Consider the following 54,970-nt stretch of genomic DNA (forward strand, 5'->3'; position numbering starts at 1 on the left):
GACGTCCACCAGACAAGCAGGGCTGAACGGGCGACGCAACGACCCCCGGTACGAAGCGGAGTCGGACCCCCGGCGAAGGGCCCGGGGGCGGGGGTATGGGTGTTTTTGCAGGTCGATGAGGCCTATGGGGGGATTTAGGGGGGTCTGACCGGTCTCCTAGGGTGCCTCGTAGGTGACCTAGGTCCTATGAGGCGCCTCACCCCGCAGGACCCCTTCCGGCCCCTCGAATGTGACCTGGGCCTCGAAGTCGGCACGCCGCGTGGCACGCCGCAGCGCCTTCAGGAGCGTGCCGCCGACGGTCAGGGTGAGGACCACGGTGAGCGCCGCCCGGCCGAGGTCCCAGCCGAGGGAGGTGGCGAGGACGTACGCGAGGAAACGCACCAGATTCTCGCTCACCGGGTCCCCCGGCTGGAAGGAGATCCCGGTGCCGAGACCGCCGACCGTGACCCAGCCGTACAGATTGGTGACGGTGCCGTACGCGAACGCCGCCACGAAGCCGTACGCCGACAGCATCAGCAGCTCGCCCCGGCCCCTGATCCCGCGCTCGGCCGCGCCCGGCAGCAGACCCGCGCCCATGGTGAACCAGCCCATGGCCAGCATCTGGACCGGCATCCACGGCCCCACCCCACCCGTGAGCAGGGCGGACGCGAACATCGTGACGGCCCCGAGCACGAAGCCGAAGCCCGGCCCGAGGACCCGGCCGCTCAGCACCATCAGGAAGAACATCGGCTCCAGGCCGGCCGTCCCCGCCCCCAGCGGCCGCAGCGCCGCGCCCACGGCCGCGAGCACGCCCAGCATCGCGACGGCCTTCGCGTCCATGCCCGCGTCGGCGATCGTCGCGACCACGACCGCGATGAGGAGGGGCAGGAGGGCGGCGAAGAACCAGGGCGCGTCGGCGGCGTGCGTGGTGACCGCGGAGTCACTGTCGGCGAAGAGGGGCCAGCCGACGGCGATCAGCCCGACGACGGAGACGAGGACGAGCGCGGCGACGGACCGCGCCCCGAGCCGGATGGGGCGCGGGCGGCTCGGTCGGCGGTCGGGGAGCCCGGCGTTCACAGGGCCTCCCTGACCTGCTCGACCGTGAGCCAGGGCTGCGGGGCGAGGATCTTGGCGACCTGCGGGGAGAAGGCGGGGGAGGAGACGACGACCTCGGCCGTCGGGCCGTCCGCGACGACCTCGCCGCCCGCCAGGATGACCACCCGGTGCGCCAGCTCGGCGGCCAGCTCCACGTCGTGCGTGGCCAGCACGATCGCGTGACCGGCGGCGGCGAGCGCGCGGAGATGGGCGACGAGGCGGGCCTTGGCGGCGTAGTCGAGACCGCGGGTCGGCTCGTCGAGGAGCAGGAGCGGGGGGCGGCCGGTCAGCACGACGGCGAGCGCGAGGGCGAGCCGCTGGCCCTCGGAGAGGTCCCGGGGGTGGGTGTCGTCCGCGACGCCCGGCAGCAGCTCCGACACCAGGGCCCGGCAGGTCCCGGGGGCGGTGCCCGCGTCCGTGTCGGCCGCGGAGCACTCGGCGCCGACCGTGTCCGCGTACAGCAGGTCACGCGGCTCCTGCGGGACGAGACCGACGTGGCGGATCAGCTCGCGGGGGTCGGCGCGGTGCGGGACGCGACCGGCGACGAGGGCGGTGCCGGAGGTGGGCTCGACGATGCCGACCAGCGCGCTGAGCAGGGTGGACTTGCCGGCGCCGTTGCGCCCCATGAGCGCGACGGTCTCGCCCGCGTCCACCTGGAGCTCCACCCGCCGCAGCGCCTCGACGCGCCCGCGCCGCACGCCGAGGGCGCGGACGTCCACGAGGAGGGCGTTGGGGGGTGGGGTGGTGTCGGTGGCGGCCCGGGTGCGGCGCCGGAACAGGGAGATTCCCCCACCCCGCCCCTTCCCGAAACCCCGCCGGGGGCTGGTGGGGGGCTGATCACCGGGGGCTGCCGCCCCCGGGGCCTGCTGCGCGGCAGCTTCGCGCCGGGCGGTGGGGGTGTCTGTCTCCGGGCCCTGCTGTGCGCCCTGATCGCGCTGCCGGCTGGAGGTGTCCGGGCCATGCTGGACAGCGGCTTCGACCCGCTGGGCGGGGGTTGCCGTCTCGGTCGGTTCGGCCGGTGTGTTCAGCCCGTCCGGCGTTTGAGGACCGGGGGTCCGGGGGCGGAGCCCCCGGTTACGGGAAGGGGCGGGGTGGGGGAGCAGCCCCGCAGGGGCCGTCCCCGCAGCGCCCGCCTCCGGCACCCGCCCTTCCAGCCGGGACCGTAGGCCGGAGGCCATTCGGCGGGCGTCGCGGACCGTCAGGGGGAGCGGGCTCCAGCCCGCGAGGCGGCCGAGCGACACCACCGGCGGGTGGATCGGCGAGATCGCCATGATCTCGGCGGGCGGCCCCATGACCCCGTCCGGCAGCAGCAGGACCTGGTCGGCGTACTGGACCACGCGCTCCAGGCGGTGCTCCGCCATCAGGACCGTCGTGCCGAGGTCGTGGACCAGACGCTGCAGCACCGCGAGGACGTCCTCCGCCGCCGCCGGGTCGAGCGCCGACGTCGGCTCGTCCAGGACGAGGACCCGGGGATGCGGGGTCAGCACCGAGCCGATCGCCACCCGCTGCTGCTGCCCGCCGGAGAGCGTGGCGATCGGCCGGTCGCGCAGCTCCGCGAGGCCGAGGAGGTCCAGGGTCTCCTCGACCCGCCGCCGCATCACGGCGGGCGCGAGGCCCAGGGACTCCATCCCGTACGCCAGCTCGTCCTCGACGGTGTCCGTCACGAAGTGCGCGAGCGGGTCCTGGCCGACCGTGCCGACCACGTCCGCGAGCTCGCGCGGCTTGTGCGTGCGGGTGTCCCGCCCGGCGACCGTGACCCGGCCGGTCAGCGTGCCGCCCGTGAAGTGCGGGACCAGACCCGACACCGCGCCGAGCAGCGTCGACTTGCCGACCCCCGAAGGGCCGACGAGCAGGACCAGTTCGCCCTCCGGGATCGTCAGGTCGATGCCCTGGAGCGTGGGCGCGGCCCCGTCCCCGTACCGCACCGAGACGTTCTCGAACCGGATCACGACGACTCCTTCGACACGGACACAGACAGGGATGCGGACGCGGACGCGGATACGGACTCGGCTACGGATCCGGACTCGGATACGGACCCCGACCTGGACGCGGACGCCGGTACCGGGGCCACCCACGCCGGCACCAGGCCCACAAGGAGCGAGACCGCCGGCCAGACCGGCAGCTCCGGCGCCTCCAGTGGTACGACGCCCGGGTGCAGCGCGTCGTACGCGTACACGTTCGCCCAGATCATCAGCGCCGCCACCGCCACGCCCGAACCGGCCACCAGCCAGGCGCGCACGCCCCACCGGTCCGGCCGGTACCGGGTCCGTGCCGCCCGCAGGCCGCCGAGCCGGAGCCCCGCCATGGCCGCGACAAGGCCCGCGACGACCAGTGGCAGCCCGTAGCCCGCGCCCTCCGCCGCCAGCAGCCCGTACGAGCCCGCGCACACGCCGAGCAGCCCGCCGAGCGTCAGCAGGTTCGTCGTCCGCCGCACGGACGCCGGCACCTGCGCCGTACGCCCGTACCCCCGCGCGTCCATCGACGCTGCCACCGCGATCGAGCGCTCCAGCGCGCCCTCCAGGACCGGCAGCCCGATCTGGAGCACCGCCCGCACCCCGCCCGTCGGCCGCCCGCGCAGCCGCCGGGCGGTCCGCAGCCGGACGACGTCGGCCACCATGTTCGGCGCGAAGGTCATCGCCACGACCACGGCGACGCCCACCTCGTACAGCGCGCCCGGCAGCGACTTGAGCAGCCGCGCCGGGTTGGCGAGCGCGTTCGCCGCGCCCACGCAGATCAACAGGGTCGCCAGCTTGGCACCGTCGTAGAGGGCGAAGACCACCTGCTCCGCCGTCACCCGACCGCCGATCCGCACGCCCTGTGCCCACTCCGGCATCGGCACCTCGGGCAGCGTGAACAGCTCCACGGTCCCCGGGATCGCCGAGCCGAGCAGCACCGAGAACACCACCCGCAGGGCCACCACGAACAGGCCCAGCTTCACGAACGCCCCGTACGAACGCGCCCAGGGGGCGTCCGTACGCCGGGCCGCCACGACATAGCCCGCGACGGCGACGATCAGACCGAGGAGCAGCGGGTTGGTGGTCCGGGAGGCGGCGACGGCCAGACCGAGCGCCCAGATCCACCAGGCGCCCGCGTGCAGCGCGTTGGACCGGCTCGCCTCGGGGGCACGGATCATGCGCGGATCATGCGCGGCGGCGCGCCTTCCAGAGCGCGGCGCCCCCGAGCACGGCCACGGCGGCCCCGCCCACCAGGATCCCGACGGAGGGCCCGCCGTCCTCTTCCTTCGCCTTCTGCGCGTCCCCCTGCGCCGAGGCCGACGCCGAGGCCGACGCGGGCGCGGATGCGGACGCCGCCGTCGACGGCCCGCTGCCGGGCTTCTCCGCGGCCACCTGCTCGCCGCAGCCCTTCGCCGGATACCCGGCGATCCCGCACAGCAGCGCCGCGCTGTCGTAGCGCAGCGGCTTCGCCACCGCGGCCAGCGCCTCCGCGCTCGTCGCGTCGGTACGGACCTGCGCGCAGCCGGTCTTCAGCGGCGGCGCGGGCGGGGTCTCGCCCTGCGGGGCGTCCTCGGCGGTGCCGAAGTCGATCACGACGGCCACCCGCTTCGTGCCGGACTTCTCGGCGGTACCGCCGCAGATCCCGCTGAAGTCGGGGCCCGCCGTGGGCCGGGCGGCGTCGGCGGCGTCCTCGCTGACCGCGAAGCGGAAGCCGATCGCGTCGCCGTCGGAAGGCCGGGCGGTCGCCGGGCCCTGCGTCGCGTACGCCCAGGTCGTGCCGCCGTCGCTCTCCCAGTACGACCAGTAGCGGTAGCCGGCGGCCTCGGCGGGCGCGGCGGCGGCCAGCGTCAGGAGGACGCCGGCACCGGCACCGGCCGCCGTTCCGAGCAGCCGTGGCAGCCGTGGCAGCCGTGTTCTCACTTCTTGCGCCCGCTCAGCAGGAAGCCGATCCCGATGCCGACGACCGCGCCGATGCCGATGATCCACCACAGGTTCGAGGAGCCGGAGCCGTCCTCGTCGCTCGCCTCGGCCGTGGCGGTCGGCGAGGCCTTCGGCGCCGGACCGGTGGCGGCCAGCTCCTTCAGAAGGTCGGTCGAGCCGAACGCCGTCGGGTCGACGTGCATGGCCGTCGCGGCCAGGGTCAGCTGCGCGTACGCGGCCGGGCCGTTCTCCTTCGCCCAGGCGGCGGAGTTCTTCTGGAGCCAGGTCAGAGCGCCGGTGGCCTCCTTCGTGGCACCGGCGGCGGCGAGCGCGACGACGGCGTCGGCGGTGTTGCCGAAGTCGGGCTGCTCGGTCGGGTCCGTCGCGCCGGGCATCGGCGGGGTGTTCAGGTGCCCGGTCTTCGCGAGCGCGGCGGCCAGGTAGGAGGCGCCGTTGAGCGCGGCCCGGTCGATCGTGGGCTTGGTCTCGGCGGTGCAGGCCGGCGTCTGCTGCGGCTCCACGCCCCGCGCCGTGATGCCCTTGCCGAGCCCCGCGAGGGTGGCGGCGGCGGTCGCGTCCGCGTTCGCGAGCAGCTTGCCGTCCTTGTCGGGCTGGTACGCGAAGGCACCCGCGCCGTCCTTGGCGGAGCAGGGGAGGGAGAGCGTGAGCAGGGCGTCGTACGCGGTCCTGCCCTCCGCGGACTTCACCTCGCCGGGCTTCTGCCCGAGCGCGGTGAGCGCGCTGACGACGATCGAGGTGGAGTTGGCGTCGCTCGGACCGCCCGGGTTGTAGCCCCAGCCGCCGTCCTTGTTCTGCACGCTCTTCAGCCAGCTCGCCCCGGCCTCCGCGGTCGCGGCCAGCGGCTTCGGGTCGGCGCTCTTCGCCTTGAGGCCGGTGAACGCCTGCACGGCGACGGCGGTCGCGTTGGTGTCCAGCATGGTGGTCGCGTCACAGGGCTTGGCCGGGTCCGCGCGGAAGGAGGAGAAGGCGCCGCTGGCGCACTGCTGCTTCGTCAGCCAGGCCACGGCCTCGTCGGCGGGCTGGACGCCGTTGGTCGTCTGGGCGATGAACGCGAGCGACTGGCGCCACACCCCGTCGTACGTCGGGTCCTTCGTGCCGTAGAGACCGGCCGGCACCGCGGGCGGCGCGGGGGTCGCGGACGGCGAGGGCGCGGCGGTCGCGACGGGGGCCAGGCCGGTGCAGAGCACTGCTGCGGCGGCGAACGCGGCGGCGCCGCGGCGAACGGTGGTCATGCGTGTGGTGGCCTCTCCTGCGGCCGGGCACCGGCACGCGTGAGGCACCAGGCTCGGCTCCGTATTCCTCGACGGCGCCGGCGGTCACGTCCCGGACGGGGCATTCCGGCTCCCGTCCTTCCGGGGTCTCCCGGGGGACGGTCACGGTTGCGGGTCAGCGCCGGATTCGCACCGGCTTCCCCCCGTACGGGTGTGAGGACGACGCGCCCACTCTACCGGCCCGTAGCCGACCCGTCCGGGTGGGTGCGAGGGGCTCCCGCGGGCTTCGCGCATCGCCCGCCGGGGGGTGGGCCCGCTGTGCCATGCTGGCCGCTGTTCGCGAGGACGGCGTCTCACGGGGGTGCGGAATGCGGCCGTTGACCGAGACCGATCCGCGTCGGGTGGGCGCGTACCGGTTGCTCTACCGCCTGGGGGAGGGCGGCATGGGCTGCGTCTATCTCGGCCGCTCGCCGGGTGGGCGGACGGTCGCGCTCAAGGTGGTGCACGGCACGCTGGCCGGTGACCCCGGCTTCCGGCGGCGGTTCGCCCGCGAGGTCAGGGCGGCCCAGTCCTTACGGGGCGCGGGGACCGTACCCGTACTGGACGCCGATCCCGAGGCGGCGGTGCCCTGGCTGGCCACCGCGTACGTTCCCGGGCCCGCGCTCTCCGAGGCCGTGATCGCCCACGGGCCGCTGCCCCAGGAGGCTCTGTGGCGGCTGTTCTCCGGGCTCTCGCACGCGCTCGACGGGGTGCACACGGCGGGCCTGGTACACCGGGACGTCAAGCCGTCCAACGTGCTGCTCGCGCAGTCGGGGCCGCTGCTCATCGACTTCGGCATCGCGCGCTCGGCCGACGAGACGGCGCTGACCGGGACCGGTCTCGTGGTCGGTTCGCCCGGCTACATGTCGCCCGAGCAGGCCGAGGGCAAGGAGATCACCTCGGCCGCGGACGTCTTCTCGCTCGGCGCGGTCCTGGCCTTCGCGGCCACCGGGCGCGGGCCATTCGGTGGCGGCTCGGTGGCCGAACTGCTCTACCGGCTGGTGCACCACGAGCCCGACCTCGCCGGCGTCGGCGGCCGCTTCGGCGAGCTGGCGCGGGCCTGCCTCGCCAAGCTGCCCGGGGACCGCCCGACGGTCGCCGAACTGGCCGCCGCCGCCGACGAGCACGTGGCGCCCCACGGCCCCTGGCTGCCGGCGCCGGTCGTCGCGGCGATCGCGCAGAAGGCGGAGGAGCTGCTCAACGCGGAGGCGGAGGAGGACTCCTGGGAGCCGGAGGCGCCCGTCGCCACGGCCGCGTCGGAGCGCGTCACGACCGCCCTGCCCGCGCACGCCCCGCGGTCCACCGCGGTCCTCCCGGAGCCGAACCCGGCCCGGCCGGCGCCCGCACCCGGACCCAGGGCGGCCGTGCCGCGCGCCCGGGCCGAGTCCAGGGCCCCGTCCGCCCGCGCGAGGGCGGTGAAATCTCTGTCGTACGGCCTCGGCAGACCGCTGTACGCGCTGTTCTTCCTGATCCCGATGGTCGTCTTCCTCGTCGGCGGCGTCGATCTCATGGACCGCGCGATGCGCTACCCCTCCGTATCGGACCAGCAGCAGGGCCCCTTCCAGTGGGCGACGGACGCGTGGTGGCGCGTGCCCGGCACGCTGGCCCTGTTCGCCGCGATGGTGGGACTCCACCTCTACCGGCGGCGCCTGCTGACCGTCCCGGCCGGCAGGGTCCGGCTGTGGACGGCGGGAGTCGGCCTCTTCTGGATCGCGCTGATCGCGATGACCGTCCTGCACGTCCTGTGGGTCATGTTCGTGGAGAACGGCGCGGACATCGGCGGCGAGCACTGGCTGCTGTGGGTGGCCCTGCCGGTGATGATCCTCGGTGGGGGTACGGCTCCGCTGATCCTGGGGGCGTCGGTGATCAGGATCGCCAAGGCCTGACGGGCCTCCCCCTGGTCACACCGCCACGTACGTCACCGGATCGGTACCCGCCACGGCCTCCGCGCGGCCCAGCTTCACGAGCCGGCGCACATGCGCCTCGGCCTCGCTGACCGCGATGTGCCGGGAGCCGTACGGGATCTGGTCCCAGGGGCGGTTCCACTCCATGCGCTCGGCGAGCTGCCAGGGGGTGAGCGGGGTCGCGAGGAGGTCGAGGAGTCCGGTCAGCCGTTCCTCGTGGTGGTCGAGCAGCTCCCGGACCCGGCCGGACGCGTCGGCGAAGGCGTACTGATGCGCGGGGAGCACCTCGGCGACCCCGAGCCGCCCGATCCGCTCCAGCGAGTCGAGGTAGTCGCCGAGGGGATCGGTCACCTCCCCCAAGCTCTCAGCTTCGTTCGAGCAGGGGGGACCCCCATGTTCGTCCGGGTCCTCGTAGAGGCCGATGTGCGGGGAGATCCCGGGCAGCAGGTGGTCGCCGGAGAAGAGCCGGCCGTGCCCGGGGAGGTTGGCGGGGTGCTCCTCCTCCAGGTGCAGGCAGACGTGACCGGGGGTGTGGCCGGGGGTCCAGATCGCGCGCAGGCGGCGGCCCGCGAGGTCGAGGAGTTCGCCGGGGACGATCTCGCGGTCGGGCAGGGCGGAGCGCAGCCCGGGCAGGGTGCTCGCGCGGCGGCCGGAGGCGCGGGCGGCGAGGAGCGGCGCGGTGTGCTCCTCGGGCGCGCCGACGGCGGTCAGTTTGCGGGCGAGATAGTCGAGCCACGTGCCCGGTTCGGACTCACGGGTGCGGCGGACGACGGCGGTGTCGGCGGCGTGCATCGCGATCCACGCCCCGGACGCCTCGCGGACCTGCCCCGACAGGCCGTGGTGGTCGGGGTGGTGGTGGGTGATGACGATCCCGTGCACGTCGCGAACGGAGGTGCCCAACGCGGTGAGTCCGTCGGTCAGTTCGGTCCAGGACGCCGGATCGTCCCAGCCGGTGTCGATCAGCACGGGCCCCCGGTCGGTGTCGAGGACGTGGACGAGGGTGTGGCCGAGGGGGTTGTCCGGGATGGGGACCCGGATCGACCAGACGCCTCCGCCGTGTTCGGTCACCTGGCTCATGGGCCCTCATCTCTCCGCGACGGCAAGGCGCTCGTTCGAACCCGGCCACCATAACGCGAACTGACGAGGCGTCAGAAGTCCCTCACTCGACGAGTGCGGCGACGGCGGCGCGCGTCCAGTGCCCGGCCGCGCCGGGAAGGGCGGCGAGGTGGTCCGCGATCTCGTCGGCGCTCCACGCCCCCGAGGCGCGCAGGCCGCCCGCGAGGTGCCGCAGATAGGCGGCGGAGGGCGCGCGGAGGGCGACCTCCGCCATCCGCCAGGGAGCGGTGAGCGTGAGGACGGGGACGCCGCCGATGGTCCCCGGGCACACGACCGTCTCGTAGTGCCCCGGCCCCGAGGTGACCCGCCCGCCGCCGAGAGCGCCGGTGAGGTCGAGGTCGGCGCCCGGCTCCCGGTACATCTCCTGGGCGGCGATGTCGGAGAACTGCTCGCGGGTGAGGAGATGCGCGACGGCCCAGGCGGCGCCGTCCGCGTCCGGGTCGTAGAAACCGCGGCCGCCCGTCCACACCGGGGACTCGGTCGCGAAGTACACCTGCCCGGGGAGGCGGACGGCGACCGAGCGCAGCGGGGGCGACGCGTCGCGGCACCCGGGGGACGAGCGCGCGGCGCCGGGCGGCCGGCCGCCGGCGAGGTAGCACCGCAGGCGGTCCGGGTTCATGTTGGAGCCGTAGGCCGCGTACCAGATGTGCCGCGGCGCCTCCGGGGCGGCCTGCCGGGACGTGGCCGCCCGCCGTGCCGTGGCGGCCTGCCGTGCCGGGGCGGCCTGCCGTGCCGTGGCGGCCTGCCGTGCCGGGGCCGCGCGCCGCGAAGAGGTGACGTCGAGGACCGGGGCCCGGGGTGCGTCTGCTCCGCGACGGCCGTCCGGTGTCCGCTCGCCTTCCATGCCTCGCAACGTACCCCTGTCGGCCCGCCGGGGCGCGGCGGCGACATACGACCGCCCGGACCGCCGGGACCGCCCGGCTCCTCGGCATTGCCCGCGATAACTAGAACTGGTATCAGTTCTGATACACAGTCAGAAACATCGCGGGTTCCGGGAGGCAGTCGGTCATGACCGAGCTTGTGGAGCACGGAAAGCTGTACATCGGCGGCGAGTTGACCGAGCCGGCCGGCGGGGACGTCATCGAGGTGATCTCGCCGCACAGCGAGGAGGTCATCGGCCGCGTGCCGCACGCCTCCCGGGCCGACGTGGACCGGGCCGTCGCCGTCGCCCGCGAGGCGTTCGACCGCGGGCCGTGGCCGCGGATGACGCTCGAGGAGCGCATCGAGATCGTCGGGCGGATCAAGGACGCCATCGCCGTCCGCCATGAGGAGATCGCCCGGTCGATCAGCTCCCAGAACGGCTCCCCGTACTCCTGGAGCGTCCTCGCCCAGGCCCTCGGCGCCATGATGGTCTGGGACGCCGCGATCACCATCGCCCGTGAGTTCCCGTACGAGAGCAGGCGCGCCGGGGTCCTCGGGCCGATCATGGTGCGCCGCGAGCCCGTCGGCGTGGTCGCGGCGGTCGTGCCCTGGAACGTCCCGCAGTTCACCGCCGCCGCCAAGCTCGGCCCCGCCCTGCTGGCGGGCTGCACGGTCGTCCTCAAGCCCTCGCCCGAGTCCCCTCTCGACTCGTACATCCTCGCCGAGATCGCGACCGAGGCAGGGCTCCCCGAGGGCGTCCTGTCGATCCTGCCCGCCGACCGCGAGGTCAGCGAGTACCTGGTCGGCCACCCGGGCGTCGACAAGGTCTCCTTCACCGGCTCGGTCGCGGCGGGCAAGCGCGTGATGGAGGTCGCCTCCCGCAACCTCACCCGCGTCACCCTCGAACTCGGCGGCAAGTCCGCGGCCGTCATCCTCCCGGACGCGGACCTCGCCGCCACCGTCGCCGGGATCGTCCCGGCCGCCTGGATGAACAACGGCCAGGCCTGCGTGGCCCAGACCCGCATCCTCGCCCCGCGCAGCCGCTACGACGAGATCGCCGAGGCCTTCGCCGCCGCCGCGGGCGCCCTGGTGGTCGGCGATCCGCTCGACCCGGCCACCCAGGTCGGCCCGCTCGTCGCCCAGCGCCAGCGGCAGCGCTCCCTCGACTACATCAGGATCGGCCAGGACGAGGGCGCCAAGGTCCTCAGCGGCGGCGGCCGGCCCGCCGGCCTCGACCGCGGCTGGTACGTCGAGCCGACCCTCTTCGGAGCCGTCGACAACTCCATGCGCATCGCCCGCGAGGAGATCTTCGGTCCCGTCATCTGCCTGCTCCCCTACGGGGACGAGAGCGAGGCGCTCGCGATCGCCAACGACTCGGAGTTCGGGCTCAGCGGCAGCGTCTGGACCGGGGACGTCGAGCACGGCATCGACTTCGCCCGGAAGGTCCGTACGGGCACCTTCAACATCAACACCTTCAGCCTGGACATGCTCGGCCCGTTCGGCGGCTACAAGAACTCCGGCCTGGGGCGCGAGTTCGGCCCCGAGGGCTTCGGCGAGTACCTGGAGTACAAGATGGTCCACCTGCCGGCCGGGTACGAGGGGCCGGGTGGTGCGTGATGGGCGATCGCTGGCTCGTGGAGGTCGACCGGAGCGTGTGCATCGGCTCCGGGATGTGCGTCAACCACGCCCCGGACGGCTTCCGGCTCGACACGGCCCGCCAGTCCCATCCGCGCGAGCCGGAGGCGGACGCGAACGAGCGCGTGCTCGCGGCGGCCGAGGGCTGCCCGGTCGAGGCCATCCTGATCACCCTGCTCGACGGCGGGGAACCGGTCTTCCCGCCTGAGGAGTGATATCCACGGGCCATCGGCCCGGGCCGTGTGTGACACTCCTGCGGATCTTCTGCGACAGGGGTGGGGTACATGCGAAGGACATGGCGGACGGCGGCCGTCTGCGGTGCGGCGGCGGTGACGCTGGTGGTCTCGTTGTCGGTGACGGGGTGCGAAGCGCGGACGGGGACCGGATCGCCGGCCGCCCCCGCCTCGCCCGGCGCCCCGGCCACCGCGGCCTCGCCCGCCGCCCCGGCGGCGGAGGCGACGCGGGGCGAGCGGGGGAAGTTCGACCGGGTCGCGGCGCAGGCCGACCTCGACGCGGCTGCCTCCGCCGCCGGACTCCCGGACTCCGGGCGGTCCGAGGGCTCGCCGTCGCCCGCCCCGGCCGGGGCCACGGAGAAGGAGCGGCTCAAGGCGCGGGCCGCGGCCTGCTCCGCCCGCTGGGGGGCCTACGGCCGGGAGTTGGCCGAAGCGGGCGACAGACGGCGGAAGTTCGACGCGACCGTCGCCGAACTGGTGGCGCGGGGCTGGCGGGTGACGACGGAACGGAACGAGGAGAAGCTCCCGGACGAGGGCGCCGTCGTCATCACCGTGCTCAAGAAGTCGGGCTGGTCGGTGGAGGCCCGCCACGTCACGGGAGCACTGGAGATGCTGGTCTTCCAGGCTTCGGAGGACGCCTGCATGAACGGGTTCACGGAAGCGGACTGGAAGCTGATGATGAGCGCCGACTCGTAGCGGACCGGGCCGACATTGGCTTGATCCACCCTTTCCACGTGCAAAAATCTTCCCCTGATGACGGGGGCAACAGGCCCGCGTGCGCCCATGATTGGGAGAGTTGTGCGCAAGGCGAAGATGGTGGCCGCGGCCGCCGGTGTGGTGTTGCTGGTCGCGGGTTGCGGCAGCGAGGGTGGCTCGGGCAAGAACAAGGACGGCGGCTCGTCCGCGTCCTCCTCGGGCTCCACGACCGGCGGTTCCGAGGCGGGCGGCGGCGACAGCCCCACCGCGGCCGCGGTGGAGAAGGAGATCGAGGCCGCCGCCACGACGGCGGGCTTCGTCCGGGACGCCTCGGGCGAGGAGGTCCCCGCCGCGCTCAAGGAGTGCATGGTGTCGTGGACGCCCGACGCGAAGAAGGCGGCGGACCCGAAGAAGTCGTACGACGCCACGGTGGCGACGCTGACGGGTGGCGGCTGGACGCAGGGCCAGAAGGTCGAGCAGGCCGGCTCCACCGTCCAGACCCTGAACAAGGGCAACTGGTCGCTCAAGGCCAGCAACCACGGCGCGGCCGGCCTCGCCATGGTGATGTTCATCGGCTCGGACAACTCCGCGAAGTGCGAGGCGCTGTTCAAGGCCGACCTGGAGAAGAACAAGACGCAGTAGCGGCCCACTCAGGCGGCCGCGCCGGCTTCGGCCGTCGCGCCCGCGCCGGCGGCCGGCTCCCCGGTCCCGTGGCCTCCCTAGGGGGTCACGGGACCGGTGGTCGCCGCCCCCTCGGGCATCGTCAGGTCGATCAGCCGGCAGACCGTCTCGATGTCGATCTTGACCTGGGCGATCGAGGCCCGGCCCGACAGCCAGGTGATCAGCGCCGAGTGCCAGGTGTGCTCGATCACCCGGACCGCCGACAGCTGCTGCGGCGTGGGGTGTTCGAGCCCCATCGAGTCCAGGATGATCGCCGTGGTGAGCCGCGAGACGGTGTCCACCTCCGGGCTCACGCTCCGGTCCGCGAACGTCAGCGCCCGCACCATCGCGTCCGCGAGCTGCGGCTCGCGCTGGAGCGCCCGGAACGCCCGCATCAGCGTCTCCGCGACCCGCTCGGCCGAGGTCTCACCCGCGGGCGGCCGCTTCCGCAGCGTGGTGTGCATGTGCTGCAGCTGGTCCTGCATCGTCGCGACCAGCAGATGGATCTTGGAAGGGAAGTAGCGGTACAGCGTGCCCAGGGCCACCCCGGCGGCCTCGGCCACCTCCCGCATCTGAACGGCGTCGAATCCGCCCCGCCCGGCGAGCTGCGCGCTCGCGTGCAGGATGCGACGGCGGCGTGCCTCCTGGCGTTCCGTCAGGGGCGGCGATGCGGGTCTGTCTTCCGCGGTCATGAAGTCCCGTTCCGTGCGGTGGGCGAGCTGCGGTGCGGCGGCCGGATCAACGGCGGTACCGCCGGAGTATGGCGGGGCTTCCGCCGTGGCGCGAATCACCTGATCCGGCTCTCGCTCCACAGCTACCTGCCGGTAGATTCTGTGCTCCTTGAACGATCAAGAACGATCAAGTCTGTAACTTGTTCTAGATTAGCGCGAGCGGTTACGCTCCCGCGAAACGCAAGCTCGAAGGGGGCCGCGAGTGACCGCTGAGGCCATAGAGGCAAACCCCCGACAGGGCGTCCCGGAGCACGGTGACAATCCGTTGCGGATCGCTCTCCTCACGTACAAGGGCAATCCGTTCTGCGGTGGTCAGGGCGTGTATGTCCGGCACCTCTCCCGCGAACTCGCCCGCCTCGGCCACCACGTCGAGGTCATCGGCTCCCAGCCGTACCCCACCCTCGACGAGGGCGTCCCGCTCACCGAGATCGCCAGCCTCGACCTCTACCGCTCGCCGGACCCGTTCCGCACGCCGAAGCGCGACGAGTACCGCGACTGGATCGACGCCCTCGAGGTCGCCACCATGTGGACCGGCGGCTTCCCCGAGCCGCTCACCTTCTCGCTGCGGGCCCGGCGCATGCTCGCCGCCCGCCGCGGCGACTTCGACGTCGTCCACGACAACCAGACGCTCGGCTACGGACTCCTCGGCGGCCCCCGGGTGCTCGGCGCCCCGCTCGTCACCACGATCCACCACCCGATCACCGTCGACCGGCAGCTGGACCTCGACGCCGCGGGCGACGATTGGAAGCGCCGTCTCTCCGTCCGCCGCTGGTACGGCTTCACCCGGATGCAGAAGCGGGTCGCCCGGCGCCTGCCCTCGGTCCTCACCGTCTCCGGCTCCTCGGAGCAGGAGATCGTCGCCCACCTCGGCGTCCGCCCGGACCGCCTCCGGGTCGTCCACATCGGCGCCGACACCGACCTGTGGTCCCCCGACCCGTCCGTCCCCGAGGTCCCCGGCCGCATCGTCACCACCTCCAGCGCCGACGTCCCGCTCAAGGGGCTGATCCACCTCGTCGAGGCCCTCGCCAAGCTCCGCACCGAGAACCCGGCCGCGCACCTGGTCGTCGTCGGCAAGCGCGCCGAGGACGGGCCGGTCGCCCAGGCCATCGAGCGGTACGGGCTCGAAGGCGCCGTCGAGTTCGTCAAGGGGATCTCCGACCGCGAGCTCGTGGACCTCGTCCGCTCCGCCCAGGTCTCCTGCGTCCCGTCCCTGTACGAGGGTTTCTCGCTGCCGGCCGCCGAGGCCATGGCCACCGGGACCCCGCTCGTCGCCACCACCGGCGGCGCGATCCCCGAGGTCACCGGGGCCGACGGCGAGACCTGCCTGGCCGTGCGCCCCGGCGACGCGGGCGCGCTCGCCGCCGCGCTCGGCCGGCTGCTCGGCGACCCGGATCTCCGCGCGCGCCTCGGCGCGGCGGGACGAGCCCGCGTCCTCGACCGCTTCACCTGGGCCAAGGCCGCCCAGGGCACGGCCGAGCTGTACCGGGAGGCGATCGCCGCCCAGGGGCGTCCCGTACGCCAAGGAGCCCGCCGGTGACCGTGCCCACCGCCACCGCCACCGCCGCGTACCGCCCCCACCCCCGCACCACCACCCCTCCGGAAGGGCAGACCTCGTGCTGACCGTCGACTTCACCCGCTTCCCGCTCGCCCCCGGCGACCGCGTGCTCGACCTGGGCTGCGGTGCGGGCCGGCACGCCTTCGAGTGCTACCGGCGCGGCGCCCAGGTCGTGGCCCTCGACCAGAACGGCGAGGAGATCCGCGAGGTCGCCAAGTGGTTCGCGGCGATGAAGGAGGCCGGCGAGGCCCCGGCCGGCGCCACCGCCACCGCCATGGAGGGCGACGCGCTCAACCTCCCCTTCCCCGACGAGTCCTTCGACGTCGTGATCATCTCCGAGGTCATGGAGCACATCCCCGACGACAAGGGCGTCCTCGCGGAGATGGTCCGCGTGCTCAAGCCCGGCGGCCGGATCGCCGTCACCGTCCCGCGCTACGGCCCCGAGAAGATCTGCTGGGCGCTCTCCGACGCGTACCACGAGGTCGAGGGCGGCCACATCCGCATCTACAAGGCGGACGAGCTGCTCGCCAAGATGCGCCAGGCCGGCCTCAAGCCGTACGGCACCCACCACGCCCACGCGCTGCACGCGCCGTACTGGTGGCTGAAGTGCGCCTTCGGCGTCGACAACGACAAGGCGCTGCCGGTCCGGGCGTACCACAAGCTCCTGGTCTGGGACATCATGAAGAAGCCCGCCCTGACCCGGGTCGCCGAGCAGCTGCTCAACCCGGTGGTCGGCAAGAGCTTCGTGGCCTACGCGACCAAGCCCCACCTGCCGAAGGCCGAGGCGTGACGAGCCCCGAGCAGATCGCGGAGCACCTGCTCCTCCCCGGGGTCCTCACCGCCGAACAGGCCGCCGAGACCGTCGCCGGGATCCTCGCCGTCCAGCGCGAGGACGGCGCCATCCCGTGGTTCCGCGGCCACCACCTCGACCCGTGGGACCACACCGAGGCCGCCATGGCCCTGGACACCGCCGGGGAGCACACGGCGGCGGCCCGGGCGTACGAGTGGCTGGCCCGGCACCAGAACGCCGACGGCTCCTGGTACGCCGCCTACCACGACGGCGACCCGGACGACGTCACCGACCGCGGCCGCGAGTCCAACTTCGTCGCGTACGTCGCCGTCGGCGTCTGGCACCACTACCTCGCCACCGGCGACGACGCCTTCCTCGACCGGATGTGGCCGGTCGTCTACGCGGCCGTCGAGTTCGTCCTCGCCCTCCAGCGGCCCGGCGGGCAGATCGGCTGGAAGCGGGAGGCGGACGGGCGGGCGGTCGAGGACGCGCTGCTCACCGGCAGCTCCTCCATCCACCAGGCGCTGCGCTGCGCGCTCGCCATCGCGGAGGCGCGTGAGGAGCCCCAGCCCGACTGGGAACTGGCGACGGGCGCGCTCGGCCACGCGATCCGCAGCCACCCCGAGCGCTTCCTCGACAAGTCCCGCTACTCGATGGACTGGTACTACCCCGTCCTCGGCGGCGCCGTGCGGGGCGCGGCGGCCAAGAACCGGATCGACGCGCACTGGGACGCCTTCGTCGTCCCGGGCCTCGGCGTGCGCTGCGTGCTGCCCAACCCGTGGGTGACCGGCGGCGAGAGCTGCGAACTCGCCCTCGCCCTGTGGGCGATGGGCGAGTCCGACCGGGCCCTGGAGATCCTCCAGTCCATCCAGCACCTGCGCGCCGAGGGCGGCATGTACTGGACGGGGTACGTCTTCGAGGGCGAGGCGGCCGTGTGGCCCGAGGAGCTGACCACCTGGACGGCCGGCTCCCTGTTGCTCGCCGTGGCGGCGCTCGGCGGGGACGAGGCGACGGTGGCCGTCTTCGGCGGCGAGCGGCTGCCGGGCGGCCTGGAACCGGAGTGCTGCGAGGGCTAGGGGGCTAGGGCCTGTCTCGACGAGACACCCCTGGGGGCTCGTCGAGGCGTGGCTCAGCGGCTGCGGAGCTTGCCGGCCACCGTGTGGCCGATGGCGAGGTAGACGACGGCGGCGAGGCCGTAGCCCGCGACGACCCGCGCCCAGGCGTCGTCGAACGTGAACAGGTCGTAGGACCACGCGGCCAGCCAGCGGGCCGCGTCCTGGACGAAACTCACCAGGGCGTTGGCCCGGTTGGCCTCCAGCAGGTACATGAGGATCCACAGGCCTATCAGGCCGGCGGCGATGTCGGCGGCGAGGGCGATGACCTTGGCCGCCTGCGTCGTACCTCTGTGTTCAGTCATGGGTGTCGTTTTGCCGCTTCCCGGGGGGCCGAAACCCGTTCGGAGTCGCCCGGGTGGCGCAGCGGTGGGCACGGGGCGAGGCTGTGGCCAAAGCCCTCAGGGAGGTCGAGCCGTGCCCAGTTCCGGTACTCCGTCAGGTGTTCCGTCCGGTCCGATACGCCGCGGAGTCGTGGCGCTTCTGCTGTCCTGCGCCCTGCTCCTGACGACGGCCGCCTGCGGCGATGACGACGCCCAGAGCGCTAGCGCGAGCGCCACCGCGAGCACGACGGCCGAGCAGCAGAGGCTCGCCAAGACCCGGTTCGTCGCCAACGCGGGCCTGGCGGCGGGCGCCACCTATCAGTGGATCGTCAAGCCGTACCGCGCGGGGAAGTTCAAGAAGGGCGCGGACGGCCAGAAGTTCGCCCTGGTGAAGGCGGGCCTGGCCGGAGCGTTCGCGTACAACAGGCTCAAGGCGGCGGTGAACAACGCCAAGGGCGACGAGACCCTCTCCAAGGCGGTCGCCCCGCTCACGGCGGGCATCGAGAAGCTCAAGGACCTCGGCACGAAGCTCCGCAAGGGCGAGGCGAGCGAGGCGGACGTCGGCTCGTTCGAGGACGTCATCCAGAACGTCAAGGACGCGGGCGCGAGCGCGGGCGCCACGGTGACGGACCAGGTGCCCAGCACGTCCCAACTGGGCGGCTGACCTCACGCATTCAGCTCGGCGAGCAGCCGCAGCGTGGCCGGGTCCGGCGCCGTGACCAGCAGGTCCGTCACCGGGCCCTTCCGCCACTCCGCGAGCCTTTCGGCGATCCGCTCCTTCGGACCGACGAGCGAGATCTCGTCCGCGAAGGCGTCCGGCACGGCCAGCACGGCCTCCTCGCGCCGCCCGGCCGCGAACAGCTCCTGGATGTGCGCCGCCTCCGCCTCGTACCCCATGCGGCCCATCAGATCGGCGTGGAAGTTCCGGGCGGCGTGCCCCATGCCGCCGATGTAGAAGCCGAGCATCGCCTTGACGGGCAGCAGCCCGTCGGCGGGATCGTCGCAGAGCTGCGCCCGCACCATCGGCGCGACGAGGAACCCCTCGGGCAGCCGGTCCGGGAGCGCGTACACCTCCGCGTACCGCGAGGGCGACCAGTAGAGCGGCAGCCAGCCGTCGGCGATCCGCAGGGTCTGCGCGATGTTCTTCGGTCCCTCGGCCCCCAGCAGCACGGGCAGGTCGGCCCGCAGGGGGTGGGTGATCGGTTTGAGCGCCTTCCCGAGCCCGGTGCCGTCGGCGCCGGCGTACGGGTGGGAGTGGAACCGCCCGTCGAGCGCGACGGGCCCCTCGCGGCGCAGGACCTGCCGGATCACGTCCACGTACTCGCGGGTCGCGGTCAGCGGACTGCGCGGGAACGGCCGGCCGTACCACCCCTCGACGACCTGGGGCCCGGAGAGCCCGAGCCCGAGCATCATCCGCCCGCCGGACAGGTGGTCGAGCGTGAGCGCGTGCATGGCGGTCGCGGTGGGCGTGCGCGCGGCCATCTGCGCGACGGCGGTCCCGAGCCGGATGCGCGAGGTGTGGGCGGCGATCCACGTCAAGGCGGTGAACGCGTCCGACCCCCACGCCTCGGCCGTCCACACCGACCCGTACCCGAGCCGCTCGGCCTCCCGGGCGAGTTCGAGGTGCGCGGGGGAGGGGCCGCGCCCCCAGTAGCCGAGAGCGAGTCCGAGACGCATGGGCCCGTACCTTCCTGACGATCCGTCAGATCAGTTTCGGGGACTGTACGACAACGGCCCCCCGCCCGGAAGAGGTTCCGGGCGAGGGGCCGTCGAGGCGGTCGTGGCGCTGTCGCTCAGCCGCGCTGGATGCCGGTGGTGTCCTGGAGGACGCCGCGGCGGCCGTCCTGGGTCTGGGCGATCAGGCCCGGGCCGCGCTGCTCGACCGCCAGGTACCAGGTACCGGGGGCCAGTTCGGCGATCGGGGTCGGCGAGCCGTCCTCCGCGTACAGCGGGCGGGCGACGGGGACCGCGAACCAGAACGGGGCGAAGTCACCGGCGGGCTGGCCCTGGCCGCCCTGCGCGGCCTGCGGGGCCGGCTGCGCGGCGGCGGGCTGGGCGTGCGGGTCGGGCTGCGGCTGGCCGCCGTACGGCTGCTGCTGGGCGCCGTAGGGCTGCTGGGCGCCCGGGTAGCCGTAGCCACCGCCGACGCCCGGCTGGCCGGGCTGGCCCGGCTGCATGCCGTAGGGCTGCTGGGTCTGCGGCGCCGGGGCGCTCACGAGCGGGGCCTTGAGGGCGGGGACCAGCGGGCCGGCGACGGCCGCACCGGCCAGGATCAGGGAGCCGATGAGGCCGAGGACGAGGCCGGCACCGGCGTTCACCGATTCGAACATCCACATCAGCATGTTCCACGCCGAGGCCACGGTGAACGCGACGCCGACCTGGCCGAGCTCCAGGCCCGCGACCTTGCGGTTCTGCAGCTGCGGGAGCCCGCGCGACAGGACGACGAGTGCGGCGCCCGCGATGCCGAGGATGATGGCGCCCCAGCCGAGCGGGGAGACCTCCCAGGCGTTCGTGCTCGGGACCTGCTCGCAGATCTCGGGAGAGGCGTCACAGCCGTTGATGCTGAGGAATGAGGCGATGAACAGCACCACCGCTGCACCGATCAGAACGCCATCGCCTCGGGTGAGGGAGCGGATATTCACGTAAAGAGTCCTTCGTCGGTCTGTCTCGTCGGGTGGTGCGAAGCACGGGGGTGGGGCCGCACGGCCCCCAATCGTACGGAGGGAATCTATCGCCCGTCGGTACTACCCCTTGAGGTAGGTCCCGATGCCGTCCGCCATTCCCTGGGCCGCTTTCTGGCGCCATGCCGCATTCGTGAGGAGTGCGGCGTCCTTCGGGTCGCGCATGTTGCCGCATTCGACGAAGACTTTGGGCACGGTCGAGAGGTTGAGTCCGCCGAGATCGTCGCGCACGTCCAACCCCGTTCCGCCACCGAGGTAGTTGGCGGGCGCGGTGCCGGTCGCACGCGCGAAGTGGGCGGCGATGGCCTCGCCGAGCTTACGGGAGGGGCCGACGATCTTCGCGGTGTCGGCGGCGCCGGAGCTGACCCGGGCGGGCAGGATCACGTGGAAACCGCGGTTTCCGGTGCCCGAACCGTCGGCGTGCACGGAGACGACGGCGTCGGCGCGGGCGGCGTTGCCGGTCCGTGCCCGCTCGTCGATGCAGGGGCCGAAGGGCCGGTCGGCGTCGTGCGTGAGCAGGACCTTCGCGCCCTGGGCGGTGAGGAGATCACGCAGACGGTGTGAAACATCGAGGGTGAATGCGGCTTCGGTGTAATCGGTGTTCGTGGAGGTGCCGGTGGTGTCGCATTCCTTGCGACCTGTGCCGATATCGACCTTTTGATTGATTTCCCGAGTGTGACGGAAATTGCCGGGATTGTGACCCGGATCGATCACGATCGTCCGGCCGGCGAGGGGGCGCGCTCCGGGGGCCGTGGGGGAGGCGGCCCCGGGCGTGGGGGCGTCGGCGCTCGTGGTCGCCTTGGCGTCGGTGGACCTCGGGGCGGCGGAGGGCGAGCCGCCGCCGCAGCCGGTCGCGAGCGCGGCGAGGGCCGCGCAGGCGGTGAGGGCGCGGGCGCTGGCGCGGGTCTTTCGCTGGTCGTACGGCACCTTGCGACTCTAGTGGGAGGTTCCGGCGGGCGTTCGGCCGACGCGTCGTGACTGTGAAGGCCGCGTGGGGGGTATGCAGAGAACACGTACACGGACCACGGGGGGAACTGTGACGGGGGAAGAGCCGAACGACGCACGTCCAGGGGGAGAGCCGGACCCGCGCGTCTCGGAGACGCCATGGGCCTACGGGGCCCAGGGGACCCCGGGCGTGCCTGGGGCGACGGGGGCGTACGGGGCGACGGGGTTCCCGCCGCCGCCCGCGCAGCCGCCGCCCGCGCAGCCTCCGGACCAGCCGCCGGGGATGCCGGTACCGCCCGAGCCGCCCGCCGCGCCGGTCGAGTCGAACCCGGCGCAGGCGTTGCTCGTCGGGTTACTGAACCTCTCCTGCCTCGGCCTCGGATACGTCCTGCTCAAGAAGTGGATCCAGGCCGCCGTCTGCGTGCTCGCGACGGCCGTCCTGCTGCTCGTCGCGCTGCCCGCCGACGTGGACGGCGTGCCCACCGGCGTCCTCGTCGGGTACGGAGCCTTCCTGCTCGCCGCGGCCTTCGACGGGGCCAGGCGCGGACTGCGCGCCCCGCTCGCCCTGCCCGGAGGCGCCGGCGCAGGGGCAGCGGCGGCCGGGGCGGGGCGGCTCGCGCTCCCGATCGCCCTCGGGCTCGTGCTCCTCGCGGTGCCCGTCGGCGGCTCCGTCGCCTACGGCGCGGCGCGGGACGAGGCGGTGGAGCAGTCGCTGCTGGCCCGGCTCGCGGCGGCGGACGAGCAGGTGAAGTCGGTGGAGGGGCAGAGCTTCGGCGGGGCGGAACACACGTACCGCAAGGCGCTCGACGTCTACCAGGAGCTCGGCACGAAGCACAAGGACTCCCGCGCAGGCCGTCTCGTCCCCGACCGGCTGACCGACTACTACACGTCCGTCTCGGTCCCGTACCAGCAGAAGAAGTACTGCGAGGCGGTCCCGGGGCTCCAGCATCTGCGCGCCCTGCCCGAGCGGGTGGACCGCGCGCTCCTCGACGGGCTCACGGGGAAGGCGGACGACCCGCTGGCCCACTCCTGGTACGAGTGCGGCATCACCGGACTCGCCGGCGCGGGTACGGAGGCGGCGGCCGGGGACAACCTGAACGCGCTGCTGTCGACGTTCCCGGAGTCCTCGTACGCGAAGAAGGTCGAGCCGACGGTCCGCGAGAGCCTGCGGACCCGGGCGGCGGCGATAACCGCCGGCGGCACGAACCCCTGCGACGCCGTCCTCGAACTGGAGCGCTTCCGCACCACCGTCGACCTGCTTCCCAAGGACACCTTCGCCGCCGTCTCCACCGACACGGGCAAGGAGATCCAGAAGGGCGACTTCGCCTGTGGGGTGAAGCAGTTCGAGGACAAGGACTTCGGCGAGGCCCTCCAGACGATGAACGACTACGTCAAGGACCACCCGGACAGCCCGCAGGTCGCCCACGCGCGCTCCATCGCCATCGCCGCCGAGATAGCCGACGAGACGCCGGACGCGGGCAAGCGGCTGCCGTCCGCCACGGCACCGGGCGGCTCCCGGATGGTCATGGTGGTCTCCAACGACGGCCCCGGTGAGGTCGAGCTGCTCTACACCGGCCCGGTGACCGGACGCGTCACGCTGAAGTCCTGCGGGACGTGCACGACGTACGAGAGCGGCGGCCTCGCGCAGCGGCTGGGCGCGCCGAAGCCCAAGGTGTGCTCGGGGCCCTCGTCCAAGTACCCGAAGGCCACGCTGTGGCTGCCCGCGGGCGACTACCACTTCCTCCAGAAGCGGCCGAGCGCGAGCTCCCTCTCGGCGGCGGACAAGTCGAGCACGGCGAAGATCCAGTCGGGGTACTCGTACACGAACTGCCTGTACGTGACGAAGGGCTACGGCTTCGGGCTCTAGGGAGGGAGTCCGGGCAGCGTGACCGGGCGGACGAAAAGCGGTGGTCGTCCGCCCGACCGCGCTGCCACGATCGGGCCGTGACCACCTTGTTCCTGATGGTCGGCCTGCCCGGATCCGGCAAGACGACACGCGCCCGGCAGCTCGCGCACGAGCACGGCGCGCTGCGCCTGACACCCGACGACTGGATGATCCCGCTGTTCGGGGAGTCGGAGGCGGACGGGAAGCGCGACGTGCAGGAGGGGCGGATGCTCTGGCTGGCCCTGGAGGCGGTGAGGGTCGGCACCGATGTGGTCGTCGACTACGGCTGCTGGTCCAGGGACGAGCGGTCCGCCGTCCGCTCGCTGTCGCAGGCCGCGGGCGCGCGCTTCCGCATGGTCTACGTGCCCGTGGACGAGGAGACCCAGAGGGCCAGGATCGCCCACCGCTGGGCGACCACCCCGGAGGAGACGTTCCCGCTGACCGAGGCCGACCTCCGGCACGGCCGGGCCCTGTTCGAGGAGCCCGACCCGGCGGAGCTCGACGGGCGGGCGGACGACGGACCACCCGCCGGATGGCGGACCTGGCGGGACTGGGCCGCCGACCGGTGGCCGTCGTTCGGTTGACCGCTGGACGGGGTCAGCGGCGGCGCAGGACCCGGAGCGAGTCGGTGACGGAGACCTCCTCGAAGTCGCCCGACTCCAGGGCGCGGAGGTAGATCCGGTACGGGGCCTGGCCGCCGTCCTCCGGGTTCGGGAAGACGTCGTGGATCACGAGCAGGCCGCCGGCCGCGACCTTGGGCGCCCAGCCCTCGTAGTCGTTGCCTGCGTGCTCGTCGGTGTGACCCCCGTCGATGAAGACGAGGCCCAGCTCGCCCGCCCAGACCCTGGCGACCTGCGGGGAGCGCCCGACGACCGCGATCACGTGCTCCTCGAGGCCCGCCTTCCGCAGGGTCCGGCGGAAGGTCGGCAGGGTGTCCATGAGGCCGACCTCGGGGTCCACGACGGTCGGGTCGTGGTACTCCCACCCCGGCTGCTGCTCCTCGCTGCCGCGGTGGTGGTCCACGGTCACCGCGACCGTGCCGGCCTCCCGCGCCACGTCGGCCAGCAGGATCGTGGACCGCCCGCAGTACGTCCCGACCTCAAGGAGCGGCAGCCCGAGCTTCGCGGCCTCCGTGGCGGCGGCGTGCAGGGCAAGCCCCTCGTCGAGCGGCATGAAGCCCTTGGCGGCCTCGAAGGCGGCGACGATCTCGGGCGCGGGCATAGGGGGCCTCCTACTGGCGGGTACGGCACGTGCGAGCGCCCATCGTGCCCTACGCGTCGCACTCGAACCACACCGTCTTCCCCGCGGCCCCCTCCGACACCCCCCACCGGTCCGTCACCCCCTCCACCAGCGCGAGCCCCCGCCCACCCTCCGCGAGCGGCTCGGCGACCTTCGCGTGCAGCGCCCCCGGCACGTCGTCCGCGACCTCCACCCGCAGCCCGTGCGGCTCCCGCAGGAACAGCACCGTGCACCGCCGCCCGGGCACGTGCCGCACGACATTGGCGACCAGCTCGGTCAGCGCGAGCGCACCGGCGTCGGCGAGGTGGTCGAGCCCCCAACGGCCGAGGGACATGCGCAGGATGCGGCGCATGTGACCGGCGGAGTGCTCACCGACGGTGAAGCCCATGCGGTAGCTGTTCTGAAGTTCCGCCGGATAGAGGTCAGTTGCGTGATTCATGCCACCAGGGTGGAGTGGTCTGGTTACGCTCGGCTACGGACCGAAACGAACGCAGTGAAGCGTGAGCTTGGGGGTGACCTCGTCGTGGTCAACATCCGCAGCCTCGACCCCAGCGCCTCGCCGCTGGACTACTACGGCTGGGAACTTCGCCGTTTGAGGGAGGAGGCGGGCCTCAGTCAGCAGCAAGTGGGCGACATCGTCTTCTGCTCGGCGTCGCTGATCGGCCAGATTGAGACGGCGAAGAAGGTCCCCACGCGGAAGTTCTCGGAGCAGTTGGATGCGGCCCTGATGACGGGCGGGGCGTTCACACGCTTGGTGGGGTTGGTTCTCAAGAGTCAGCTGCCTGCGTGGTTCCAGCCGTACGCGGAGATGGAGGCGAAGGCAGCCTGCATCTACTCCTTCCAAGCGCAGTTGGTTGACGGCCTGCTCCAGACACCCGACTACGCGCGGGCTGTTCTCGGGGCCCGGACCGTGGACGACCTCGACACCAAGGTCGCAGCTCGCATGGAGCGGCAACGCATCCTGGATCGGGCGTCCCCGCCGTTGGTCTGGGTGGTCATGAGCGAGGCTGTCCTGCATCAGGAGATCGGCGGGCGGGCGGTGATGCGAAACCAACTGGCCCACCTGTTGGCGATGCAGGAGCGGGAATGGCTGAAGATCCAGATCCTTCCGTTCGCGGCTGGGGCACATGCGGGATTGCCAGGCTCGTTCAACCTGCTGCGCTTCGAGGACGACCCCGACATCGTGTACACGGAGGACTTCGTCCAAGGGCACATGACTGCCGATCCGGCAGCCATCAGGGAGGGGTCGCTCCGTTACGATCACCTTCAGGCTGCCGCGTTCTCCGTGGAGGAGTCGGCGGCGCTGATCGCCCGCGTAATGGAGGAGCGCTATGGGGACCAACCAGCACCTGACGGGCGTGCGTTGGCGTAAGTCGTCGTACAGCGGCGACACGGGTGGCCAGTGCGTCGAATGCGCCCCCCTCGGCGCCGCCGCCTGGCGAAAGTCCTCCTACAGCAGCGACACCGGCGGTCAGTGCCTCGAAGTCGCCGACCTCGCCGCCCACATCGCCGTCCGGGACTCCAAGAACCCCGAGGGGCCCGCGTTCCTGGCCAGCCCGGCGGCGTTCACCGCGTTCGTGGTGGCCGCCGCCGAGGGCCGGATCGGCTGAGGGGCCCTGGGGATGCCCGTACCGCCCTTCGATCCCGAGCTGGCCGTCGTGCTCGCGGCGCTCGACCCCGAGATGTTCGCGTCCGTCACGCCGGAGAACCTGCTCGCCGTGCAGGCGCGGGACGTCGCCGCCCGGACCCGGCCGACCGTCGAGGAGCTGGGCGACGGCGGGCGGTTCGAGGTGGCGGAGCTGAGCGTGCCGGGGCCTTCGGGTGCACCCGAGGTCACGCTCGTGAGTGCGCGGCCCGCCGGGCTCGCGGGGCGGCCGCTCCCGCTGATGCTCTACATGCACGGCGGCGGCATGGTCATGGGCAACGCGTGGTCCGTGCTGCCGCGCGTCCTGAACGACTGGGCGGAGCCGCTCGGCATGGCGGTCCTCTCGGTCGAGTACCGGCTCGCGCCGCAGACGCCGTACCCGGGGCCGCTGGAGGACTGTTACGCGGCGCTGGTGTGGGCCGTCGAGCACGCGGCCGAGTTGGGGATCGATCCCGACAGGGTCGTCGTCGGCGGCAAGAGCGCGGGCGGTGGGCTCGCCGCCGGGCTCGCGCTGCTGGCGCGTGACCGGGGCGGGCCGGCCGTGCTCGGGCAGGTGCTGCTCTGCCCGATGCTCGACGACCGGATGGAGGGCTTCTCCACCCACCAGATGTCGGGGATCGACATCGGGGACCTCACCTCGCACACGACGTTCTGGCAGGCGTACCTCGGCGACCTCCGCCAGGGTTCCGCCGACGTCCCGCCCTACGCGGCGCCCACCCGCGCGACGGACCTCTCCGGGCTTCCTCCCGCCTACATCGACGTCGGCTCGGCCGAGATGTTCCGGGACGAGAACGTGGCGTACGCCGACGCGATCTGGCGGGCGGGCGGCCGGGCCGAACTGCACGTCTGGCCCGGCGCGTACCACTCGTTCGACGGCTTCGCCCCGGACGCCGCCGTCAGCCAGGACGCCCGCGCCACCCGCACCCGCTGGCTCCGCCGGCTCCTCGGGGTCGCTCAGTAGCGGTGGTTCGGCCAGTGCGGGTCCTCCCAGCGGGCGGGGCCCGTCAGGCCGATGAGGCGTATCCGGTGGAGCAGTTCCTCGGAGACGTCCGGGGTGCGCAGCCGTGTCGGGGCGTGGCGGGCGAGCCAGGAGGAGAGTTCGGCGCACAGGGCTGCCGACTCGTCGCTCCAGGGGTACCAGGGGAGACTGTCGGCCAGGAGGTCGTACTCCCAGGCGTCGGCCGCCTCGGCCAGGTGCCGGTCGGCGTGCCGGTCGTCGAGCGCTTCCCAGGCCGCCAGCCACGGCGTGAGCGTCTCGGACGCCTCCACGCACAGAATGATCAGGTCGTGCACGGCGACCGCCGGCTCCGGAGTCGTCAGGCTGTACGCCCACCAGGCGTGCAGGAACTCCCACACCGCCGCACTCTGGGGCTCGGGCCACTCCCGCCAGCCGCCACGGGCGAAGGAGCGTCCGATGGCTTCCATGTCGTACGCCGGCGCGTCCATCCCCTGGACCAGTGACCGGGCGAGCTGCGGCAGGACGCGGCGGAGCACCGCGCCGTGGTCCCGCCAGTCGGGGGCGCTCCACGTGCGACGCAGGAGGTCGGGATCGAGCGCGATGTCCGGGCGCTTCAGGAGCGCCAGCTCCTCGTCGCTGCCCCAGTGGCAGTCGCACTGGACCTCGTCGGCTTGGGCGGTCATCCCCCGGAAGGTGATCTCCACCCGCTCCAGAGCGTGATCGAGCCGGAGTCGCGCGGATGTCTTGCGGGAATCGTCGGGAGCCAGGGTCATCGGGCACAGCCTCACAGGACTCCGGCCGGGTCTCGCCGACTCCGGCCGAAGAGGGACACGTTACAGGTCCGGGCGAACCCGTGGGCTTTCTGACCTTCCGTCAGATTGGAACGTGTTCTAGTCTGCCGCCCATGGGCATCGGAATCACGCAAGAGCAGCGGGAGTTGGCCCGGTCCGTGCGCGGGTGGTTCGCTCGGGCCGTGCCGTCCGAGGACGTACGGAAGCTCCTCGACGCGCCCGCCGAGAGCGGCGGCGTCGGGCGGCCCGCCCACTGGGACGGGCTCGCCGAGCAGGGGCTCCTGGGGATCCACCTCCCCGAGGAGTACGGAGGCGGGGGCGGCGATCTCGTCGATCTGGCCGTCGTACTCGAAGAGGCCGCGCGGGCGCTCGTGCCGGGGCCGTATCTGCCCTCCGTGCTCGCCGGGGAGGTGCTGAGACGGGTCCCCGGGGCGGGCGAACTCGTCACGGGCCTCGCCACCGGGGCGCGGGTCGGGGCCGTCGCGCTCGGGGCCGGGGGGATGACCGGGGTCGAGGTCGAGGGGGGCCTGGTCCTCGACGGGGTCGCGCCGCCCGTCCTCGGGGGCGCCCAGACCGACCTGCTGGTCCTGGCCGCGAGCACCGCGCGGGGTGTCGTGTGGGCCGCCGTGGACGCCGCGACCCTCGCCGTCCGCCCGCACGAGAGCGCCGACCCGACGCGGCCGACCGCCGAGGTCACCGCCGACGGCACCCACGTACCCGCCGAGCGGATCCTGGACCTCGACCCGACTCTCGTACCGGACCTGGCCGCCGCCCTGTTCGCCGCCGACGCCTGTGGGACCGCCGCGCGGGCCCTGGAGACGGCGGCCGAGTACGCGAAGACGCGCGAGCAGTTCGGGCGGCCCATCGGGCAGTTCCAAGGGGTCAAACACCTCTGCGCCGACATGCTCGTCCGGGTCGAGCAGGCCCGCGCCCTCGCCTGGGACGCCGCAAGGGCCACCGGGTCGACCGCTCGGCCCCTCGTCTCCGCCCTCGCCGCCGCCACCGCCCTCGACGCCGCCTACAGCTGCGCGAAGGACTGCATCCAGATCCTCGGAGGCATCGGCTTCACCTGGGAGCACGACGCCCATCTCGCGCTGCGCCGCGCCCTCGTCGCCCGCCAGCTCCTCGGCGCGGGCGACCTCCACCGGGCGCAGGCCGTCCGGCTCGCCGCCGAGGGCGTACGGCGCGAGCTGCGGCTCGAACTGCCGCCCGAGGCCGACGCGTTCCGCGCCGCCGCGCGCGAGGCGGTCGCGCCCGCCGCCGGTCTCGACCCGGGCGCCGCGCGGCGCGCGCTCGCCGCCACCGGGTACGCCGCCCCGCACCTGCCCGCCCCGTACGGCCTCGGCGCCGGACCGCTGCAGCAGCTCGCCGTCCAGCGGGAACTCGACTCGGCCGGTATCGCGCTGAGCGGCCTCGGGATCGCCACCTGGGTCGTCCCCTCCCTCCTCGCGTACGGGACGGCCGCCCAGCAGGAGCGGTACCTCGCGCCCACCCTCCGGGGCGAGCTGCTCTGGTGCCAGCTCTTCTCCGAACCGGGCGCCGGGTCCGACCTCGCCTCGCTCCGTACGAGGGCGGAACGCACCGAGGACGGCGGCTGGCGGATCACCGGGCAGAAGGTGTGGACGAGCGCCGCCCAGTGGGTCGACCACGGCATCCTGCTCGCCCGCACCGACCCCGACGCCCCCAAGCACAAAGGGCTCACGTACTTCCTCGTCGACATGAAGAACACCCCCGGGATCGACATCCGGCCGCTGAAGGAGATCACCGGGGACGCGCTCTTCAACGAGGTGTTCTTCGACGGTGCCGTGCTCCCGGCCGACGCCGTCGTCGGGGAGGTGAACGACGGCTGGCGCGTCGCCCGCAACACCCTCGGCAACGAGCGGGTCCACATGGCCGACCAGGTCGCCTTCGACTCCGGTCTCGAAGCGCTGATCGAGCGGGCGGCCGGTGCCGACAGCTCCGTCCTCGACAGCTCCGTACGCGTACGGATCGGAGCCCTGGCCGCCGAGGCGCACGCGCTCGCCTGCATCGGGCTGCGGACCACGACGCTCCAGGTCTCGGGCCTCGAACCGGGCGCCGGTGCCTCCGTCCGCAAGCTCGTCCAGACCGTCCACCAGCAGAAGCTCGCCGACCTGACGCTCGAACTGCTCGGCCCCGAGGGCGCCGTGCGGGAGGGGGCGGGGGAGCGGGCCGTGCACGGGCTGCTGATGTCCCGCTGCCTGACCATCGCGGGCGGCACCACGCAGGTCCAGCTCAATGTCGTGGCCGAGCGGCTGCTCGGCCTCCCGAGGGACTAGAGACCCGAGATCCGAGACCCGAGACCCGAGACCGAGACCGAGACCGAGGGGCACGAACATGGGGAAGGCGTACATCGTCGGCGTCGGGATGACGAAGTTCGAGAAGCCCGAGACGCGCGACTGGAACTACTGGGACATGGCGAAGGAGGCGGGCACGGCGGCGCTCGCCGACGCCGGCGTCTCCTACGACCAGGTCCAGCAGGTTCCGGTCGGCTACTGCTTCCAGGCCTCCACGGCCGGGCAGCGCGCCGCGTACGAACTCGGCCTGACCGGGGTGCCGGTCTACAACGTCAACAACAACTGCGCGACGGCGTCGACCGCGCTGATGATGGCCCGGCAGTTCGTGGAGGGCGGGATCAGCGACTGCGTCCTCGCGCTCGGCTTCGAGAAGATGGCGCGCGGGGCGCTGGGGGGCGGCTCCGACGGCGGCGACTTCAAGACCTCGCCCGTCGCCCGGCACTACGGGATCATGGCCGCCGCCCACGGCTTCGAGATGTCCCCGCCGACCGCGCAGATCTTCGGCAACGCGGCCCGGGAGCACATGGAGCGGTACGGGACGACCGAGGTCCAGCTCGCGGCCGTCGGCGCCAAGAACCACCAGCACTCGGCGAACAACCCCAACGCCCAGTTCCAGGACGTGTACACGGTCGACGAGATCCTCGCCGCCAAGACCATCCACCGGCCGCTGACCAAGCTCCAGTGCTCGCCCACGTCGGACGGCTCGGCGGCGGCGGTCGTGGTGTCGGAGCGGTTCGTGGTCGAGCACGGGCTGCACGACAAGGCCGTGGAGATCGCGGCGCAGGCCATGACCACGGACACCGAGGACTCCTTCGCGTCGGGCTCGTGCATCGACGCCGTCGGCCGGCCCATGTCCCGCGCGGCGGCCCGGCAGGTCTACGAGCGCTCCGGCCTCGGCATCGAGGACGTGGACGTCGTCGAACTCCACGACTGCTTCTCCATCAACGAGCTGCTGACCTACGAGGCCCTCGGCATGTGCGAGGACGGCGCCTCCGGGAAGCTCGTCGAGTCGGGGGCGACGACGTACGGCGGGCGGTGGGTCGTGAACCCGTCGGGCGGGCTGATCTCCAAGGGGCATCCGCTGGGCGCCACCGGCCTCGCCCAGGCCGCCGAGCTGGTCTGGCAGCTGCGGGGCGAGGCGGGGCCGAGGCAGGTCGCGGGGGCCCGCGTGGGGCTGGCGCACAACATCGGGCTCGGCGGGGCGGCGGTGGTGACGATGCTGCGGCGGTCGTAGGCGGGGAGGCGAAGAGGCGATGGTCGGGAGCAGGGGCCGGAACCGGGGCCTGCGGCGGTCGTAGGCGGGGCCTGCTGAGGTCGTAGGACCGATTCCCGATGTACGGGGCAATCGCCTTCTGCGACCATCACACGCATGGCCCGAACCGAGTCCGCCGCCGAGTCGGCCGCAACCGCCCCGTCCCCGTCCGTCCGCCGCCCCACCCCGCGCGCCTGGCTCGTCGTCCTCGCCGCGTGCGCGGGGCAGTTCCTGGTGGTCCTCGACGTCTCGGTGGTGAACGTCGCCCTGCCGTCGATGCGGGCCGACCTCGGCCTCTCGGCGATCGGGCTGCAGTGGGTCCTCAACGCGTACTCCATCGCTTTCGCAGGATTCATGCTGCTCGGCGGGCGGGCGGCGGACCTCTTCGGCCGGAAGCGGATGTTCCTGCTCGGGCTCGGGCTGTTCACCGCGGCCTCCGTCGCGGGCGGGCTCGCGCAGGAGGGCTGGCAGCTCGTGGCGGCGCGGGCCGTGCAGGGGCTCGGCGCCGCGGTCCTCGCGCCCGCGACGCTCACCATCGTGACCGCGGCCGTGCCCGCCGGGCCCGCGCGGACCCGGGCCATCGGGACGTGGACGGCGGTCGGGGCGGCCGGAGGCGCGGCGGGCGGGTTCGTCGGAGGCGTCCTCGTCGACCTGCTCTCCTGGCGCTGGGTGCTCCTGATCAACGTGCCCGTCGGCGTGCTGGTCCTGGCCGGCGCGGCGCTGTGGCTGAGCGAGAGCCGTACGGGCGGGGGCCGGCGGCTCGACCTGCCGGGCGCCGTCCTCGTCACCGGCGGCCTGGCGTCCGTCGCGTACGGCATCGTGCAGACGGAGGAGGGCGGTTGGGGAGCCCCGTCCACCCTGGTGCCGCTGCTCGGCGGCCTGGCCCTGCTCGGCGTCTTCGTCGCCGTCGAGGCCCGGACGGCGGCCCCGCTGATGCCGCTGAAGCTCTTCCGCTCCCGGGCGGTCTCGGCGGCCAACGTGTCGATCCTGCTCGCCGGCTCCACCTCGTTCGGCATGTGGTTCTTCATGACCGTCTACGCCCAGAACGTCCTCGGCTACACCCCGCTCCAGGCGGGCCTTGCCCTGGTCCCCAGTTCGGTCAGCGTCATCGTGGGCTCCAAGCTGGCGCCGCGCCTGATGCCGGCGACCGGCGCGCGCAACCTCGCGGTCATCGGGGCGCTCGTGGCCGCGGCCGGGTTCGGCTGGCAGTCGACGATGACCGCCGACGGCACGTTCCTGACCACCATCCTGGGCCCGGGCATCCTGATGATGGCGGGCATAGGCCTGCTGACGACTCCGCTGGCCACCCTCGCCACGTCGAGCGCCGCGCCCGGCGACGCGGGCCTGGTCTCGGGCCTCGTCAACACCTCCCGCACGATGGGCGGCGCACTGGGCCTCGCCGTCCTCTCGACGGTGGCCGCCGCCCGCACGGCCGGCGGCACGACCCCCGAAGCCCTGACGGACGGCTACGCCACTGCCTTTCGCACGGCGACGGGCGTCCTCCTCGCGGCCGCGCTCCTGATGCTCCTCTGGCTCCCGAAGCCGACGCGCCAGGACCAGGGCTCCTAGGGCGCGTACGGCGGGAGATCCCGGCGGAGTTCGGCGCCCGGTCGACCGTTCACGACCGCTTCCGGCAGTGGCGTGACGCCGGTGTCCTCGGTGTCCTCGGTGGCGTCGGTGGCGACCGGGCCGCGGGGAAGCATCCGGTCCAGCCACTTCGGCAGCCACCAGTTGGTCCGGCCGAGGAGCGTCATGGTCGCCGGTACCAGCACCATGCGGACGACCGTGGCGTCGATGAAGATCGCGGTGGCCAGGCCGAGCCCGAACATCTTCGTGGAGGGGTCGTCGGCGACGGCGAAGGACAGGAAGACCGCCACCATGATGAGGGCGGCCGAGGTGATGATCCGGGCGGTGCGCGAGATGCCCTCGACGATCGCCGTGCCGTTGTCGCCGGTGCGCAGGTACTCCTCGCGTACGCGGGAGAGGAGGAACACCTCGTAGTCCATCGACAGGCCGAACAGGATGGCGAAGAGGAACATCGGGATGAAGGACACGATCGGAACCGTCGCTTCCAGCCCGATGAGTGCGCCTCCCCAGCCCCACTGGAAGACCGCGACCATGATGCCGTAGGCCGCGCCGATGCTCAGCAGGTTCAGCAGGACCGCCTTGAGCGGTACGAGTACCGAGCGGAAGACCAGCATCAGCAGCAGGAACGACATCGCCAGCACGGCGGCGACGAACGCCGGCAGGCGTTGGCTGGTGCGTTGGCCCACGTCGGACAGGCTCGCGGCGGCGCCGCCGACGTGGGCCCTGGCCGTGCCGTGCCCGATCGCCGTGGGCAGCACGTCGGTGCGCAGCCGGGCGATGGTGTCGGTCGTGGCCTTGTCCTGAGGGCTGGTGGTCGGGAACACCACGAGGGTCGCGATGCCGGTGGCCCGATCGACGTGTGTCGGCGCGACGGACGCGATGCCCGGATCCGCCGCGACCCCCGCGACGAGTCGGTCCAGTACTCCCGGATCACCGGTGGGGTCCGCGGCGATGACGAGGGGACCGTTGATGCCCGGGCCGAACCCCTCGGCGACGAGGTCGTAGGCCCGGCGCTCGGTACGGCTGTGGGGCAGCGAGCCGTCGTCGGGCAGGCCGACGCGCAGGCCGAGCACGGGCAGCGTCGCGGTCAGCAGCAGCCCCGCCGCGCCGATCGCGTACGGCACCGGGTGCCGGCTGACGTGCCCGATCCAGCGACGCCACCCGGCGGCGTGGGCGGCGTCCGCCACCGGGTCCCGCCGCCGTGCGAGCCGGCCCGGCTTCCTGGTCCGCAGAGCCCGGCCGATCCGGCCGGCCCGGGCCAGGCGTGGGCCGGCCGCACCGAGGAAGGCGGGCAGCAGCGTCACCGACGCGAGCACCATCATCAGGACGACGATCGAGACGGCAACCCCGCCCACCGTCATGAACGGCACGTTCGCGACCGCCAGGCCGAGGATCGACACGACGACGGTGCCGCCGGCGAAGACCACCGGCCGCCCCGCCGTTGCCACCGCTCGTCCGGCCGCCGTCTGCGGATCGAGCCCGCACGCGAGGTACTCCCGGTGCCTGGCGAGCACGAACAGCGCGTAGTCGATGCCCACTCCGAGCCCGACCATGCTGCCCAGGACCGGTGCGAAGGTGGGGACTTCCGTCACCCCCGCCACCACTGTCATCGTGGCGACCCCGACGGTCAGTCCGAAGACCGCCATGCCGATCGGCAGCGCGGCGGCGACGAGCGAACCGAACGCCAGGAACAGGATCGCGGCCGCCGCGAGGAGGCCGATCAGCTCGCTCGTGCCGCCGTCGGGGTCGGAGAAGGCGTAGAAGAGGTTCCCGCCCATCTCGATGCGCAGCGGCAGTTCGGCGCGCAGCCGGTCGCCGAGACCGACGAGGGCGTCGAGGTCCTCGGCGGACAGCCGGCTCTGGTCGGGGTACTGCACCCGGACGACCGCGATCCGCCCGTCGGCCGAAACGAGGCCGCCGCGCACGGCGGTGTCCCCGCCCGCGTCGAGCGCCCCCGCCGGGTCGCTCGTGCCGAGCACGTGCGGCAGCCGCTCCACCTCGGTCTGCAGCCGCGTGAGAGCGGTGCGCGCGCCGTCGTCGTCGAAGAACGTCGCACCGCCGTCGAGCGGGGTGACGACCACTTGGGCGGTCATCCCCTCCTGGCCGGTGCCGGCCCGCTCGATCAGTTCCGCGGCCCGCTGGGAGTCCAGTCCCGGAGCGGTCATCGAGTCCGCGGTCCGCCCGCCGAAGGCGACGGCGGCGAGGACGACGAGCGTGCCGGCGATCAGCCATGCCGCGATCACCCGCCAGGGATGGCGGGCGGCGCCCCCGCCCAGGCGCAACAGGGCTTTCGAGAGCATCTGGTCCTCCAACCACCTCGTCGGCCGTCCTTGTACGGCCGCCGATGCCGAGACTCGCCGCCACGGCGCTCCGCGGCATCGGCCCGCGGGCCGCGGATCCGTCGGCCCAGGGGCGGAGTGACGACCCGTCCTTTCGGCCGATGCGCGGCACGCCGCGGTCCCTAGGCTGAGAACCGTGCTCCGAGACGACCTGCGAACCCTGTGGACCGAACCCCGGCCGCCCGACGCACCCGCCCGGGTGTGGCGCGACTGGGCGCTGCTCGCCGCGGGCCTTGCCGGTGTGGCGCTGGAGGCCGCCCTGCGCGAGAACGTCGTGTGGCGGCCGGTGGCGGTGGTGTTCGCCGTATGGCTGTGCCTGCTGCCCCTGTGGCGCCGGACCCGCCCGCTGGCGATGGTGACGCTGGCGTTCGGCTCGGTGGCCCTGCTTGCGGTGGCCTCGCTCGTCGGCGCACCGCGCGAGGCCGTCGGCCTGTACACCGGCGGGGTCGTGCTCGTGCTGGTGTACGCGCTGCCCCGGTGGGGATCGGGACGCGAGACCGTGCTGGGCGGGGCGGTGATCGTCGCGGCCGGCGTGCTGTGTGTCGTCATGGACGGGACCCCGGTCGTGGAGAAGCTCGTGGGCATCGCCTTCCTGCTGCTGCCCGGCGTGGTCGGGGCCGCCGTGCGGTTCCGGGGGACCGCTCGCGAGCGGCAGTTGGAGCAGGTCCGCTCGCGCGAACGCGAGCAGCTCGCCCGGGAACTGCACGACACCGTGGCCCACCACGTGTCGGCCATGGTGATCATCGCCCAGGCGGGCCGGGTGCTCGCGGGCGCCGACCCGTCCGCCGCCGTCGAGGCGCTGGAGGGGGTCGAGGAGGAGGGGGCGCGCACGCTGGAGGAGATGCGCGCCATGGTCGCGGCGCTGCGCGACCGCGGGGTCGGCGCCGAGCTGGCGCCCCCTGCCGGAGTCGCGGATCTGGAGCGCCTGGCGCGCACTCCGGGTGGTCGCCTCAGGGTCGACCTGGGGCTCGACGGCGAACTGGACGCGCTGCCCCCGGCCGTGGACGCGGCCGTCTACCGGATCGTGCAGGAGTCGGTGACCAACGCGCTGCGCCATGCGGTCGACGCGACCGAGCTCGTCGTACGGGTCGCCGCGGAACGGCACACGGTACGGGTGAGCGTGCGCGACAACGGCCGGCGCACCGGCCGGGGCCGCGACGGATACGGACTTACCGGACTGCGCGAGCGCGCGACCCTGCTCGGCGGCACACTACGAGCGGGCCCGGGTACCGACCGGGGCTGGCATGTCGAGGCCGAACTGCCGAGAGCGAGGAGCGAGAGCGGTGTCCATTCGCGTCCTCGTCGCTGACGACCAGGCGATCATCCGTACCGGGCTGCGGATCATGCTGAACGCCCAGCCCGGCATCGAGGTGGTCGGCGAGGCCGCCGACGGTCGGGAAGCGGTACGTCTGGCCCGCGAACTGCGCCCCGACGTCTGCCTGTTCGACATCCGCATGCCCGTACTCGACGGGCTCGAGGCCACCCGGCTGGTCGCCGGCCCGGGCGTCGCCGACCCGCTGGCCGTGGTCGTCATCACCACGTTCGACCTCGACGAGTACGTCTACGGCTCACTGCGCGCCGGCGCCCGCGGATTCCTCCTGAAGGACACGGGGCCGGACCTGCTGGCGCAGGCCGTACGGTCGGCGTCCGACGGCGAGGCGCTCATCGCGCCCAGCGTCACCGTCCGTCTGCTCCAGGCGTTCGCGGACCTGCCCGCCGGCCGGCCCGTGGCCCAGCCGGTCTCCCCGGTCACCGCCCGCGAGGAGCAGGTGCTCCTCGCCGTCGCCCGCGGGCTGACCAACACCGAGATCGCCGACGCACTGCACATCAGCCTCAGCACGGTGAAGACCCATCTCGCCAGCCTGATGGCCAAACTCGGCGCCCGCAACAGGGTCGAGATCGCGATGTGGGCCTACGAAACGCGCCGTATCCTCCCCGGAACCTGAGCCGGGCGCCGGGCCATGTTCCATGACCCCGCCCGGACATCAGCGCACCGCCGGGCCGCGTCGACGGTGTCGGTCATGCCCGTCATGGGGTGCGGCGGTCCACCGCCGCGAGGGCGGGGTCGATGACCGTCTCGCCCCGCAGGACCTGCCGGATCGCCGAGGCCAGCTCCGCGACCGGGCCGTCCTTCACGAGGAACCCGACCGCCCCCGCCTCCATGGCCCGCCGGAGGTGTTCGGGCCGGCCGACGGTGGTGAGGATCAGGACCCGGCAGTCGGGTACCTCCGCCCGCAGGTCGGCGGCGGCGTCGAGTCCGCTCCGCCCCGGCAGCTCGATGTCGAGCAGCGCCACCTCGGGCCGCCAGATCAGCGCCGCGTCGACGATCTCGTCCCCCCGCCCCACCTGCGCGACGACCTCGATGTCCGGCTCCATCCCCAACAGCAGTGCGAGCCCGCCCCGCGTCATGCCCTGGTCCTCGGCGAGGAGGACGCGGGTGCGCGACAGCGGGCGGTGGTCCTGGGGCATCTCGCTCATAAGGAAAAGGGTAGGCCGGGAGGGCCGTTGGGGCGCGTCAAGCGGATCGCGTGGAGCGCGACCGGACGACGGCCGGGACGAGACGGCTCCGAGGGGAGGGACGCGTTCCCCGAAGGGCGGCGGGTCGATCTGCGTGCGGGCTGGCTGCTCGGCCTGGCCCTGCTGGGTACGGTCGCCTTCGGCACGGACACACCCTCCCCGAGCAAGCCGGGAGAGGGCGCCCCGTTCCAGCCGCTCGTCTACACGCTCGACCTCCTGATCCCGCTCGGTGGTCTCGGGCAGCGCACGGCCTGGTACTGGACCGACGGCGTCCTCCAGTTGCTGGCCCATCTGCTGATCGCCGCGGGCTGGGTCCTGACGACGGCCGCCGTCGCGGGTGTCACGCGCACCGTGCAGAAGGGCTGACGGGCGGCCCCGACGTACCTGACGTATCGTCAGGTAGAGGGTGCCGGAGGGCTTCTCAAGTCATCGCCGCTCGGCTATACATGAGGATCACCGACCTAGAACGCGTTCTAGAACGGAAGGAAGGGCGCGTACGGGACGGTCCCCGCACGGCCTCGGTGCGGCCGACGGTGCGGACGGTCGCACCGAGGTCTTCCACTCTCACGATCCTCACGGATCCCCAAGGAGCAGCATCCCCATGCCCATTGATGCCGCCAAGGCCGTCGCCGCCGAGCCCCGCAGCGCCGAGATCAGCTGGGACCACAAGGACGTCCAGCTCTACCACCTCGGACTGGGCGCCGGCACCCCGGCGACCGACCCGGGAGAGCTCCGCTACACCCTCGAATCCAGGCTCCACGTCCTGCCCAGCTTCGCCACCGTCGCCGGCGCCGGCATGGGGGTCGTCGGCGGGCTCTCCGCGCCCGGCATCGACATCGACCTGGCCGCCGTCCTGCACGGCGGCCAGACGATCACGCTGCACCGGCCGGTCCCCGTCAGGGGGCGGGCCACCACGACCTCCCGCGTCGCCGCCGTGTACGACAAGGGCAAGGCGGCCGTCCTCGTGCTGCGCTCCGAGGTCGCCGACGACGAGGGCCCGCTGTGGACCAGCGACGCGCAGATCTTCGTCCGCGGCGAAGGAGGCTGGGGCGGCGACCGCGGGCCCTCCGAGCGGCTCGAACTCCCGGACCGCGAGCCCGAGAAGACCGTCGAGCGGCCCGTACGCGAGGACCAGGCGCTGCTCTACCGGCTCTCCGGCGACTGGAACCCGCTCCACGCCGACCCCGAGTTCGCCGCGCTCGCGGGCTTCGACCGGCCCATCCTGCACGGCCTGTGCACCTACGGAATGACCCTCAAGGCGGTGGTGGACACGGTGCTCGGCGGGGACGTCGCCCGGGTCCGCTCGTACCGCACCCGCTTCGCCGGGATCGTCTTCCCCGGCGAGACCCTGCGTATCCGGATGTGGACCGGGGACGGCCGCGTCCAGGTGTCGGTCACGGCGGCGGAGCGCGACGACGCTCCCGTGCTCGCCGACACCCTCGTCGAGTATTCCTGATCGGGCGATTGGAGCCGCACCATGCGCGCAGCCGTACTGCACGAGATCGGCCAGGACAAGCTGGAGGTCCTCGACGACGTCGAGGCCGTGGGATTCGGCCCCGGCAAGGTCAAGATACGGGTCAGGGCGACCGGCCTGTGCCACTCCGACGTCTCCGCCATGAGCGGTGTGCTCCCGCAGCCCGCGCCGTTCATCCCCGGCCACGAGGGCGCGGGCGAGATCCTCGACGTCGGCGACGGCGTCACCGGGCTGAGCGAGGGCCAGCGGGTGCTGCTGTGCTGGCTGCCCGCGTGCGGGGTCTGTCCCGCCTGCAAGCGCGGCCAGACCCAGCTCTGCCTGGCCGGCTTCATGAACGCCGGTACCCCCAACTTCCGCAGGCCCGGAGGGGAGGTCTTCGGATTCGCGGGGACCGGCACCTTCACCGAGGAGGTCGTCGTCGACGCGGGCTGCGCCGTCCCGATCCCCGACGACGTCCCCTTCGACATCGCGGCGCTCATCGGCTGCGGCGTGACCACCGGGCTCGGCGCGGCCATCAACACGGCGAAGGTGGAGGCCGGTTCCTCGGTCGCCGTCATCGGCTGCGGCGGTGTCGGCATCTCCGCGATCCAGGGCGCCAAGCTCCAGGGAGCCGCCCAGATCGTCGCCGTCGACCCCGTCGAGTCCCGGCGCGAGGCCGCCCTCCGCTTCGGTGCGACCGAGGCCGTCGCCCCCGACGCGCTCGCGGACGCCAAGCAGCGGGTCACCGCGGGCGAGGGCTTCGACTACGTCTTCGAGGTGGTCGGCAAGTCCGCCACCGCCCGCACCGCGTACGAGACGACCCGGCGCGGCGGCACCCTCTGCGTCGTCGGCGCGGGCGCGCTCGACGACCACCTGCAGCTCAACATGTTCGAGCTGTTCTTCGACGAGAAGCGGATCCTGCCGTCGATGTACGGAGGCGGTGACGTGCTCCGCTCGTACGAGCGGGCCATCGCGCTCTGGCGGGCAGGCCGGATCGACCTGGAGTCCCTGATCACCCACCGGGTGCCGCTGGCCGGGATCAACGAGGCGCTGGAGCAGATGCGTACGGGTGTCGCGCTGCGCACCTGCATCGAGATCTGAAGCCGACCCGAAGCCGATCCGAAGCCGATCTGAGTCCGACCCGATATCCGACCCGAATCCGACCTGAATGCGATCTGAATCCGAGAGGACGCGAATCGATGTCACTCCCTCTTGAGGGGCTGTCCGCGATCGTCACCGGAGCCGGCCGGGGCCTCGGCCGGGCCGAGGCGCTGGAACTCGCCCGCCTGGGCGCCGCGGTGGTCGTCAACGACTACGGCCAGCCGGGGCGGGACGGTTCCGGCGAGGCGTCGGCGGCCCCCGCCGAGGAGGTCGCCGCCGAGATCAGGGCGGCGGGCGGCCGTGCGGTCGCGCACCTGGGCGACGTCGCCGACTTCGAGACCGCGCGGGGCCTGGTGGACCTGGCGGTCGGCGAGTTCGGGAAGCTGGACATCCTGGTCAACAACGCGGGCATCCTGCGGGACCGGATGGTCTTCTCGATGAGCGAGGAGGAGTGGGACTCGGTGATCCGGGTCCATCTGAAGGGCCACTTCAACACCACGCACTTCGCTGCGGTGCACTGGCGTGGGCGGGCGAAGGCGGGGGAGTCCGGCGTGTACGGCCGGATCGTCAACACCTCCTCGGAGGCGTTCCTGGCCGGCTCGGCGGGGCAGCCGAACTACGCGGCGGCGAAGGGCGGGATCGTCGGCCTGACGACGTCGACGGCGCTCGCGCTCGCCAAGTACGGCGTCACCGCGAACGCGATCTGCCCGCGGGCGCGGACCCGGATGACGGAGGACGTCTTCGCGGGCTTCGCGGAGCCGGGGGACGGTGAGCTGGACGCCCTGGCGCCGGAGCACGTGGCACCGCTCGTGGGCTACCTGGCGTCCCCCGCGGCGGCCGGCGTCAACGGCCAACTGCTCGTCGTCCACGGCGGGATGGTCGCGATCGTGGACCGGCCGAGGGTGTCGGCGAAGTTCGACACGGCGAAGGACGCGTTCACGTACGAGGAGCTGGACGGGCTGCTCTCCCCGCACTACGCGGGGCGGCCGGCGGGGGAGACCTTCGCGGCTTCCGAGGTGCTCGGTCTGAAGCGGGGGTAGAGACGAGGAACGGCCCCGGGGTTCACCCCGGGGCCGTTCCTCGTGTTCGCGGCTCTCGTCACTGCTCCGCGTCGCGGCGGTGGCGGCCGTGGGGGGAGGACGTGGAGTCCTCCCCGGGCGCCGCCTCGCCGCGGTGCTTCCCGGAGCCCTCGGGCTCCGTGCCGTCCGTACGCGCTTCGGACATGGTGAAACTCACCCCGTAATGATCGCTGTTGCCGTGCGGCCGAGAGTCTAGCCAGCGACTTTGCGGTCGGCGAGCGGAGCCTGCTGGAGCGGTACCGGGCGGCAGACGCGCGGCTCGACCGTGACCGCGGCCGGCTCGGGGTCCGGCGGGACCGTGAGGCCCGCGAGGCCGCAGGCCGTGTCCTCCGTAGCGTACGGCAGGCGCAGCACGCCCTCCGGCGTCCAGACCCCCGCACCGGCCACCCAGCCCGCGGGTGCGGCCAGTTGGTGCATGCGCCGGCCGGCCGGCTGCCACATGCCGACCCAGCTCCCGGCCGCCGCGTCGATGCGCAGCGCGACGGAGCAGCTCTCCGGCAGCAGCACCTGCCCCGGCTGGACGGCGAAGGGGGTCACGGCCGCGTCGTCGAGCCGCAGGCACTCGGGGAAGCGGATCGGCAGCAGGCTGCCGAGCACACCCCAGCCGAGCCGTTCGTGGCCCGGCGAGGGGGCGTCGGAGCGGATCAGGAGCAGTCCGCTGTCCGGGTCGGCGAGCAGCAGCCGGTCGTCGCTCTCCTCGGTGATCTGGAGGAGTGGCGTGACCTCGCCACCGCGCTCCAGGTCGACGGCGACCGCCTTCACCGGGCCGCCGTCCAGGCGGCGGTCGAGGGCCAGCATCCGCCCCGTCCGGTCCAGCCAGACACCGCCCGTGCAGCGGCCCTTGACCTCCGCGACCTGCTCGGGGCCGAACGCGCCGCCCGCCACCAGCCAGATCGTGGTGGTGTCCGCGCCGACGCACATCGCGTAGCCGCAGATGCCGTCGGGGGAGGGCGGCAGGAGGACGAGCTCCTCGGCCTCGACGGCGCCCAGGGGGAGTTGGCCGGTGCCCGGGCCCGTCGGGTAGAGCAGGGAGAACGTGTGCCGGTGGCCGTCCACGCGGCGGCCGATCAGCACCCGCCCGTCCGCGAGCGGAAGCAGCGGGGTGTGGGCCTCCTCGGGCTGGTCGAGCGGGAGCGGTACGGCGTACGGCTCCGGTCCGTCCAGCGTCCAGCGCTCGGCGTACAGGGCGTCCCCCGTGCCGGCGAGCCGCGCCGCGTACGCGCCGTTCGCCGTGATCGTGAAGCGCGCCGGCCGCACCGCGCCGCCGTCGTCCGTCGTTGTCTCGATGGCACAGGCTGTCATCGACTCGTCACCTCCGGCCACCGAAGCTAGTTTTCGCACTTCCTGCCGAACAACACGAGCCCGGTCACTTCACACATAAGGGTGGCCGTGAATCGATTCTGCTGAGGGGAGGGGGCCCGGTGTGCTGGCGAGATCAGTGGTGCGTAAGGTAAGGCGGTCCTAAGTGGAGCCCCTGACTCCGGTGGCGGTCCCGTGCCGCGCCGGCCGCGCGGCGGCTTCCAGGGCCGCCGCCACCGCCTTCCGTACAGGAGTCGCTCCATGTCCCTCCGCCGCCGCGGCACAGCCGCAGCCGTCGCCCTCGCCGCCGCGCTCTCCCTCGCGGCCTGCGGAGGCGGCGCCGACGCACCGGCCGCCACCTCGGAGAAGAAGGACGGCGCCGCCAAGAAGGACGTCGCCACGGGCGGCAAGGACTTCGGCGACGCGGCGGCCAAGACGGCGGCGATGGGGGCGGACGCGGCGCCCGGCACGTTCCCGCGCACCCTCACTCACGCGCTCGGGAAGACGGAGATCACCGCCGCCCCGAAGCGGGTCGTCGTCCTCGACGTCGGCGAGCTCGACAACGTCGTCTCGCTCGGGATCAAGCCCGTCGGCTACGCCCCCGCGGAGGGGGACGATGGCATCCCCACGTATCTGCAGAAGGACGCCGGCACCCCCAAGTCCGTCGGCACGATCAACAACCTCAACCTGGAGGCGATCGCCAACCTGGAGCCCGATCTGATCCTCGGCAGCCAGCTGCGCGCCGCGGACAAGTACGACGAGCTCTCCAAGATCGCCCCCACCGTCTTCTCCATCCGCCCCGGCTTCACCTGGAAGGAGAACTACCTCCTCAACGCCGCGGCCCTCGACCGGACCGCGGACGCGAAGGCGAAGCTCGCCGCGTACGAGACCAAGGCGAAGCAGCTCGGCACGGACATCGACGCGGCCGGCGGCCCGAACAAGCCGACCATCTCCATGGTCCGCTACCTCCCGGGCAAGATCCGGCTCTACGCCAAGGCCTCCTTCATCGGCACGATCCTTGAGGACGTCGGCCTGCCGCGACCGAAGAACCAGCAGGTCGACGAGCTCGCCGCCGAGATCAGCCCCGAGAAGATCGACCAGGCCGACGCCGACTGGATCTTCACCGGCGTCTACGGCGACCCGAAGGCCACCAAGCGCGACACCGCCCAGGCCAACCCGCTGTGGAAGAACCTGAAGGCGGTCAAGGAGGGCCGGGCCAAGGACGTCCCGGACGAGACCTGGTACCTCGGCCTCGGCGTGACCGCCGCGAACAGCGTCCTCGACGACCTGCGCGCGGACCTCGTCAAGAAGTAGAGGAAGGGGGCGGCGGGCGGCGCTCTCCCGGGTTGTCCACAGGCAGGACGGCGGGGCGCGGGGGCCAGGTAGCCTTTCCCTCGTGCCTCGTCCCCGTCTCTCCGAAGTCATCGCCGCGCTCGACGCCCTCTGGCCCCCCGAGCGGGCCGAGCAGTGGGACGCCGTCGGCACGGTCTGCGGCGACCCCGACGCCGAGATCGGCCGTGTCCTCTTCGCCGTCGACCCCGTCCAGGAGATCGTGGACGAGGCCATCGCCCTCGGCGCCGATCTGATCGTCACCCACCACCCGCTCTATCTGCGCGGTACGACGACGGTCGCGGCCTCCCACTTCAAGGGCCGGGTCGTGCACACGCTGATCAAGCACGACATCGCCCTGCACGTGGCGCACACCAACGCCGACACCGCCGACCCCGGCGTCTCCGACGCCCTCGCCGGCGCCCTCGACCTGCGGATCACCGGCCCCCTGGTCCCCGAGAACAACCTCGGCAGGATCTGCGAGCTGGACCACCCCGAGACGCTGGCCGAGTTCGCGGCCCGCGCCGCGAAGCGGCTGCCCGCCACCGCGCAGGGCATCCGGGTCGCCGGCGACCCGGGGATGACCGTGCGCCGGGTCGCCGTCAGCGGCGGCTCGGGCGACAGCCTCTTCGACGCCGTACGGGCCGCGGGCGTGGACGCCTTCCTCACCGCCGACCTGCGCCACCACCCGGTCTCCGAGGCCACCCAGCACGCCCCGATCGGCCTGGTCGACGCCGCCCACTGGGCCACCGAGTGGCCCTGGTGCGAGCAGGCGGCCGCCCAGCTCGACGAGATTTCCGACCGCCACGGCTGGGACCTGCGCGTCCACGTCTCGAAGGCGGTCACCGACCCCTGGTCCTCCCATCACACCTCCCCTGGAGCCCCCAACTGAACGCCGCGCCCGCCGACCAGATCCGACTCCTCGACGTCCAGGCCCTGGACGTCCGTCTCCAGCAGCTCGCCCACAAGCGCAAGTCCCTGCCCGAGCACGCCGAGATCGAGTCGCTGACCAAGGACCTCACGCAGCTGCGCGACCTGCTCGTCGCCGCGCAGACCGAGGAGAGCGACTGCGCCCGCGAGCAGACCAAGGCCGAGCAGGACGTCGACCAGGTCCGCCAGCGCGCCGTCCGGGACCAGCAGCGCCTCGACTCGGGCGCCGTCTCCTCCCCGAAGGACCTGGAGAACCTGCAGCGCGAGATCACCTCGCTCGCCAAGCGCCAGGGCGACCTGGAGGACATCGTCCTGGAGGTCATGGAGCGCCGTGAGTCCGCCGCCGAGCGGGTCGCGGAGCTGACCGAGCGGTCCGCCGCCGTCCAGGCCAAGGCCGACGACGCCACCGCCCGCCGCGACGCGGCGCAGGGCGAACTCGACGGCGAGTCCGCCTCGGTCGGCAAGGAGCGCGAGCTGGTGGCCGGTTCGGTCCCCGCGGACCTCATGAAGCTCTACGAGAAGCTGCGCGAGCAGCAGGGCGGCATCGGCGCGGCCCGGCTGTACCAGCGCAAGTGCGAGGGCTGCCACATCGAGCTGAACATCACCGAGCTGAACGAGGTCCGCGCGGCCGCGGCCGACACCGTGGTGCGCTGCGAGAACTGCCGCCGCATCCTGGTCCGCACGTCGGAGTCCGGCCTGTAATGACGGCCATCACGGAAGTCGTCGTCGAGGCCGACGGAGGCTCCCGGGGCAACCCGGGCCCCGCCGGCTACGGAGCCGTGGTCCTGGACCCGGTCACCGGCGAGACGCTCGCCGAGCGCGCCGAGTACATCGGCGTCGCGACGAACAACGTGGCCGAGTACAAGGGCCTGGTGGCCGGACTCAAGGCGGCGCGCGAGCTGTTCCCGGACGCCAAGGTGCACGTCCGGATGGACTCCAAGCTGGTCGTCGAGCAGATGTCGGGCCGCTGGAAGATCAAGCACCCGGACATGAAGCCGCTGGCGGCGGAGGCGGCCCGGATCCTCCCGGCGAGCCAGGTCCGCTACGAGTGGATCCCGCGCGAGAAGAACAAGCACGCCGACCGGCTGGCCAACGAGGCGATGGACGCGGGCAAGCGCGGCAAGCAGTGGGAGCCCTCGGCGTCCACGGCCGCCCTCGACTCCTCGGCGGCCCGGAACGCCGCGTCCGCCCCGTCGGGTCCGCCCGGCGACGCGACGGCGGGCGCGGCCCGGGCGAGGGCCGCACTGGCCGGCGCGGGAAGCGGCGCGGCGGGCACGCGTACGGGCACGGGCACGGGCTCGGGGGCCGGTGTCGGCTCCGACGAGGGCCTCTTCCCCGCCGACGAGACCGTCGCGGCGCAGGCCCGGGCAGCCCTGGCGGCGGCCGGGGCGGCGGACCGCGCGTCCGTGTCGAGCGGCGACTTCGAGGCGGAGGCGTCGGCGCGGGCCTCCGCGCCTGCCGCCGCCGCTCCCGGCTGGGGGTCCGCCGACATGGGGGCTCCGGCCACGTTCGTCCTGCTGCGGCACGGGGAGACGGCGCTCACGCCCGAGAAGCGGTTCTCCGGGAGCGGGGGCACCGACCCCGAGCTGTCCGCCGCCGGGCTGCGGCAGGCCGACGCCGTCGCCGCCGCGCTCGCCGCACGCGGCACGATCCAGGAGATCGTCAGCTCCCCGCTGAAGCGGTGCCGTCAGACCGCCGAGGCGGTCGCCGCCCGCCTGGGGCTCGACGTACGGGTCGAGGACGGGCTGCGCGAGACCGACTTCGGCGCCTGGGAGGGGCTGACCTTCGCCGAGGTGCGCGAGCGGTACGCGGACGACCTCGACGCCTGGCTCGCCTCGCCCAAGGCCGCCCCGACCGGCGGCGGCGAGAGCTTCGCGACGGTCGCCCGGCGGGTCTCGGCGACCCGGGACCGGCTGACCGCCGCCTACGCGGGCCGTACGGTCCTGCTCGTCACGCACGTCACGCCCATCAAGACCCTGGTCCGGCTGGCCCTCGGCGCCCCGCCGGAGTCGCTGTTCCGGATGGAGCTGTCGGCGGCCTCGCTGTCGGCGGTGGCGTACTACGCGGACGGCAACGCGTCCGTGCGGCTCCTCAACGACACCTCGCACCTGAGGTGACCTGAGACGCACACAGGGGCGGGGCCGCGGAAATCCGTGGCCCCGCCCCTGTTTCCGTACCACCATCGCTCCCATGACCTGGCACATCACCGAGGACGCCGAGGCCTTCCTGGCCGCGGCCGGAGATCACTTCGCCGCCGACCCCGCCCGCAACACCGTGCTCCTCACCGTCGGCGAGGGCGCGCGCCGACGGCCCGTGGAGTCCGGCCGCTACGGCTGGTGGACCGAGCCGGACGGCCGGGTCACCGGCGCCTTCCTGTTCACCCTGCCCCACCAGCCGGCGCTCGGGCCGATGTCCGCCGTGGCGGCGCGCGCCCTCGCCCATGTCCTGCCGGACGCGGCCGGGTCGACGGGCGTGCGGGGCGAGGAGGAGACGGCGGAGGCGTTCGCGCGCGAGCTGTGCCGGGTGACGGGCCGGACGTGGACGACCACGCGCCGGATGCGGCTGCACCGGCTCGCCGACCTCACCCCACCGGACCCGGCGCCGACGGGCCGGGCGAGGCCGGCGGGCGCGGAGGACATCCCCCTCGCGGTCGAGTGGATGCGGCACTTCGCCCGCGACATCGGGGAGGACGCCGACGTCGACTACACCCCGAACATCGCGCCCCGCGTCGCCGAGGGCCGCCTCCACCTCTGGGAGACGGACGAAGCCGGACCGGTGTCGATGGCGAGCGTCTCGCGGATCGTCGCGGGCCAGGCCCGGATCTCACCGGTCTTCACCCCGGCCGCCCGACGCGGCCGCGGCTACGCGGGCGCCGTCACCACAGCGGTCACCCGGGCGGCCCTGGACGCGGGCGCGGCCCAGGTCCTGCTCTTCACGGACACGGCCAACCCCACGAGCAACGCGCTGTACCGGCGGCTGGGTTACCGTCCGGTGATCGACCACGTGGGCCTGACGATCAGCTGACCGCCGGTCAGCGGGCGCGCAGCCCCGCCGCCTCGCGGGCGAGGGTTTCGACCCGGGGCCAGTCGCGGGTCGCGAGGGCGTCGGTGGGGAGCATCCACGTACCGCCGACGCAGCCGACGTTGGGGAGTGCCAGGTAGGCGGGGGCGGAGTTCAGGGAGACGCCGCCGGTCGGGCAGAAGCGGGCCTGGGGGAGGGGGCCGGAGAGCGACTTCAGGTACGGGACGCCGCCCGCCGCCTCGGCCGGGAAGAACTTCATCTCGTTCACCCCGCGTTCGAGGAGGGCCACGACCTCCGACGTGGTCGAGACGCCCGGCAGGAACGGCACCCCGGACGCCCTCATCGCGTCCAGCAGGCTGTCGGTCCAGCCGGGGCTGACCAGGAACCTGGCCCCGGCGCCGACCGCGTCGGCCACGCCGGCCGGCGAGATGACGGTGCCGGCGCCGACGACGGCGTCCGGGACCTCGGCGGCGATCGCCCGGATCGCGTCGAGCGCGGCGGGCGTCCGCAGGGTCACCTCGATCGCGGGCAGCCCACCCGCGACCAGCGCGCGGGCCAGCGGGACGGCGTCGGCGGCGTCCTCGATCACCACGACCGGGACGACGGGGGCGAGGTCGAGAACGGAGGCGGAGGGCAGCGCGGAGGTCATGGCCTCCATCCTGCCCGCCGGCGACAACCTATGCAACGAGCGTTGCAAGGTGTGCAACGCGTGCGCGTCCTGCCTGCGTCTCGCACGCGTCCTCACGTCCTGGCAGAGGAACGCGCCACCGACTCACTCGCTCGGCGCGGACCCCTTGATGACGGCGAAGGCCCCGCCCTGCGGGTCGGCGAGGACGGCCATCCGGCCCGCCGCCATGTCGAAGGCGGGGGCGAGGACGCTGCCTCCGGCGCGGACCGCGGCGGCCTGGACGGAGTCCACGTCGTCCACGCTGAAGTACGCCTGCCAGTGCGGCGGCACGCCCTCCGGGAAGCTGCCGAGGTCCATCATCCCGCCCACCGCGCGGCCGTCGACCTGGTACTCGACGTACCCCTCGGCGCCGGGCATCTCGGACCGCGCCGTGGTGACCGGCAGGACGGCGGAGTAGAACGCGGCGGCGGCCGCGACGTCGGCGGTGACGAGTTCGTTCCAGGTGAGCGCGCCGTGCTCGTTGACGATGGTCGCGCCCGGGAAACCGACCGGCTGCCACAGGCCGACGACGGCGCCGGTCGGGTCCGTGATCACGGCCATCCGCCCGAGGTCCATCACGTCCATCGCGGGAACCATGACCGTGCCGCCGGCGTCCGTGGCGGACGCGACGGCGGCGTCGAGGTCGTTCGTGGACAGGTAGGTGGTCCACACCGTCGGCGGCAGCGGGTCGGGCACCGTCCCGTCCGGGTTCATCGCCTTCATGATCCCGGCGACCGGCTTGCCCTTGAGGGTGCAGACCGAGTAGCCGCCCGTCTCCGCCGGGCCGATCTCGCCCTGCCAGCCGAACAGGTCACAGTAGAAGTCGAGCGCGGCCTGCTGGTCGGGGACCATCAGATCGATCCAGCACGGGGTGCCGGGCTTGTACGGGAGCTGCATGTCGGGCACGAGGTTCTCCACGGTGAGGAGGCGGGAGGGACGGGCGTGCTGTACCCGCCTCGCACGGGGGAGGAATCGGGCCGAACGGGCGACGTCGTCCGACCCGACCGACCCGACTGGCCGGACCGACCCGGTCGACTCGTCCGACCCGACCGGCCCGACAGGCCGGACACGGCCTGTCGGATCCGACCGGCCCGGCCGACCCGACCGGCCCTAGTGGATCTCGTCCACCAGTACGTCCAGCACCCCCGCCTTCCCCTCCTCCACCACGTACCTCAGGTCCCGCAGGGTCTCCACCAGCTCCGCCGGGTCCTTCGGGCTCGCGCCCGCCTCCAGGAGGCTGCGGACGATGCGGCCCTTCGTCGCCTTGTTGAAGTGGCTGACCACCTTCCGGGTCGGCGCGTGCAGCACCCGTACGGTCGCGGTCCGGGCCGCCACCTCGCCCTTCGGCTTCCACGCCGACACGTACGCCGAGGACCGCAGGTCGAGGACGAGACCGTCCCCGGCGGCCTCCGGCATGACCGTCGCCATCGCCTGCCGCCAGTGCGCGACCAGCGCACCGAGACCCGGCAGCTTCACGCCCATCGAGCAGCGGTACGACGGGATCCGGTCGTCCACCCGCACCGCGCCCCACAGACCCGAGAACACGAGCAGCGAGGCCCGCGCCCGCTTGCGGGCCGCCGGGTCGAGCGTCGCCAGGCCGAGCGCGTCGTACAGCACGCCCGTGTAGATCTCACCCGCCGGCCGGGCACCGGCCGTCCGCAGCTCGACGTTCTTGGCGATCTCGCCGCGCAGCCCCTCGCTCAGCCCGAGCACCTCACGCGCCTTCTCCTCGTCGGCTGCGCACAGCTCGACCAGCTCGTCCACGACCGCCGCCCGCGCCCCGGCGAGACCCGGCAGCGACAGGGACTCCGGCTTGAGCGGCGCCCCACGCCCCGACGCGGCCTTACCCTCCGACGGCGGCAACAGCACGAGCACGGTGGTTCTCCTTCAAATACGTCCAGTTCTGGGGGTGCGGCCCCAGAGCCTTCAGCCTACAAAGTGCCGGGGCACGCCCCGCGCCATACGCTCGGTCCATGCCCCGCCGCCACCTTCACGTGACCGGCGCAGCCGAGGACCTGAGGGCCGCGCTGCGCAAACTGAGGGACCGGATGCAGGTCCCGAAGGACTTCCCGCCGGCCGTCCTCGCCGAGGCGGAGGCGGCCGCGGCCTCCCCGCGGCTGCCGGAGTACGACGCCACCGACATCCCCTTCTTCACCATCGACCCGCCGGACTCCCGCGACCTCGACCAGGCCATGCACCTCGCCCGCCGGCCGGGCGGCGGCTACCGCGTCCACTACGCCATCGCCGACGTCGCCGCCTTCGTCACCGCCGGCGGCGAGGTCGACAAGGAGGCCCACCGGCGCGTCGAGACCCTCTACTTCCCCGACGAGAAGATCCCACTGCACCCCCCGGTCCTCTCCGAGGGCGCCGCCAGCCTGCTGCCCGACCACACCGCGCCCGCCCTGCTCTGGCGCTTCGACCTGGACGCCGCCGGCCACCAGGTCGCCGTCGACGTACGCCGTGCCCTCGTCCGCAGCGTTCTCAGGCTCGACTACGCCGGCGCCCAGCAGATGATCGACGCGGGCACGGCGGAGGAACCGCTCGCCCTGCTCAAGACGGTGGGCACGCTCCGCGAGACCCTGGAGGTCGAACGCGGCGGGGTCTCCCTCGATCTCCCCGAACAGGAGGTCGTCGAGACCGGCGACTCGTACACCCTCGTCTACCGGGCCCCGCGCCGGGTCGACGGCTGGAACGAGCAGATCTCCCTGCTCACCGGGATGGCCGCGGCCGATCTCATGATCGCCGCGGGCACGGGGATCCTGCGCACGCTCGGCGCCGCGCCGGACGGCGTCGACAAGCTCCGCCGCTCCGCGCAGGCGCTGGAGATCGACTGGCCGCACCACGTCTCGTACGCGAAGCTCATCCGCTCCCTCGACCCGGCGAACCCCCGGCACGCCGCCTTCCTCATGGACGCCTCCACCGGCCTGTTCGAGAACTCCGCGTACCTCCACTTCGAGGGCGGCCATCTCCCGGACTCCCTGGTCCACTCCGCCATCGCGGACGAGTACAGCCACTGCACCGCGCCCCTGCGCCGCCTCGTCGACCGCTATGTGGGCGAGCTCTGCCTGGCGGCCGCCGCGGGCCAGGCGCCACCCGCGTGGGTCGAGGACGCACTGGCGACGCTGCCGGCCGACATGGCGAGGGGGCGCGGCAAGGACGCCGACCGGCAGAGCATGGACGTGGTCGAGGCGGCGCTCCTGAAGGACCGGATCGGCCAGGTCTTCGGCGGGTTCGTGATCGACGTGAAGGACAGCGCGGGCAGGAGGGGCGTCGTCCACCTGAAGGACCCGGCCGTGGTGGGCACCGTGAAGAGCCCGCAGGCGATGCGGCAGGGGATGCCGGTGAAAGTGAAGCTGACGAAGGCCGACCCGGCGGACCCGGACAGGGACAAGGTGCTCTTCGAGCACGTGCCGGAGTGAGCCCGGGTGGAACCGGCCCGTAGCCGGTCCCGCACGGGTCACGTGGTGGGCGCGACGGCGCGCGTCAGCTCCCGGTGGAGTGCCCGGGCGTCGTCGGCGTGGCAGCGCACGATCCGTACCGGCCGGGTGCCTCCGAAGAACCTGGGCGCGTCGAAGGGCTCGGTCAGCTCGATGGTGAGGGAGGTCTGCGAGGCGACGGCGAGATTCAGCTCGCCCTCCTTCTTCTTCTCGTGCGTGAAGACCAGCTCGTGCCGTACGGAGGCGATCCGGTCGAGGGGGAGGCGGATGTCGACGTGCGCGGCCTGCCGCAGCCGGAGCGTGTCGGGGGTGAGGACGTGCGGGCGGACGGCGGAGGCGCCGTGAAGGCCGAGGACGAACAGGACCGTGTACACGTCCAGGACGAGCACGATCGCGTGGACGACGGGCCAGTCGGCCAGCAGGTACGACATCCCGACGGTCTCGACGAGGCAGACGAAGGCGAAGCCGTACATCAGGGCCGCCTGGTCGCGGGCATGCCCGAACGCCTGGTCGCCGGTGCGTACGCCGACGCGCCGCCGGCCCACCCAGAGGGCGAGGCTCGTCATGAGGCGCAGCTCGTGCCCGATGATCCGGAGCACGGGCTCGGGCACCAGCTCCCCGAGGGCCCGGCGGGCGGAGCCCGCGCGTCGCCAGAGCCGTAGGAAGACGCCGGCGCCGAGGACGAACAGGGCCAGGCCGAGCAGCTCGGCGGCGGCGAGGGCGGCCGGAGGTATCCGTACCCCGGAGACCAGCAGGACGAGGAGGACGACCTCGGCGGGGAGGAAGACGTAGGAGACGGCGCGCATGAGGCGGACGAGGGCGGTCATCGGGCCCGCTCCGCGACCAGCCGGAGGGCGTGGTGGACGGCGGCGGACTGGGCGGGGGAGAAGTCGCCGAAGAAGGCCTCCGCGAGCCGCCCGCCCGGGACGCCGCCCTGCTCGCCGAGCTGGTCCGCCAAGGCGTCCGGCAGCAGGTCGGCCAGGGCCTGCCCCGTCTCCGCCACGCGCGGGTCGTCCGGTGTCGCGTCGGCGAGGGCGTCGAGCCGTGCGTACACGTCGTGGGCGCGTGCCACGGCCTCCGGGTCCTCGGTCATGGTGCGCATGGCGCCGATGAGCCGCGAGCGCTCCTCGTCGGGCGCGACGGTGTCGAGCAGGGCGAGGATCTCCCGGTCCTTGGTGGCCATCGGGGACTCCGACGGCACCTCGCCGAGCCCCGAGAACAGCTCGGCCAGCTCCGGCGAGACCGGTCCCTCGGAGGTCAGCCGCCCGGCCCGCGCCTCCGCGAGCAGCTCGGTGAGCCGCTCCCGGCGCGCCCGGATCACCGCTTCCTGCCGCCCGAGATCGGCGTCCAGCTCCTCCAGGACCTCGACGAGTTCGCGCCCCTCGTCGTCGGCGAGCACGTCCCGCACCTCGTCCAGGCCCAGGCCGAGCTCGGCCAGGCGCCGGATCCGGGCGAGCAGGACGGCGTCGCGGATGCCGTACTCGCGGTATCCGTTGGCCCGCCGGACGGGCTCGGGCAGCAGCCCGAGGTGGTGGTAGTGGCGCACCGCCCGCGGGGTGATCCCGACGAGGGCGGCGATCTCTCCGATTCGCATGAGCCCAGTACAAACCCTGACGCTGCGACAAGGTCAAGCGGACGCGGCGCGGGTCCCCGAGGGTCGGGCGGGCGGGGCGCGGCGGGTAGCATGGTCGGCACGGCAGACGAGCCGGGCGGACGGCCGCGTGGGGATCCTCGGATCCTCCCGAGGAACGTCCGGGCTCCACAGGGCAAGGTGGTGGCTAACGGCCACCCGGGGTGACCCGCGGGACAGTGCCACAGAAAACAGACCGCCGGGGACCTCGGTCCTCGGTAAGGGTGAAACGGTGGTGTAAGAGACCACCAGCGCCTGAGGTGACTCAGGCGGCTAGGTAAACCCCACCAGGAGCAAGGTCAAGAGGGGTCGTCCTCGGACGACTCTGCGCGAACGACCGAGGGCTGCCCGCCCGAGTTCGCGGGTAGACCGCACGAGGCCGGCGGCAACGCCGGTCCTAGATGGATGGCCGTCGCCCCGACGACCGCGAGGTCCCGGGGAACAGAACCCGGCGTACAGCCCGACTCGTCTGCCCCTCCACAGGGGCTTTGCTGAAGCTCGCGTACGTCAGTTGGTGGTGGCGTACCGGCTGATCTTGTTGACCGTGAACATCGGGGCGGTCGTGCTGCCGCCGAAATTGGTGGAGTAGGTGGTGGGGAACGCCACCTCGACCTTGGCTTCGAAGACGTCGCCCTCCACGAGGTCGTCCCAGCCCTTCACGTCCTCCAGGAAGGGCTTCTGGAGCATGCTGTTGACCTCGCAGTCGGAGAGGAAGCCGTACTCGGGCCACTTCTTCTTCCCGCAGGCGCTGGCGCGGAACGAGTCGGTGCCGGTGGCGGCGTCGGACTGGGTGACCTCGCCGTAGATCGTGTAGCACTTGCCCATGTAGGCGTAGGGGTCCCGCTCGATCTTCTTGAACTCCCGGTCGCTGATGCTCTTGTAGCTCGTGCAACCCTCCTTCTCCGTCTTGGTCGGCGTCGGGGTGGGCGTCGGGGTGGGCGTCGGGGTGGGCGTGGGGGTGGGCGTGGGGGTCGGGGTGGGGGTGGCTGACTCGGTCTCGACCGTGCCGGACCTGGGGGTGATGGCGGGGACGG

At 73.2% G+C, this 54,970-nt stretch carries 53 protein-coding genes, 1 other RNA gene, 1 pseudogene and 1 riboswitch (1 of these 56 cut by a window edge); of the genes and pseudogenes, 30 read left to right on the forward strand and 25 right to left on the reverse strand.

Going from position 1 to position 54,970, the window contains the following annotated elements:
* Positions 1–177 precede the first annotated feature (177 nt).
* The 5 genes from AB0E14_RS22620 to AB0E14_RS22640 are packed head-to-tail and all read right to left on the reverse strand — an operon-like array spanning position 178 to position 6,202.
* Positions 178–1,056, reverse strand: coding sequence for an ECF transporter S component (locus AB0E14_RS22620; protein WP_362420886.1), 879 nt, complete (start codon positions 1,054–1,056; stop codon positions 178–180).
* Complete coding sequence (locus AB0E14_RS22625) at positions 1,053–3,023, reverse strand: ATP-binding cassette domain-containing protein (protein WP_362420889.1); 1,971 nt, start codon at positions 3,021–3,023, stop codon at positions 1,053–1,055. The genes AB0E14_RS22620 and AB0E14_RS22625 overlap by 4 nt, the downstream gene beginning before the upstream one ends.
* The gene (locus AB0E14_RS22630) at positions 3,020–4,207 is read right to left on the reverse strand and encodes an energy-coupling factor transporter transmembrane protein EcfT (RefSeq protein ID WP_362420892.1); all 1,188 of its coding nucleotides are present in this window, start codon (positions 4,205–4,207) and stop codon (positions 3,020–3,022) included. Before AB0E14_RS22630 ends, AB0E14_RS22625 begins: the two co-directional genes overlap by 4 nt.
* A gap of 7 nt (positions 4,208–4,214) precedes the next feature.
* Positions 4,215–4,949, reverse strand: coding sequence for an SCO2322 family protein (locus AB0E14_RS22635; protein ID WP_362420895.1), 735 nt, complete (start codon positions 4,947–4,949; stop codon positions 4,215–4,217).
* Positions 4,946–6,202, reverse strand: coding sequence for a prenyltransferase/squalene oxidase repeat-containing protein (locus tag AB0E14_RS22640; RefSeq protein WP_362420898.1), 1,257 nt, complete (start codon positions 6,200–6,202; stop codon positions 4,946–4,948). Before AB0E14_RS22640 ends, AB0E14_RS22635 begins: the two co-directional genes overlap by 4 nt.
* A 98-nt stretch (positions 6,203–6,300) precedes the next feature.
* A riboswitch (cobalamin riboswitch) is annotated at positions 6,301–6,384 on the reverse strand.
* Between the two features lie 165 nt (positions 6,385–6,549).
* On the opposite strand from AB0E14_RS22640, the gene AB0E14_RS22645 reads away from it, so the two are divergent.
* Positions 6,550–8,106, forward strand: coding sequence for a serine/threonine-protein kinase (locus tag AB0E14_RS22645; protein WP_362420901.1), 1,557 nt, complete (start codon positions 6,550–6,552; stop codon positions 8,104–8,106).
* A gap of 15 nt (positions 8,107–8,121) precedes the next feature.
* Here the strand turns inward: AB0E14_RS22645 and AB0E14_RS22650 are convergent, their stop codons facing one another.
* Together AB0E14_RS22650 and AB0E14_RS22655 are read right to left on the reverse strand one after the other, a co-directional pair.
* A complete protein-coding gene (locus tag AB0E14_RS22650) occupies positions 8,122–9,201 on the reverse strand; it encodes an MBL fold metallo-hydrolase (protein ID WP_362420904.1) in 1,080 nt (359 codons plus the stop codon).
* A gap of 82 nt (positions 9,202–9,283) precedes the next feature.
* Entirely contained in the window at positions 9,284–10,084 is an 801-nt protein-coding gene (locus tag AB0E14_RS22655; protein WP_362420907.1) for a histone deacetylase, read from the reverse strand.
* A gap of 164 nt (positions 10,085–10,248) precedes the next feature.
* Between AB0E14_RS22655 and AB0E14_RS22660 the strand changes: the two genes are divergently transcribed.
* The 4 genes from AB0E14_RS22660 to AB0E14_RS22675 all read left to right on the forward strand — a co-directional run bounded on the left by AB0E14_RS22660 (position 10,249) and on the right by AB0E14_RS22675 (position 13,307).
* The gene (locus AB0E14_RS22660) at positions 10,249–11,718 is read left to right on the forward strand and encodes an aldehyde dehydrogenase (protein WP_362420910.1); all 1,470 of its coding nucleotides are present in this window, start codon (positions 10,249–10,251) and stop codon (positions 11,716–11,718) included.
* The gene (locus tag AB0E14_RS22665) at positions 11,718–11,951 is read left to right on the forward strand and encodes a ferredoxin (protein WP_362420913.1); all 234 of its coding nucleotides are present in this window, start codon (positions 11,718–11,720) and stop codon (positions 11,949–11,951) included. Before AB0E14_RS22660 ends, AB0E14_RS22665 begins: the two co-directional genes overlap by 1 nt.
* Positions 11,952–12,020: 69 nt before the next feature.
* Positions 12,021–12,665, forward strand: a complete 645-nt coding sequence (locus AB0E14_RS22670; protein ID WP_362420916.1) for a hypothetical protein — start codon at positions 12,021–12,023, stop codon at positions 12,663–12,665.
* A gap of 102 nt (positions 12,666–12,767) precedes the next feature.
* Entirely contained in the window at positions 12,768–13,307 is a 540-nt protein-coding gene (locus tag AB0E14_RS22675) for a hypothetical protein (RefSeq protein ID WP_362420919.1), read from the forward strand.
* A gap of 77 nt (positions 13,308–13,384) precedes the next feature.
* On the opposite strand, the gene AB0E14_RS22680 is transcribed toward AB0E14_RS22675, so the two are convergent.
* Positions 13,385–14,017: a TetR family transcriptional regulator gene (locus AB0E14_RS22680; RefSeq protein ID WP_362420922.1), complete on the reverse strand. Its 633-nt coding sequence runs from the start codon at positions 14,015–14,017 to the stop codon at positions 13,385–13,387.
* Positions 14,018–14,258: 241 nt separating this feature from the next.
* On the opposite strand from AB0E14_RS22680, the gene AB0E14_RS22685 reads away from it, so the two are divergent.
* The 3 genes from AB0E14_RS22685 (at position 14,259) to AB0E14_RS22695 (ending at position 17,477) form a co-directional block, all read left to right on the forward strand.
* Positions 14,259–15,593, forward strand: coding sequence for a glycosyltransferase family 4 protein (locus AB0E14_RS22685; protein WP_362420925.1), 1,335 nt, complete (start codon positions 14,259–14,261; stop codon positions 15,591–15,593).
* Positions 15,594–15,669: 76 nt separating this feature from the next.
* Positions 15,670–16,401: a class I SAM-dependent methyltransferase gene (locus tag AB0E14_RS22690; protein ID WP_362420928.1), complete on the forward strand. Its 732-nt coding sequence runs from the start codon at positions 15,670–15,672 to the stop codon at positions 16,399–16,401.
* On the forward strand, positions 16,398–17,477 hold the full coding sequence (locus AB0E14_RS22695) for a prenyltransferase (RefSeq protein ID WP_362420931.1): 1,080 nt from the start codon (positions 16,398–16,400) through the stop codon (positions 17,475–17,477). Before AB0E14_RS22690 ends, AB0E14_RS22695 begins: the two co-directional genes overlap by 4 nt.
* 53 nt (positions 17,478–17,530) lie before the next feature.
* Here AB0E14_RS22695 and AB0E14_RS22700 read toward each other — a convergent pair whose 3' ends face one another.
* Entirely contained in the window at positions 17,531–17,818 is a 288-nt protein-coding gene (locus AB0E14_RS22700; protein WP_362420934.1) for a hypothetical protein, read from the reverse strand.
* A 169-nt stretch (positions 17,819–17,987) separates the two neighbouring features.
* On the opposite strand from AB0E14_RS22700, the gene AB0E14_RS22705 reads away from it, so the two are divergent.
* Positions 17,988–18,500, forward strand: a complete 513-nt coding sequence (locus AB0E14_RS22705) for a hypothetical protein (RefSeq protein ID WP_362420937.1) — start codon at positions 17,988–17,990, stop codon at positions 18,498–18,500.
* A gap of 2 nt (positions 18,501–18,502) precedes the next feature.
* Here the strand turns inward: AB0E14_RS22705 and AB0E14_RS22710 are convergent, their stop codons facing one another.
* The 3 genes from AB0E14_RS22710 to AB0E14_RS22720 all read right to left on the reverse strand — a co-directional run bounded on the left by AB0E14_RS22710 (position 18,503) and on the right by AB0E14_RS22720 (position 21,444).
* Positions 18,503–19,513, reverse strand: coding sequence for an LLM class F420-dependent oxidoreductase (locus AB0E14_RS22710; protein WP_362420940.1), 1,011 nt, complete (start codon positions 19,511–19,513; stop codon positions 18,503–18,505).
* Between the two features lie 116 nt (positions 19,514–19,629).
* Complete coding sequence (locus AB0E14_RS22715) at positions 19,630–20,478, reverse strand: hypothetical protein (RefSeq protein ID WP_362420943.1); 849 nt, start codon at positions 20,476–20,478, stop codon at positions 19,630–19,632.
* Positions 20,479–20,580: 102 nt separating this feature from the next.
* Complete coding sequence (locus tag AB0E14_RS22720) at positions 20,581–21,444, reverse strand: N-acetylmuramoyl-L-alanine amidase (RefSeq protein ID WP_362420946.1); 864 nt, start codon at positions 21,442–21,444, stop codon at positions 20,581–20,583.
* A gap of 208 nt (positions 21,445–21,652) precedes the next feature.
* Between AB0E14_RS22720 and AB0E14_RS22725 the strand changes: the two genes are divergently transcribed.
* Both AB0E14_RS22725 and AB0E14_RS22730 read left to right on the forward strand, forming a co-directional pair.
* Entirely contained in the window at positions 21,653–23,329 is a 1,677-nt protein-coding gene (locus AB0E14_RS22725; RefSeq protein ID WP_362420949.1) for a hypothetical protein, read from the forward strand.
* Positions 23,290–23,931 carry an ATP-binding protein gene (locus AB0E14_RS22730; RefSeq protein WP_362421078.1) on the forward strand — a complete coding sequence of 214 codons (642 nt, stop codon included), beginning with the start codon at positions 23,290–23,292 and terminating at the stop codon, positions 23,929–23,931. Before AB0E14_RS22725 ends, AB0E14_RS22730 begins: the two co-directional genes overlap by 40 nt.
* Before the next feature lie 13 nt (positions 23,932–23,944).
* On the opposite strand, the gene AB0E14_RS22735 is transcribed toward AB0E14_RS22730, so the two are convergent.
* Positions 23,945–24,568 (reverse strand): class I SAM-dependent methyltransferase, encoded by a 624-nt coding sequence (locus tag AB0E14_RS22735; RefSeq protein WP_362420952.1) that lies wholly within the window; start codon positions 24,566–24,568, stop codon positions 23,945–23,947.
* Positions 24,569–24,617: 49 nt separating this feature from the next.
* Positions 24,618–25,025 carry an ATP-binding protein gene (locus tag AB0E14_RS22740; protein WP_362420955.1) on the reverse strand — a complete coding sequence of 136 codons (408 nt, stop codon included), beginning with the start codon at positions 25,023–25,025 and terminating at the stop codon, positions 24,618–24,620.
* An 84-nt stretch (positions 25,026–25,109) separates the two neighbouring features.
* Between AB0E14_RS22740 and AB0E14_RS22745 the strand changes: the two genes are divergently transcribed.
* Genes AB0E14_RS22745 through AB0E14_RS22755 form a run of 3 tightly spaced genes read left to right on the forward strand, consistent with a single transcriptional unit; the run spans position 25,110 to position 27,192 of the window.
* Complete coding sequence (locus AB0E14_RS22745) at positions 25,110–25,958, forward strand: helix-turn-helix transcriptional regulator (RefSeq protein ID WP_362420958.1); 849 nt, start codon at positions 25,110–25,112, stop codon at positions 25,956–25,958.
* Positions 25,918–26,196, forward strand: a complete 279-nt coding sequence (locus AB0E14_RS22750) for a DUF397 domain-containing protein (RefSeq protein ID WP_362420960.1) — start codon at positions 25,918–25,920, stop codon at positions 26,194–26,196. The genes AB0E14_RS22745 and AB0E14_RS22750 overlap by 41 nt, the downstream gene beginning before the upstream one ends.
* Before the next feature lie 12 nt (positions 26,197–26,208).
* Positions 26,209–27,192 carry an alpha/beta hydrolase gene (locus tag AB0E14_RS22755; RefSeq protein ID WP_362420964.1) on the forward strand — a complete coding sequence of 328 codons (984 nt, stop codon included), beginning with the start codon at positions 26,209–26,211 and terminating at the stop codon, positions 27,190–27,192.
* On the opposite strand, the gene AB0E14_RS22760 is transcribed toward AB0E14_RS22755, so the two are convergent.
* Positions 27,186–27,962: a hypothetical protein gene (locus tag AB0E14_RS22760; RefSeq protein WP_362420967.1), complete on the reverse strand. Its 777-nt coding sequence runs from the start codon at positions 27,960–27,962 to the stop codon at positions 27,186–27,188. The genes AB0E14_RS22755 and AB0E14_RS22760 overlap by 7 nt on opposite strands.
* Positions 27,963–28,093: 131 nt before the next feature.
* Between AB0E14_RS22760 and AB0E14_RS22765 the strand changes: the two genes are divergently transcribed.
* The 3 genes from AB0E14_RS22765 (at position 28,094) to AB0E14_RS22775 (ending at position 33,116) form a co-directional block, all read left to right on the forward strand.
* On the forward strand, positions 28,094–30,277 hold the full coding sequence (locus AB0E14_RS22765) for an acyl-CoA dehydrogenase (protein WP_362420970.1): 2,184 nt from the start codon (positions 28,094–28,096) through the stop codon (positions 30,275–30,277).
* Between the two features lie 58 nt (positions 30,278–30,335).
* Complete coding sequence (locus AB0E14_RS22770; protein WP_362420973.1) at positions 30,336–31,529, forward strand: lipid-transfer protein; 1,194 nt, start codon at positions 30,336–30,338, stop codon at positions 31,527–31,529.
* A gap of 135 nt (positions 31,530–31,664) precedes the next feature.
* Positions 31,665–33,116 carry an MFS transporter gene (locus AB0E14_RS22775; RefSeq protein ID WP_362420976.1) on the forward strand — a complete coding sequence of 484 codons (1,452 nt, stop codon included), beginning with the start codon at positions 31,665–31,667 and terminating at the stop codon, positions 33,114–33,116.
* Here AB0E14_RS22775 and AB0E14_RS22780 read toward each other — a convergent pair.
* On the reverse strand, positions 33,113–35,434 hold the full coding sequence (locus AB0E14_RS22780) for an MMPL family transporter (protein ID WP_362420979.1): 2,322 nt from the start codon (positions 35,432–35,434) through the stop codon (positions 33,113–33,115). The genes AB0E14_RS22775 and AB0E14_RS22780 overlap by 4 nt on opposite strands.
* 175 nt (positions 35,435–35,609) lie before the next feature.
* Between AB0E14_RS22780 and AB0E14_RS22785 the strand changes: the two genes are divergently transcribed.
* Positions 35,610–36,782, forward strand: a complete 1,173-nt coding sequence (locus AB0E14_RS22785; protein ID WP_362420982.1) for a histidine kinase — start codon at positions 35,610–35,612, stop codon at positions 36,780–36,782.
* On the forward strand, positions 36,757–37,419 hold the full coding sequence (locus AB0E14_RS22790) for a response regulator transcription factor (protein WP_030956390.1): 663 nt from the start codon (positions 36,757–36,759) through the stop codon (positions 37,417–37,419). Before AB0E14_RS22785 ends, AB0E14_RS22790 begins: the two co-directional genes overlap by 26 nt.
* A gap of 103 nt (positions 37,420–37,522) precedes the next feature.
* Here the strand turns inward: AB0E14_RS22790 and AB0E14_RS22795 are convergent.
* Positions 37,523–37,951, reverse strand: a pseudogene (locus tag AB0E14_RS22795) (response regulator); the annotation flags it as partial.
* A 27-nt stretch (positions 37,952–37,978) separates the two neighbouring features.
* Between AB0E14_RS22795 and AB0E14_RS22800 the strand changes: the two are divergent.
* From AB0E14_RS22800 to AB0E14_RS22815, 4 genes are all read left to right on the forward strand, one after another.
* On the forward strand, positions 37,979–38,356 hold the full coding sequence (locus tag AB0E14_RS22800; protein ID WP_362420986.1) for a hypothetical protein: 378 nt from the start codon (positions 37,979–37,981) through the stop codon (positions 38,354–38,356).
* Positions 38,357–38,591: 235 nt separating this feature from the next.
* Positions 38,592–39,446, forward strand: coding sequence for a MaoC/PaaZ C-terminal domain-containing protein (locus AB0E14_RS22805; protein ID WP_362420989.1), 855 nt, complete (start codon positions 38,592–38,594; stop codon positions 39,444–39,446).
* Positions 39,447–39,467: 21 nt separating this feature from the next.
* Positions 39,468–40,544, forward strand: a complete 1,077-nt coding sequence (locus tag AB0E14_RS22810; protein WP_362420992.1) for a Zn-dependent alcohol dehydrogenase — start codon at positions 39,468–39,470, stop codon at positions 40,542–40,544.
* A 98-nt stretch (positions 40,545–40,642) separates the two neighbouring features.
* Complete coding sequence (locus AB0E14_RS22815) at positions 40,643–41,584, forward strand: 3-oxoacyl-ACP reductase (protein ID WP_362420995.1); 942 nt, start codon at positions 40,643–40,645, stop codon at positions 41,582–41,584.
* Positions 41,585–41,642: 58 nt separating this feature from the next.
* On the opposite strand, the gene AB0E14_RS22820 is transcribed toward AB0E14_RS22815, so the two are convergent.
* Complete coding sequence (locus AB0E14_RS22820) at positions 41,643–41,768, reverse strand: hypothetical protein (RefSeq protein WP_362420998.1); 126 nt, start codon at positions 41,766–41,768, stop codon at positions 41,643–41,645.
* A gap of 47 nt (positions 41,769–41,815) precedes the next feature.
* Complete coding sequence (locus AB0E14_RS22825) at positions 41,816–42,925, reverse strand: hypothetical protein (RefSeq protein WP_362421001.1); 1,110 nt, start codon at positions 42,923–42,925, stop codon at positions 41,816–41,818.
* A gap of 258 nt (positions 42,926–43,183) precedes the next feature.
* Here AB0E14_RS22825 and AB0E14_RS22830 point away from each other — a divergent pair, with 258 nt between their 5' ends.
* The 5 genes from AB0E14_RS22830 (at position 43,184) to AB0E14_RS22850 (ending at position 48,205) form a co-directional block, all read left to right on the forward strand.
* Positions 43,184–44,236: an iron-siderophore ABC transporter substrate-binding protein gene (locus tag AB0E14_RS22830; RefSeq protein WP_362421004.1), complete on the forward strand. Its 1,053-nt coding sequence runs from the start codon at positions 43,184–43,186 to the stop codon at positions 44,234–44,236.
* Between the two features lie 82 nt (positions 44,237–44,318).
* Positions 44,319–45,143 (forward strand): Nif3-like dinuclear metal center hexameric protein, encoded by an 825-nt coding sequence (locus AB0E14_RS22835; RefSeq protein ID WP_362421007.1) that lies wholly within the window; start codon positions 44,319–44,321, stop codon positions 45,141–45,143.
* Positions 45,140–45,883, forward strand: coding sequence for a C4-type zinc ribbon domain-containing protein (locus AB0E14_RS22840; RefSeq protein WP_362421082.1), 744 nt, complete (start codon positions 45,140–45,142; stop codon positions 45,881–45,883). The genes AB0E14_RS22835 and AB0E14_RS22840 overlap by 4 nt, the downstream gene beginning before the upstream one ends.
* The gene (locus AB0E14_RS22845) at positions 45,883–47,298 is read left to right on the forward strand and encodes a bifunctional RNase H/acid phosphatase (RefSeq protein WP_362421010.1); all 1,416 of its coding nucleotides are present in this window, start codon (positions 45,883–45,885) and stop codon (positions 47,296–47,298) included. Before AB0E14_RS22840 ends, AB0E14_RS22845 begins: the two co-directional genes overlap by 1 nt.
* 73 nt (positions 47,299–47,371) lie before the next feature.
* Positions 47,372–48,205: a GNAT family N-acetyltransferase gene (locus AB0E14_RS22850; RefSeq protein ID WP_362421013.1), complete on the forward strand. Its 834-nt coding sequence runs from the start codon at positions 47,372–47,374 to the stop codon at positions 48,203–48,205.
* A gap of 7 nt (positions 48,206–48,212) precedes the next feature.
* On the opposite strand, the gene AB0E14_RS22855 is transcribed toward AB0E14_RS22850, so the two are convergent.
* From AB0E14_RS22855 to yaaA, 3 genes are all read right to left on the reverse strand, one after another.
* Positions 48,213–48,851 carry a bifunctional 4-hydroxy-2-oxoglutarate aldolase/2-dehydro-3-deoxy-phosphogluconate aldolase gene (locus AB0E14_RS22855; protein WP_362421016.1) on the reverse strand — a complete coding sequence of 213 codons (639 nt, stop codon included), beginning with the start codon at positions 48,849–48,851 and terminating at the stop codon, positions 48,213–48,215.
* Between the two features lie 123 nt (positions 48,852–48,974).
* Positions 48,975–49,766 (reverse strand): VOC family protein, encoded by a 792-nt coding sequence (locus AB0E14_RS22860; RefSeq protein ID WP_362421085.1) that lies wholly within the window; start codon positions 49,764–49,766, stop codon positions 48,975–48,977.
* A gap of 213 nt (positions 49,767–49,979) precedes the next feature.
* A complete protein-coding gene (yaaA, locus tag AB0E14_RS22865) occupies positions 49,980–50,744 on the reverse strand; it encodes a peroxide stress protein YaaA (protein ID WP_362421019.1) in 765 nt (254 codons plus the stop codon).
* 98 nt (positions 50,745–50,842) lie between these two features.
* On the opposite strand from yaaA, the gene AB0E14_RS22870 reads away from it, so the two are divergent.
* The gene (locus AB0E14_RS22870; RefSeq protein WP_362421023.1) at positions 50,843–52,288 is read left to right on the forward strand and encodes an RNB domain-containing ribonuclease; all 1,446 of its coding nucleotides are present in this window, start codon (positions 50,843–50,845) and stop codon (positions 52,286–52,288) included.
* 38 nt (positions 52,289–52,326) lie between these two features.
* On the opposite strand, the gene AB0E14_RS22875 is transcribed toward AB0E14_RS22870, so the two are convergent.
* Both AB0E14_RS22875 and AB0E14_RS22880 read right to left on the reverse strand, forming a co-directional pair.
* On the reverse strand, positions 52,327–53,133 hold the full coding sequence (locus AB0E14_RS22875) for a hypothetical protein (protein WP_362421025.1): 807 nt from the start codon (positions 53,131–53,133) through the stop codon (positions 52,327–52,329).
* Entirely contained in the window at positions 53,130–53,900 is a 771-nt protein-coding gene (locus tag AB0E14_RS22880; protein ID WP_362421028.1) for a MerR family transcriptional regulator, read from the reverse strand. Before AB0E14_RS22880 ends, AB0E14_RS22875 begins: the two co-directional genes overlap by 4 nt.
* 107 nt (positions 53,901–54,007) lie before the next feature.
* On the opposite strand from AB0E14_RS22880, the gene rnpB reads away from it, so the two are divergent.
* Positions 54,008–54,408, forward strand: an RNA gene (rnpB, locus tag AB0E14_RS22885) — RNase P RNA component class A.
* Positions 54,409–54,443: 35 nt separating this feature from the next.
* Here the strand turns inward: rnpB and AB0E14_RS22890 are convergent.
* Positions 54,444–54,970: the 3' portion of a hypothetical protein gene (locus AB0E14_RS22890; protein ID WP_362421031.1), read on the reverse strand. 196 nt of this gene lie beyond the right edge of the window; the window shows 527 of its 723 coding nt (coding positions 197–723); its start codon lies off the right edge, out of view — the gene reads right to left on this strand; the stop codon is at positions 54,444–54,446.

Source organism: Streptomyces sp. NPDC047981 (assembly GCF_040653315.1).
Taxonomy (GTDB): Bacteria; Actinomycetota; Actinomycetes; order Streptomycetales; family Streptomycetaceae; genus Streptomyces.

Excerpts from the sequence above, each read along its gene's own strand:
- AB0E14_RS22630 (WP_362420892.1), bottom strand. The coding sequence starts at position 4,207 with ATGATCCGTGCCCCCGAGGCGAGCCGGTCCAACGCGCTGCACGCGGGC.
- AB0E14_RS22640 (WP_362420898.1), bottom strand. The coding sequence starts at position 6,202 with ATGACCACCGTTCGCCGCGGCGCCGCCGCGTTCGCCGCCGCAGCAGTG.
- AB0E14_RS22645 (WP_362420901.1), top strand. The coding sequence starts at position 6,550 with ATGCGGCCGTTGACCGAGACCGATCCGCGTCGGGTGGGCGCGTACCGG.
- AB0E14_RS22650 (WP_362420904.1), bottom strand. The coding sequence starts at position 9,201 with ATGAGCCAGGTGACCGAACACGGCGGAGGCGTCTGGTCGATCCGGGTC.
- AB0E14_RS22655 (WP_362420907.1), bottom strand. The coding sequence starts at position 10,084 with ATGGAAGGCGAGCGGACACCGGACGGCCGTCGCGGAGCAGACGCACCC.
- AB0E14_RS22660 (WP_362420910.1), top strand. The coding sequence starts at position 10,249 with ATGACCGAGCTTGTGGAGCACGGAAAGCTGTACATCGGCGGCGAGTTG.
- AB0E14_RS22665 (WP_362420913.1), top strand. The coding sequence starts at position 11,718 with ATGGGCGATCGCTGGCTCGTGGAGGTCGACCGGAGCGTGTGCATCGGC.
- AB0E14_RS22670 (WP_362420916.1), top strand. The coding sequence starts at position 12,021 with ATGCGAAGGACATGGCGGACGGCGGCCGTCTGCGGTGCGGCGGCGGTG.
- AB0E14_RS22680 (WP_362420922.1), bottom strand. The coding sequence starts at position 14,017 with ATGACCGCGGAAGACAGACCCGCATCGCCGCCCCTGACGGAACGCCAG.
- AB0E14_RS22700 (WP_362420934.1), bottom strand. The coding sequence starts at position 17,818 with ATGACTGAACACAGAGGTACGACGCAGGCGGCCAAGGTCATCGCCCTC.
- AB0E14_RS22710 (WP_362420940.1), bottom strand. The coding sequence starts at position 19,513 with ATGCGTCTCGGACTCGCTCTCGGCTACTGGGGGCGCGGCCCCTCCCCC.
- AB0E14_RS22735 (WP_362420952.1), bottom strand. The coding sequence starts at position 24,568 with ATGCCCGCGCCCGAGATCGTCGCCGCCTTCGAGGCCGCCAAGGGCTTC.
- AB0E14_RS22740 (WP_362420955.1), bottom strand. The coding sequence starts at position 25,025 with ATGAATCACGCAACTGACCTCTATCCGGCGGAACTTCAGAACAGCTAC.
- AB0E14_RS22750 (WP_362420960.1), top strand. The coding sequence starts at position 25,918 with ATGGGGACCAACCAGCACCTGACGGGCGTGCGTTGGCGTAAGTCGTCG.
- AB0E14_RS22755 (WP_362420964.1), top strand. The coding sequence starts at position 26,209 with ATGCCCGTACCGCCCTTCGATCCCGAGCTGGCCGTCGTGCTCGCGGCG.
- AB0E14_RS22760 (WP_362420967.1), bottom strand. The coding sequence starts at position 27,962 with ATGACCCTGGCTCCCGACGATTCCCGCAAGACATCCGCGCGACTCCGG.
- AB0E14_RS22765 (WP_362420970.1), top strand. The coding sequence starts at position 28,094 with ATGGGCATCGGAATCACGCAAGAGCAGCGGGAGTTGGCCCGGTCCGTG.
- AB0E14_RS22770 (WP_362420973.1), top strand. The coding sequence starts at position 30,336 with ATGGGGAAGGCGTACATCGTCGGCGTCGGGATGACGAAGTTCGAGAAG.
- AB0E14_RS22775 (WP_362420976.1), top strand. The coding sequence starts at position 31,665 with ATGGCCCGAACCGAGTCCGCCGCCGAGTCGGCCGCAACCGCCCCGTCC.
- AB0E14_RS22780 (WP_362420979.1), bottom strand. The coding sequence starts at position 35,434 with ATGCTCTCGAAAGCCCTGTTGCGCCTGGGCGGGGGCGCCGCCCGCCAT.
- AB0E14_RS22805 (WP_362420989.1), top strand. The coding sequence starts at position 38,592 with ATGCCCATTGATGCCGCCAAGGCCGTCGCCGCCGAGCCCCGCAGCGCC.
- AB0E14_RS22810 (WP_362420992.1), top strand. The coding sequence starts at position 39,468 with ATGCGCGCAGCCGTACTGCACGAGATCGGCCAGGACAAGCTGGAGGTC.
- AB0E14_RS22815 (WP_362420995.1), top strand. The coding sequence starts at position 40,643 with ATGTCACTCCCTCTTGAGGGGCTGTCCGCGATCGTCACCGGAGCCGGC.
- AB0E14_RS22820 (WP_362420998.1), bottom strand. The coding sequence starts at position 41,768 with ATGTCCGAAGCGCGTACGGACGGCACGGAGCCCGAGGGCTCCGGGAAG.
- AB0E14_RS22825 (WP_362421001.1), bottom strand. The coding sequence starts at position 42,925 with ATGACAGCCTGTGCCATCGAGACAACGACGGACGACGGCGGCGCGGTG.
- AB0E14_RS22830 (WP_362421004.1), top strand. The coding sequence starts at position 43,184 with ATGTCCCTCCGCCGCCGCGGCACAGCCGCAGCCGTCGCCCTCGCCGCC.
- AB0E14_RS22845 (WP_362421010.1), top strand. The coding sequence starts at position 45,883 with ATGACGGCCATCACGGAAGTCGTCGTCGAGGCCGACGGAGGCTCCCGG.
- AB0E14_RS22850 (WP_362421013.1), top strand. The coding sequence starts at position 47,372 with ATGACCTGGCACATCACCGAGGACGCCGAGGCCTTCCTGGCCGCGGCC.
- AB0E14_RS22855 (WP_362421016.1), bottom strand. The coding sequence starts at position 48,851 with ATGACCTCCGCGCTGCCCTCCGCCTCCGTTCTCGACCTCGCCCCCGTC.
- AB0E14_RS22860 (WP_362421085.1), bottom strand. The coding sequence starts at position 49,766 with ATGCAGCTCCCGTACAAGCCCGGCACCCCGTGCTGGATCGATCTGATG.
- AB0E14_RS22870 (WP_362421023.1), top strand. The coding sequence starts at position 50,843 with ATGCCCCGCCGCCACCTTCACGTGACCGGCGCAGCCGAGGACCTGAGG.
- AB0E14_RS22875 (WP_362421025.1), bottom strand. The coding sequence starts at position 53,133 with ATGACCGCCCTCGTCCGCCTCATGCGCGCCGTCTCCTACGTCTTCCTC.
- AB0E14_RS22880 (WP_362421028.1), bottom strand. The coding sequence starts at position 53,900 with ATGCGAATCGGAGAGATCGCCGCCCTCGTCGGGATCACCCCGCGGGCG.